Origin of the sequence: Bifidobacterium sp. 7101, assembly GCF_000499285.1 — a bacterium.
Lineage (GTDB): Bacteria > Actinomycetota > Actinomycetes > Actinomycetales > Bifidobacteriaceae > Bombiscardovia > Bombiscardovia apis_A.
This window is the reverse complement of record NZ_AWUN01000007.1, coordinates 1-57,671: the sequence shown is the minus strand read 5'-3', so window position 1 is coordinate 57,671 and position 57,671 is coordinate 1. Positions and strand designations below refer to the sequence as shown.

At 60.4% G+C, this 57,671-nt stretch carries 41 protein-coding genes and 2 tRNA genes (1 of these 43 running past the window's edge); 28 read left to right on the top strand and 15 right to left on the bottom strand.

Annotated features, from left to right (window positions below; all coding sequences use genetic code 11):
- The 3 genes in view from P272_RS0108160 to P272_RS0108150 are tightly spaced (at most 36 nt apart) and all read left to right on the top strand, a layout consistent with a single transcriptional unit that may run on beyond the window.
- Nucleotides 1-443: the 3' portion of a YhgE/Pip domain-containing protein gene (locus P272_RS0108160; RefSeq protein ID WP_029679042.1), read on the top strand. It extends 2,191 nt beyond the left edge of the window; the window shows 443 of its 2,634 coding nt (coding positions 2,192-2,634); its start codon lies off the left edge, out of view; it ends in the stop codon at nt 441-443.
- Nucleotides 443-2,773 (top strand): YhgE/Pip domain-containing protein, encoded by a 2,331-nt coding sequence (locus tag P272_RS0108155; RefSeq protein ID WP_029679041.1) that lies wholly within the window; start codon nt 443-445, stop codon nt 2,771-2,773. The genes P272_RS0108160 and P272_RS0108155 overlap by 1 nt, the downstream gene beginning before the upstream one ends.
- Nucleotides 2,774-2,809: 36 nt before the next feature.
- Nucleotides 2,810-3,901 carry an alpha/beta fold hydrolase gene (locus tag P272_RS0108150; RefSeq protein ID WP_029679040.1) on the top strand — a complete coding sequence of 364 codons (1,092 nt, stop codon included), beginning with the start codon at nt 2,810-2,812 and terminating at the stop codon, nt 3,899-3,901.
- A gap of 21 nt (nt 3,902-3,922) precedes the next feature.
- Here the strand turns inward: P272_RS0108150 and P272_RS0108145 are convergent, their stop codons facing one another.
- Nucleotides 3,923-6,751: a heavy metal translocating P-type ATPase gene (locus tag P272_RS0108145; RefSeq protein ID WP_029679039.1), complete on the bottom strand. Its 2,829-nt coding sequence runs from the start codon at nt 6,749-6,751 to the stop codon at nt 3,923-3,925.
- A 119-nt stretch (nt 6,752-6,870) separates the two neighbouring features.
- Here P272_RS0108145 and P272_RS0108140 point away from each other — a divergent pair, with 119 nt between their 5' ends.
- Nucleotides 6,871-7,152, top strand: coding sequence for a metal-sensitive transcriptional regulator (locus tag P272_RS0108140; RefSeq protein ID WP_029679038.1), 282 nt, complete (start codon nt 6,871-6,873; stop codon nt 7,150-7,152).
- 169 nt (nt 7,153-7,321) lie between these two features.
- Entirely contained in the window at nt 7,322-8,656 is a 1,335-nt protein-coding gene (locus P272_RS0108135; RefSeq protein WP_029679037.1) for a dicarboxylate/amino acid:cation symporter, read from the top strand.
- Between the two features lie 190 nt (nt 8,657-8,846).
- Here the strand turns inward: P272_RS0108135 and P272_RS0108130 are convergent.
- A tRNA-Leu gene (locus P272_RS0108130) sits at nt 8,847-8,929 on the bottom strand.
- 58 nt (nt 8,930-8,987) lie between these two features.
- Entirely contained in the window at nt 8,988-10,286 is a 1,299-nt protein-coding gene (gene tgt, locus P272_RS0108125) for a tRNA guanosine(34) transglycosylase Tgt (protein ID WP_029679036.1), read from the bottom strand.
- A 232-nt stretch (nt 10,287-10,518) separates the two neighbouring features.
- Here tgt and P272_RS0108120 point away from each other — a divergent pair, with 232 nt between their 5' ends.
- The 6 genes from P272_RS0108120 to htpX all read left to right on the top strand — a co-directional run bounded on the left by P272_RS0108120 (nt 10,519) and on the right by htpX (nt 19,094).
- Nucleotides 10,519-12,393, top strand: a complete 1,875-nt coding sequence (locus P272_RS0108120) for a S1C family serine protease (protein WP_029679035.1) — start codon at nt 10,519-10,521, stop codon at nt 12,391-12,393.
- A 173-nt stretch (nt 12,394-12,566) separates the two neighbouring features.
- Nucleotides 12,567-14,534 (top strand): heavy metal translocating P-type ATPase, encoded by a 1,968-nt coding sequence (locus P272_RS0108115; RefSeq protein WP_029679034.1) that lies wholly within the window; start codon nt 12,567-12,569, stop codon nt 14,532-14,534.
- A 118-nt stretch (nt 14,535-14,652) separates the two neighbouring features.
- Complete coding sequence (locus P272_RS0108110) at nt 14,653-16,119, top strand: FAD-dependent oxidoreductase (protein WP_029679033.1); 1,467 nt, start codon at nt 14,653-14,655, stop codon at nt 16,117-16,119.
- A 171-nt stretch (nt 16,120-16,290) separates the two neighbouring features.
- Complete coding sequence (locus P272_RS0108105) at nt 16,291-17,472, top strand: ImmA/IrrE family metallo-endopeptidase (protein WP_029679032.1); 1,182 nt, start codon at nt 16,291-16,293, stop codon at nt 17,470-17,472.
- Nucleotides 17,469-18,068, top strand: a complete 600-nt coding sequence (locus P272_RS08965) for a DUF4411 family protein (RefSeq protein WP_052323251.1) — start codon at nt 17,469-17,471, stop codon at nt 18,066-18,068. Before P272_RS0108105 ends, P272_RS08965 begins: the two co-directional genes overlap by 4 nt.
- A gap of 90 nt (nt 18,069-18,158) precedes the next feature.
- Nucleotides 18,159-19,094: a zinc metalloprotease HtpX gene (htpX, locus tag P272_RS0108095; protein WP_029679030.1), complete on the top strand. Its 936-nt coding sequence runs from the start codon at nt 18,159-18,161 to the stop codon at nt 19,092-19,094.
- Nucleotides 19,095-19,297: 203 nt separating this feature from the next.
- On the opposite strand, the gene nagA is transcribed toward htpX, so the two are convergent.
- From nagA to P272_RS0108075, 4 genes are read right to left on the bottom strand one after another with little or no spacing between them, the layout of a single operon-like run.
- The gene (gene nagA, locus P272_RS0108090; RefSeq protein WP_029679029.1) at nt 19,298-20,605 is read right to left on the bottom strand and encodes an N-acetylglucosamine-6-phosphate deacetylase; all 1,308 of its coding nucleotides are present in this window, start codon (nt 20,603-20,605) and stop codon (nt 19,298-19,300) included.
- A 14-nt stretch (nt 20,606-20,619) separates the two neighbouring features.
- Complete coding sequence (gene nagB / locus P272_RS0108085) at nt 20,620-21,408, bottom strand: glucosamine-6-phosphate deaminase (protein ID WP_029679028.1); 789 nt, start codon at nt 21,406-21,408, stop codon at nt 20,620-20,622.
- Nucleotides 21,405-22,511 carry an ROK family protein gene (locus P272_RS0108080; protein ID WP_052323250.1) on the bottom strand — a complete coding sequence of 369 codons (1,107 nt, stop codon included), beginning with the start codon at nt 22,509-22,511 and terminating at the stop codon, nt 21,405-21,407. The genes nagB and P272_RS0108080 overlap by 4 nt, the downstream gene beginning before the upstream one ends.
- Before the next feature lie 5 nt (nt 22,512-22,516).
- A complete protein-coding gene (locus P272_RS0108075; RefSeq protein WP_044097935.1) occupies nt 22,517-23,821 on the bottom strand; it encodes an AGE family epimerase/isomerase in 1,305 nt (434 codons plus the stop codon).
- Nucleotides 23,822-24,119: 298 nt separating this feature from the next.
- Here P272_RS0108075 and P272_RS0108070 point away from each other — a divergent pair, with 298 nt between their 5' ends.
- The gene (locus P272_RS0108070) at nt 24,120-25,238 is read left to right on the top strand and encodes an ROK family transcriptional regulator (protein ID WP_044097946.1); all 1,119 of its coding nucleotides are present in this window, start codon (nt 24,120-24,122) and stop codon (nt 25,236-25,238) included.
- A gap of 123 nt (nt 25,239-25,361) precedes the next feature.
- Nucleotides 25,362-25,432, top strand: a tRNA-Gly gene (locus P272_RS0108065).
- Between the two features lie 812 nt (nt 25,433-26,244).
- On the opposite strand, the gene P272_RS08960 is transcribed toward P272_RS0108065, so the two are convergent.
- Entirely contained in the window at nt 26,245-26,904 is a 660-nt protein-coding gene (locus P272_RS08960; protein ID WP_081709115.1) for a DUF4145 domain-containing protein, read from the bottom strand.
- Between the two features lie 804 nt (nt 26,905-27,708).
- Complete coding sequence (locus tag P272_RS0108055) at nt 27,709-28,146, bottom strand: hypothetical protein (protein ID WP_172636734.1); 438 nt, start codon at nt 28,144-28,146, stop codon at nt 27,709-27,711.
- A 296-nt stretch (nt 28,147-28,442) separates the two neighbouring features.
- On the opposite strand from P272_RS0108055, the gene P272_RS09350 reads away from it, so the two are divergent.
- From P272_RS09350 to P272_RS0108035, 4 genes are all read left to right on the top strand, one after another.
- Nucleotides 28,443-28,616: a hypothetical protein gene (locus P272_RS09350; protein ID WP_155805057.1), complete on the top strand. Its 174-nt coding sequence runs from the start codon at nt 28,443-28,445 to the stop codon at nt 28,614-28,616.
- A gap of 332 nt (nt 28,617-28,948) precedes the next feature.
- The gene (locus P272_RS0108045) at nt 28,949-29,182 is read left to right on the top strand and encodes a DUF2188 domain-containing protein (protein ID WP_029679022.1); all 234 of its coding nucleotides are present in this window, start codon (nt 28,949-28,951) and stop codon (nt 29,180-29,182) included.
- Nucleotides 29,183-29,386: 204 nt separating this feature from the next.
- Nucleotides 29,387-30,196 (top strand): hypothetical protein, encoded by an 810-nt coding sequence (locus P272_RS0108040; protein WP_029679021.1) that lies wholly within the window; start codon nt 29,387-29,389, stop codon nt 30,194-30,196.
- A gap of 31 nt (nt 30,197-30,227) precedes the next feature.
- Complete coding sequence (locus P272_RS0108035) at nt 30,228-30,983, top strand: alpha/beta hydrolase (protein ID WP_029679020.1); 756 nt, start codon at nt 30,228-30,230, stop codon at nt 30,981-30,983.
- Between the two features lie 6 nt (nt 30,984-30,989).
- On the opposite strand, the gene P272_RS0108030 is transcribed toward P272_RS0108035, so the two are convergent.
- The gene (locus P272_RS0108030) at nt 30,990-33,215 is read right to left on the bottom strand and encodes a cation:proton antiporter (protein ID WP_029679019.1); all 2,226 of its coding nucleotides are present in this window, start codon (nt 33,213-33,215) and stop codon (nt 30,990-30,992) included.
- Between the two features lie 573 nt (nt 33,216-33,788).
- Here P272_RS0108030 and P272_RS0108025 point away from each other — a divergent pair.
- Both P272_RS0108025 and P272_RS0108020 read left to right on the top strand, forming a co-directional pair.
- Nucleotides 33,789-36,524, top strand: a complete 2,736-nt coding sequence (locus P272_RS0108025) for a cation-translocating P-type ATPase (protein ID WP_253269691.1) — start codon at nt 33,789-33,791, stop codon at nt 36,522-36,524.
- A 59-nt stretch (nt 36,525-36,583) separates the two neighbouring features.
- Nucleotides 36,584-37,012, top strand: coding sequence for a nucleoside deaminase (locus tag P272_RS0108020; RefSeq protein ID WP_029679017.1), 429 nt, complete (start codon nt 36,584-36,586; stop codon nt 37,010-37,012).
- Between the two features lie 9 nt (nt 37,013-37,021).
- Here the strand turns inward: P272_RS0108020 and P272_RS0108015 are convergent, their stop codons facing one another.
- Nucleotides 37,022-37,849, bottom strand: a complete 828-nt coding sequence (locus P272_RS0108015) for a sulfite exporter TauE/SafE family protein (protein ID WP_044097934.1) — start codon at nt 37,847-37,849, stop codon at nt 37,022-37,024.
- A 222-nt stretch (nt 37,850-38,071) separates the two neighbouring features.
- Here P272_RS0108015 and P272_RS0108010 point away from each other — a divergent pair, with 222 nt between their 5' ends.
- Together P272_RS0108010 and P272_RS0108005 are read left to right on the top strand one after the other, a co-directional pair.
- Nucleotides 38,072-39,046, top strand: a complete 975-nt coding sequence (locus P272_RS0108010; RefSeq protein ID WP_029679015.1) for a ketopantoate reductase family protein — start codon at nt 38,072-38,074, stop codon at nt 39,044-39,046.
- A 176-nt stretch (nt 39,047-39,222) separates the two neighbouring features.
- On the top strand, nt 39,223-41,448 hold the full coding sequence (locus P272_RS0108005; protein WP_029679014.1) for an alpha-galactosidase: 2,226 nt from the start codon (nt 39,223-39,225) through the stop codon (nt 41,446-41,448).
- 22 nt (nt 41,449-41,470) lie between these two features.
- Here P272_RS0108005 and P272_RS0108000 read toward each other — a convergent pair whose 3' ends face one another.
- The gene (locus tag P272_RS0108000) at nt 41,471-42,751 is read right to left on the bottom strand and encodes an ROK family transcriptional regulator (protein WP_052323247.1); all 1,281 of its coding nucleotides are present in this window, start codon (nt 42,749-42,751) and stop codon (nt 41,471-41,473) included.
- Between the two features lie 268 nt (nt 42,752-43,019).
- Between P272_RS0108000 and P272_RS0107995 the strand changes: the two genes are divergently transcribed.
- The 6 genes from P272_RS0107995 (at nt 43,020) to ilvA (ending at nt 52,203) form a co-directional block, all read left to right on the top strand.
- On the top strand, nt 43,020-44,216 hold the full coding sequence (locus P272_RS0107995) for an ABC transporter substrate-binding protein (protein ID WP_253269692.1): 1,197 nt from the start codon (nt 43,020-43,022) through the stop codon (nt 44,214-44,216).
- 20 nt (nt 44,217-44,236) lie between these two features.
- Nucleotides 44,237-45,175, top strand: a complete 939-nt coding sequence (locus P272_RS0107990) for a carbohydrate ABC transporter permease (RefSeq protein WP_029679011.1) — start codon at nt 44,237-44,239, stop codon at nt 45,173-45,175.
- A gap of 1 nt (nt 45,176) precedes the next feature.
- Nucleotides 45,177-46,076, top strand: coding sequence for a carbohydrate ABC transporter permease (locus P272_RS0107985; RefSeq protein ID WP_253269690.1), 900 nt, complete (start codon nt 45,177-45,179; stop codon nt 46,074-46,076).
- 87 nt (nt 46,077-46,163) lie between these two features.
- Nucleotides 46,164-48,074: a glycoside hydrolase family 13 protein gene (locus P272_RS0107980; RefSeq protein WP_029679009.1), complete on the top strand. Its 1,911-nt coding sequence runs from the start codon at nt 46,164-46,166 to the stop codon at nt 48,072-48,074.
- A gap of 162 nt (nt 48,075-48,236) precedes the next feature.
- Nucleotides 48,237-50,702: a bifunctional alpha,alpha-trehalose-phosphate synthase (UDP-forming)/trehalose-phosphatase gene (locus P272_RS08745; RefSeq protein WP_052323246.1), complete on the top strand. Its 2,466-nt coding sequence runs from the start codon at nt 48,237-48,239 to the stop codon at nt 50,700-50,702.
- 235 nt (nt 50,703-50,937) lie between these two features.
- Nucleotides 50,938-52,203 carry a threonine ammonia-lyase gene (gene ilvA, locus P272_RS0107970; protein WP_029679007.1) on the top strand — a complete coding sequence of 422 codons (1,266 nt, stop codon included), beginning with the start codon at nt 50,938-50,940 and terminating at the stop codon, nt 52,201-52,203.
- Nucleotides 52,204-52,419: 216 nt separating this feature from the next.
- On the opposite strand, the gene P272_RS0107965 is transcribed toward ilvA, so the two are convergent.
- A complete protein-coding gene (locus P272_RS0107965) occupies nt 52,420-53,091 on the bottom strand; it encodes an ATP-binding cassette domain-containing protein (RefSeq protein ID WP_029679006.1) in 672 nt (223 codons plus the stop codon).
- 25 nt (nt 53,092-53,116) lie between these two features.
- Nucleotides 53,117-55,138: a bacteriocin-associated integral membrane family protein gene (locus tag P272_RS0107960; protein WP_172636733.1), complete on the bottom strand. Its 2,022-nt coding sequence runs from the start codon at nt 55,136-55,138 to the stop codon at nt 53,117-53,119.
- 511 nt (nt 55,139-55,649) lie between these two features.
- Here P272_RS0107960 and P272_RS0107955 point away from each other — a divergent pair.
- Complete coding sequence (locus P272_RS0107955) at nt 55,650-56,036, top strand: hypothetical protein (protein ID WP_155805054.1); 387 nt, start codon at nt 55,650-55,652, stop codon at nt 56,034-56,036.
- 430 nt (nt 56,037-56,466) lie between these two features.
- On the opposite strand, the gene P272_RS0107950 is transcribed toward P272_RS0107955, so the two are convergent.
- Nucleotides 56,467-57,222 carry a Sir2 family NAD-dependent protein deacetylase gene (locus tag P272_RS0107950; protein WP_029679003.1) on the bottom strand — a complete coding sequence of 252 codons (756 nt, stop codon included), beginning with the start codon at nt 57,220-57,222 and terminating at the stop codon, nt 56,467-56,469.
- Nucleotides 57,223-57,671 lie beyond the last annotated feature (449 nt).

Below are 57,671 nucleotides of genomic sequence, written 5' to 3'. Positions count from 1 at the left end.
AGAACCATTCTGCTGACCGTCGTCTGAGCTTGGGCAGCCTGGCCCGTTCCATCCTGGGCGAGGGCGACTACCGTGCCGTCATAAGGCGGCGGGCGCATCGCTTCCTAGCCCTCTATCCAACGCTGATTCGGGCTGGCCTGGCCCTGGTTCTGCTGCCGGTGCTTTTCCTCATCCTGCTGTTCAGCACCGAGGCCAAGATCGTCATGCTGATCGCCTGCATCGCCTCCATCGTCCTGATCGATGCCTACCTGATCATCGTCGAGTACATCTGCGACAGCTATGTGCAGCAGCTGGGTCTGACCGAGCGTCCCGGCATGGACTTCCACACCCTGATTCGCCCGCGCAGGCAGGGTCCCTCGGCCGTGACCAGGCTGACCACGGCTGTGCGCGAATCAGTCATGAACCACGATGAGGAAGACGCTCACGAGGACGGTGACCGCTGATGAGGAACATTTGGAGGATCCTGCGCAAGGACCTGGCCGATGCCACCAGCAACGTCATCGCCATCATCGTCCTGATGGGCCTGATCATCGTCCCGGCCCTCTATGCCTGGTTCAACATCGCCGCCAGCTGGGACCCCTATAAGAACACCAAGGCCATCAAGGTGGCCGTGGCCAACACCGACAAGGGGTACAAGTCCGACCTGATCCCGGTCAAGATCAACGTGGGGGAGACGGTCACCAGTACCCTGCGGGCCAACGACCAGCTGGACTGGAGGTTCGTCAACCGCGACCAGGCCCTGGATGGGGTGCGCTCAGGCGAGTACTACGCCGCCATCGTCATCCCCAAGGATTTCAGCGCGGACATGATGACCCTCTTCTCGCAGGATGTGAAGCACGCCAACCTTGAGTACTACCTGAACGAAAAAAAGAACGCCATTGCGCCCCATGTCACCGAGCAGGGGGCCGACACCGTGGCCACGACCATCGACAAGACCTTCGTCAAGACCGTGGGGCAGGTGGGGATCGACCTGGCCAGCCAGGTTTTCACATACTCCCAGAGTCCCCAGGTCCAGGATTATCTGACCAGGACGACCGGCCACATCGACCAGATGTCGCAGCGGCTGACCACTGCCTCCAGCCAAGTGAATGCCTATGCGGGCCTTCTGGAATCCTCCGGAAAGATGATTGACTCCACCGGCAGGATCCTGGGCCGGTCCGACTCCGCCATGGCCGATGCCAGGAAGGCCCTGAACCAGGGAACCAAGGGGTCCAAGGATCTGGGCAAGTCACTCTCCGGGTCTGCCCAGGCGGTCGACGCTGCCCTTGACCAGGCCTCGGGCGCCTATGACACCATCGGTTCCAAGATCGACGACGCCTTCGACAAGGTGGGCCAGCAGAGCGATGTAGTCAGTAGCCAGCTGAATGATCTGAGCCAACGAATCAGAGACTCGGCGGCCGACTACGACGGGATGATCGCCAGCCTGGAAGATCTGCGAAGCACTGTGGAATCCGATGCCAATCTGACAGCGGAGCAGCGTCAGGCCCTGCTGACCGCCATCGATCAGGCTCAGGCCGGAATGCGCACAGCCCAGGCGGCCCAGCGCGACCTAGCCGACCGGATCAGCCAGGCCTCCCAGACAGCCAAGGAGGGCAAGGACAAGCTGGGCGGTCAGCGCCAGGACCTGAAGAACAGGATCGCCCAGGCGCGCGCCTCGGTAGACCAGGTCCGCACCCAGTATCGCAATGACCTAAAGCCCCGACTGGACGACCTGGCTTCCTCCATGAACACCGTGGTCACCTCGACCGACCGGTTGCTGACTGGTTTGGATGGAACCGTCAAGGGCGCCTCCGGGCTGACGGGCCCTATGACCAGTGACATCAGCCACGCCAAGGACCAGCTGGGGGAGATCTCCCAGCGCCTGGACCAGGCCTCCAAGCGGCTGACTGACCTGGGAGGACACCTGACCCAGGCTTCGCAGGGCAAGGATACACAGGAGGCCAAAACCCTGCTGAGCGGGGATTCCGAAACCCTGGCTGCGCTTCTGTCCTCGCCGGTCGGCATCCATCGGCATGCGGTCTTCCCCGTAATGAACTACGGGTCGGCCATGACCCCCTTCTACACCATCCTCTCCATCTGGGTGGGTGCCACCATTCTGGCGGCCATGATGAAGGTGGCCCTGTCCGACAAGAAGAAGGCCTTCGTTCTGCACCTGGACTCCCTGGAGGATGCCTGGAAGAGGGCCGATGACCTGGATGAGGATTCCGAGGACAGCCGCTCTTGGGGAGCCTTCCGCCCCGAGTCGCCAGGCAACGCCCGCCGCTTTGGGCTTCAGCTCTACCAGGAGTACTTCGGCAGATTTGCGGTCTTCGCCCTGATGGCCATCCTCCAGGGTTGCCTGATTGCACTGGGCGACCTCTTCTACCTGAAGGTTCAATGCGTCCATCCGCTGATGTTCGTGCTGGTGGCGGTCTTCGCCTCCTTTGTCTTCATGAATCTGATCTATACCCTGGTCGTCTCCTTCGGGGACATCGGCAAGGCCATCGCCGTCATCCTTCTGGTTATGCAGGTGGCTGGCTCGGGCGGCACCTTCCCCATGGAGACCCTGCCTGGCTTCTTCCAGGGGGTCTATCCCTTCCTGCCCTTTGTTCACGCCATCGGGGCCATGCAGTCGGCCGTTGCCGGAGCCTACGGCATGGAGTTCTGGCGGGAGATGGCCACCCTGGCACTCTTCCTGGTGCCCTCGCTGCTGTTGGGGCTGGTCCTGCGCAAGCCCGTCATCCGCTTCAACGATTGGATCGTCAGAAACCTCGAGAGCACCCGGCTCATGTAGGGCCGAGTCTGATAGCAGGTGGTATAGGGTGAGAGCATGAGCGTCCAACTGGTTGAGGAGCGCCGCTACGACTGGATCATGAAGGAGCGCGTCCTTCCTGACCTGGCCTCCTGTCGCAGTGAGGGATGGATGATCTCCCATGATGGCGGCGAGGATGGGGGAACCTTGTTGGACAAGGCCCATCTCAGCGGTGTGGACCCCTCCCGCCTGCTGCATTACGTCTGCTATGATAGGACGCTTTTCCGCCAGGGCGCGGTGGAGTCAGGATCGGCTCGTGTGCGTGGGGCCGTGATTATCTCTTTCGGTTTTTCGGAATTTGCCGACAAGTATCAGGAGATGGCCTGGTACTTCCTGATGCAGGGGTACTCCGTCTGCATTCCCGAGCATTGGGGACATGGTTTCTCTGGTCGTGGCGTGAACGATCCCAGCCTGATTTGGGTGGATCATTGGCATCGGTATGTGGCGGATTTGGCCGCCTTCTGCTCCCAGGTGGGTCAGCAGTATGCCCAGGACAAGCCCATGGTGCTCTATGCCCACTCCATGGGCGGCGGCGTGGCTGCGCGGATGCTGGAAACCTTCCCTTCCCTTATCGACAAAGCGGTCTTGTCATCACCCATGATTGCGCCGCGGACCGGGTTCATGCCCTCAGTGGCCTGGACGGCGACAAACGCCGCCTGCATGATGGGCCGCTCGCGCAGTATGGTTCCGGGATTCGGCCCATTCCGTCCCGAGCTGGACATGGGCAAGTACCCCAATGGCAGTCAGGCGCGGGTGGCCTGGACCCATAAGTTGCGGGCCAAGGAGCTGCACTACCAGACCAGCGCCGCCACCTTCGGCTGGGTCAGGGAGAGCCTGGAGATGAGCCGGGCCATACTGCGTCCCGACCGGTGCAGTCGGGTGGAGACGCCCATACTGCTTTTCCAGGCTCAGCCCGACCGGTTCGTGCTGCCGATGCCTCAGAACCGTTTTGTCGACCAGGTTCAGCAGGGCGGCTGTCAGGCCACGTTGGTCCGCATTCCTAACAGTATGCACGAGCTCTACCAGATGCCCGACAAGGTTCTGAGGCCTTACTTGGAGCGCATCTTCGACTTTTTCGACCAGCCCTGGCAGCTCGCTGACGACCGCTGATCAGTCGAAGAACGCGCAATCCTACTTGTTGAGCACCTTCTGAGGATCAGCGTCGAAGGTATCGACGCAGTTCTGCGAGCAGAAGTAGTAGGTCTTGCCCTGGTAGTCGCGCTTGGCCGCGGCAGTGTTGGGGTCAATGGACATGCCGCAGACCGGGTCGGTGACCTTGTCTGTTGCTGCTTGATTCTGCTGCATGTTGTCATGATGATGGAAGAGTCCCATCTCGTTTCCTTTCTCTTGGTTGTGTTCTTGGTGGGTGGAAATACTGAGGTCCCTGGTCAGGGCATCCATGTCGATTGGTTTGGTTTCCTTGACCGGCCTCGCCTTCAGGGGTGTATGCCGCAGCCGGTTGGCGTTGAGCACGACTGACAGGGAGGAGAAGGCCATGGCTGCGCCGGCGATCATGGGGTTGAGCAGGAGGCCGATGAAGGGGTAGAGTACGCCGGCGGCGATGGGGATGCCCAGGCCGTTGTACCCGAAGGCGAACCAGAGGTTCTGATGGATGTTGCGCATGGTCGCTGCTGAGAGGTCGATGGCCTTGACGGCCGCATTCAGGTCGCCTGAGACCAGGGTCACGTCGGCGGACTCGATGGCCACGTCCGTTCCGGTGCCGATGGCCATGCCCAGGTCGGCCTGGGCCAGTGCCGGGGCGTCGTTGATGCCGTCGCCGATCATGGCCACCTTGTGCCCTTGGGCCTGAAGAGCCTTGACGATGCTCGCCTTGTCCTCGGGATGAATCTGCGCCACCACCCGGGTGACTCCCACCTGGCTTCCGACCTGCTCGGCGGTGCCCTGGTTGTCGCCGGTCAGCATGATGGTCTGGATGTTACGCTCGTTCATGTCGTGGATGGCCTGCCTGGAACCGGCCTTGACCTGGTCGGTCACGGCCAGGACACCGGCAAGCCTGCCGTCGATGGCCACGAAGATGGTCGTGCGGCCCTGATCCTCCCAGCTGCGGACGGTGTCGAAGAGGGATTGCGCGCCTGCCTGGTTCGCTGTTTCATTCTCCAGTTCGATTCCCTTGCCTTCGAGTAGTCTGCGGTTGCCGACAAGGACATGCGAAGTGCCCTTGCTTCCGTTGAAAGATCCGGAGGAGAAGGTCGCATCGATGCCGGCGCCAGTGACCGAGTCGAAGTCTTTGGCTGGGACCAGCTCCAGGTTGCGGTCCTTTGCGGCCTGGACGATGGCCTGGGCCAGGGGGTGCTCGGAATTGCTCTCGGCGCTCGCGGCCGCCCTGATCAGTAGGTCCTCATCCAGCCCCCGCACGCTCAGGGCATCGGCCAGTTCAGGCCGGCCCTGAGTGATGGTGCCGGTCTTGTCAAGGACGATGGTATCGACGTCATGTGCTCCCTGCAGAGCCTCCGCCGACCGGTAGAGCACGCCGGCACGGGCGCCGCGTCCGGTGCCGATCGTCACGGACAGTGGGGTGGCCAGACCCAGGGCGCAGGGGCAGGCAATGACTAGGACGGAGACCGCCGCCACGATTCCGTATACTCCGCGCGGCATGGGGCCGAAGATCCACCAGGCTACGAAGGTCCAGAGCGCCACCAGGATGACCCCGGGGATGAAGATTGACGATATCCGGTCGGCCAGCTTCTGGATGGGTGCCTTGGATGTCTGGGCCGTTTTGACCAGCCGGATGATCTGGGCCAGAACCGTGTCCTGCCCTACTTGGGTGGCCCTGTAACGCAGGGAGCCCGTGCCGTTGACGGTGGCTCCGACCAGGGAATCGCCCTCCTGTTTGAGGACGGGCATGGGCTCGCCGGTCACCATGGATTCGTCCACCGAGGACGATCCGGAGATTACCTGGCCATCCACCGGCAGTTTCTCGCCCGGATGGACCTGAATCACATCTCCGACGACCACGTCGTCGACGGCGATCTCCTGGGTGGTCTCCCTGCCGTCCTGGCCGGTCCTCACCACGGTGGCGGTCTTGGGCCTGAGTCCGACAAGCGCGCGGATGGCATCGCCGGTGCCGCGCCGGGCTCGTGCCTCCAGGATCTGACCGAGGATCATCAGGGTAATGATGGTGCCCACGGCCTCATAGTAGGGTTCGCGACTTCCCTCAGGCAGGAGCTGTGGGGCCACGGTGACCACCAGCGAGTAGAGGAAGGCCGTGGCAGTGCCCAAGGCAACCAGGGAGTTCATCTCCGGGGCCCGGTGTGCCAAGGCCAGCCACCCGGTGCGGTGGATGGGCCAGCCTGAGTAGAACATGACCGGCAATATCAGGACCAGCTGGACCCAGGGGTTCATCAGAATGTGAGGCATGGGCAGAAACATGCCGAACATGGCCGGGATGAAAACCGGGAGCGTGAAGACCAGGGCCACGATGAACCGCTTGGTCAGGTCGTGGATTTCTGCCGTGCGCTCCTGATCCGCCTCGTCCTGTTCGCTGCCGCCCGTGGCCTGAGCGGGCTTGGCGGATTCGGCGGGTTCGGTTTGCGAATGTTCGGGCTGTGTCTCAGCGCTGCCGGTCGTCGGTCCGTCGGTGGCCCGGAGCATCCCGTGAAGCATGTTCATCCCGCAGGCAAAGGGGTAGTCGCCGGCCTTGGGCGGGGTCAGCTGGACGGTCGAGGTCTGGAAGGCAGGCAGGGTCTTGTCGATGTTGAAATCGTTGAAGACCACGTGCGAGGAGCATTCTCCGCTCTCCTGGCGGTCGAAGACCAGCTTGACCGGCCGCCCGGCCTGAACCTGGATCAGCTGAGGGCTGTATCCGCCCTTGACCGTGATGTGGACGGTCTGGACGCCGCCCTCATCCTTGGCCTGGGTGGCCTTTCTGGGCGCGAAGAAGTACCAGATGATGCCCGCCGTGATGGCCAGGGCTGCGATAAGGACCAGGATGCTGCTCATGTCGCCCACTATACCCCCCAGGGGTATACTGATAGTGAATTTCGAGATGGCTTTCATGGACCCGTGTCGGTGCTGGCTCCGCCATGAAGACCATGGGATGACAAGGAATGGAGTAAATCGTGCCCGGATATGCCAAGGACAAAAAACGGACCATTACCAGACTCCGGCGTGTCGAGGGCCAGGTCAGGGCCATTGAGCAGATGGTCGAGTCAGACACCTACTGCATCGACATCCTCACCCAGATTGCCGCCTCGACCAGTGCCTTGAAGTCAGTGGCCTTGACCCTGCTGGACGACCATATGGACCACTGCGTCCGCGAGGCCGCCGAAAAGGGAGGCGAAGAGGCCGACGAGAAGATGCAGGAGGCTTCCGAGGCCATCGCTCGCCTGGTTCGTTCCTAGCCCCCCCCCCCGTCCAGCCAGGTCTGATCGGCCCGAGAATAGCAGTCCATAAGCAACGGGTATAGGCATTCTTCCGGGAATCGTTGGACTTCCGCTTTTCTCCTGTTAGATTGAACCCCAACCCCGGGCCGTTCGGTCCTGGGGAGGAGAGCTCAATGAGGGAGAGGCAATGTCGGAAACAAGTTGGGATTGGGCGGCCCTGATAGTGGTCGTCATTCTCTTTGCAGGGCTGGCCCTGCTGAGCAGGAAGACCAAGGTCAACTTCAGTTGGCGAGTCATCATAGCGACGGTGTTGGGAATCCTTGTGGGTGTGGGCTTCTCCGGTCACACGACTTATGTGGGGGCATTCGGCAACGTCTGGTCCGAGGTCATCTCGGCCCTGGTGGTACCCCTCCTGCTTTTCAGCATCATTGCTAGTATCAGCCGCATCGGCGGGTCAGGTCGGTTGAAAAACATCAGTGTGAAGACCATCGTTCTGCTCCTGGTCAACACCTTCACAGCCGCCGTGATCGCCCTGGTTCTGGGGCTGCTCTTCCAGGTCGGCAAGGGGTTCAACCAGGCCTTGCCCAAGGGGGCCAAGCCTCACGAGGTGCCGGGAGTACTCGATACCCTGGTCGGTCTCTTCCCATCGAACCTGGCGGAAAACTGGGCCCAGAACCAGGTCATTCCTGTCGTGATCTTCGCCATCCTTTTGGCGGTCTCTCTGAACAAGGCCGCCTCCACCCCGCGCGGCGAGCAGAGTGTGGCCCCTTTCAAGGCTTTCGTTGAAGCCGGCAATGTGGTTCTGTCCAAGGCCACTCAAATCGTGGTTGGCTTCACCCCCTATGCGGTCCTGTCCTTGATCGCAGCCGCCATCGGTCGCAGCAATCTGAAAAGCCTTCTGCCCCTGCTGGCTGTTCTCTTGGTGGCCTACCTGGGTCTGGCCATTCAGCTCTTCCTGGTCCAACCCCTGATCCTGGCTCTGGTCGGCCGGGTCAATCCTCTGCCCTTCTTCCGCTCACTTTGGCCGGCGGGCGTGGTGGCCTTCACCTCCGAGAGCAGCATCGGCACCATTCCTGTCACGGTCCGTCAGCTGCGTTCTGCTGGCGTTCCCGAGGAGACGGCTTCCTTCGTGGCCAGCCTGGGAGCCAATCTGGGCATGCCTGGATGCGCCGGACTCTGGCCCGTTCTCCTGGCGGTCTTCGCCATCAATGCTCAGGGGATTCCTTACTCTCCCCTGCGTTTCGCCCTCCTGATCGTCTTTGCCCTGGTGGTTTCCGTGGGGACGGTGGGCGTGCCGGGTACAGCTACAATCACTGCCACCTCCCTCTTCACGGCGGCTGGACTGCCCGTACCCTTCATCGCTATCATGCAGCCTATTTCCCAGATCGTGGATATGGGCCGCACACTGGTGAACGTGGCTGGTGCAGCTAATACGGCTGTCATTGTGGCCAGGACCGAGAATGAACTGGACCTTGACCTCTACAAGGGTCGCAAGGTCTTCGACGACCAGGATATTGAATGACATCGAATGACTGGTCTCTATAACATTGCAAGCCGTATGGTCGGACAGCAGGCGGCAAGAGGATGAACCAGCCTGTCCCGACCTGTAGCTGTCGGGATATCGAGTAGTCCGAACAGCCACGGTTGCCATCGGACCAATAAAAAATGTCTTCGACCGACATCAGTCAGCCGAAGACATTTTCATTTCTTCGTGCGAACGGAGGGAGTTGAACCCTCACGAGCATCAGCTCACTGCCACCTGAAGACAGCGCGTCTACCATTCCGCCACGTTCGCAGACAACTGAAAAGGTTAGCACGGTTGTCTGCGCGGCGCAATAATGGCGTGTTTTGGTTCAGCCCTTGGATCCGTGGGCGTAGAACCGGGCCAGGGTCTCCTTCTTGTACTCGTCGAAGTAGCCGCCGTCGATGGACTGGCGGATTTCGTCCAGTAGCCTGACAAAGAAGCGTTCGTTGTGGATGGTGGCCAGGGTGTAGCCGTTGAGCTCATGGGCGCGAAGCAGATGGTCGATGTAGGCCCGGGAATAGTGGGTGCAGGTGTAGCAGTCGCAGTCCTCTTCGATGGGTCTGAAATCGGTCTTGAACTGGGCGCGCTTGATGTTCCAACGGCCGTCGCGGGTGAAGACGGCTCCGTTGCGGCCGCAGCGCGCCGGGGATACGCAGTCGAAGGTGTCCCCGCCGTTCTCCACGCCTGCAAAGATGTCGTCCACAGCGGCGATGCCCAGCACATGCCTGGGTCGGGATTCGGGCATTTCGTCGCAGATCCAGGCGCAGGTCTGCCCCAGCAGCCGTTTCTCTATGGCGCCCCCGATGCCCACACCGTCGAAGTCCAGGGAGGCGATCTGGCGGGCGGCGCGTCTTCGGAGGTCCTCATAGTTGGCCCCCTGCACCACGCCGAACAGGGCCTGGTAGGGCTTGCCGGTCCGCGCCTGGGTCAGCCTGTGGTGCTCCTCCACGCAGCGTTTGGCCCAACGGAAGGTGCGCTCCACTGACTGCTCCTGGTAGGTGCGGGTGTTCATCAGGGTGGTCAGCTCGTCGAAGGAGAACATGATGTCGGCGCCGATGCGGTGCTGGATGCCCATGGAGATCTCAGCCGAAAAGCGGTGCCGGTCGCCGTTGAGCGGGGACTTGAAGGTGACTCCGTCCTCGTCCACGAAGGCCAGGCGCTCCTTGCCTTCGGCGATTACCTGGTCCGACTTCATGCCGGTCACGTCCATGGCCAGGGTCTTCTTGAAGCCAGCCCCCAGCGAGAGCACCTGAAAACCGCCCGAGTCAGTGTAGGTGGGGCCGTCCCAGTTCATGAACCGGGCCAGGCCTCCGGCTTGGTCCAGGATGTCGGGGCCGGGGCGTTCGAACAGGTGGAAGGCGTTGGCCAGAAGGACCTGGGCGCCCAGCTGCCGCATCTGCTCGGGCAGGACGGCCTTCATGGCCGCCTGGGTGGCTACGGGAATGAATGCGGGGGTGTGGATGTCTCCGTGAGGAGTGTGGATGATGCCGGTGCGGCCGTAGCGGCGGCCATTACGTCCCAGGCCTTCCGGGCTGTCGGGCAGGCGGTTCAGGGTTTCGAATGAGAATGCGGCGCGGTCGCCGGGTCGCCCCGGCGTGGCTCCCAGCGGGTTGGTGATCAGGCTCATGGCTCCACTGTATCCAAGACATCCAACCGCCCATCTGCCGCCCTGTGTACAGTCGATGTGACTTTCATGCAATGTCCAGACAACATTCAGTATTTCGGCTCTAGACTTGGAAGCAATGCATGCGAGGACCCGCTTCGCCTGTCAGCCGGAAACAGCAAAAAGCGCGGGCGACGGGGTAGATTGACAAGCGTGACCGAATAGCAGGCAGCGGCATCGATCCGAAGGAGCAGAAATGGCTGAAGAGCACAAGGCCGACCCCTGGAGGGGCGGCGATGACGGTCAGTCCTGGCAGCCAAGCCACATCGAGCGCGGGGCCGCCGATCAAGAGCAGGAGACGGGAGCTTCCGCAAACCAGACCGACTCTGCTCAAGTCCCTGCGACAGAAGAAGGGGACCAGCAGACCCGGGCCTGGGACCAGAGGCCCACGACCCCCATTGCCATGCCTGGTGGCGATGCACAGTCCATGACCAGGGAAAACGGGTCGAATGACGGTAGCGGCACCGGGACTTCATCCTCCTCTTCCAGTGGCTCAGCCACGGGGCAGGATGCGCAGACGCAGCAGCAGCCTTACTATCGGCCTGCGCCCGAGTATGGCGCCTATGCTCCCGCAGGCTCACGTCCGCCTGCCAACAATCAGGGTCAGCAGCAGCCCAATCAGCAGCCCAACCAGGGATATGGCTCCGGTCCTCAGCAGGGCTTCTTCGGACAGTATGGACAGCCAGGCCAGTTCGGTCAGAATGGCCAGCCCCGTCAGAATGCCGGCCAGAACCCCCAGGGTGGCCGACCCTCCGGCCAGGGTCCCTATCCGCCCTTCGGATCCGGCGGTCCCAACGGCAGGCCCGGTCCTGCCAACAACGTCAGCAGCAACTTGAGCGGCACGGGCAAGTACGTCTTCACCGCCGTGGTGGCCGCCCTGGTGGCCGCAGCCCTCATGCTGGGCCTGGGTTGGGCGGCTCTGTCCAACGGATGGATCACCCTGCCCTCGTCCTCCTCACTCAGTGGGGTCTCCTCCAACTCTTCGGGCCAGGGTACGGCCAAGGTCGAGGGCGGGCAGGCCCCTGACTGGCAGGGCATCAGCAAGCAGGTCTCCGAGTCCGTGGTCTCCATCCAGGTGCAGACCAAGAGCGGTGTGGGAGCCGGATCGGGTGCGGTCTTCGACACCCAGGGCCATGTGGTCACCAACAACCACGTGGTCGATGGCGCCCAGGAGATTCACGTCACCCTCTCCAATGGGCAGATGTACACGGCCAAGGTGGTCGGCACCGACACCACAGCCGATCTGGCCATCCTCAGCCTGGACCAGGCGCCCTCCGACCTGAAGCCTGTGAAGTTCGCCGACTCCGAGAAACTGGCTGTGGGCGAGAATGTCATGGCCATCGGCAACCCCCTGGGCTACGAGAACACGGCCACCACCGGCATCGTCTCGGCTCTGAACCGCCCGGTCTCGGTCATGGACGAGAGCAACAACAACCCCATCGTGACCAACGCGGTCCAGCTGGATGCGGCCATCAACCCCGGCAACTCGGGCGGCCCCACCTTCAACGCGGCTGGCGAGGTCATCGGGATCAACTCCTCCATCGCCTCCATGGCTTCTTCCAAGTCTGAAGCAGGGTCCATCGGCATCGGATTCGCCATCCCATCCAACCTGGTCAAGCGGATCGCCGATGAGATCATCAAGGACGGCAAGGCCAAGCACGTCTCCCTGGGTGTCACCATTCAGAGCAGCACGGCCCAGGCAGACGGAGTTACCCGTGGCGGCGCCAAGGTCACCAATGTGGTTTCGGGCTCCCCGGCTGACAAGGCCGGCATCAAGGTCGGAGACACCATTGTGGCCTTCAATGGCCATGCGGTCAACAACAACTACTCCCTGCTGGGCTTCGTCCGGGCTGCCGCCTTCGGCGATTCGGTCAAGATCACCGTGGTACGCGACGGCAAGACCGCCGAAGTGAACGCCACCCTGGACAGCGAGGAGCAGACCGTTCAGGGCAAGCCCAGGACCAACAGGAAGAACTCGGACGGCAGTGGCCAGGACGGCGACTCCGACCAGGGTGGTTCGGGCGACGACGATGACTCCATGGATCCCTTCCGTTTCTTCTTCGGGCAGTGATCCAGGACTGAACCCAGGGGCCGCATCCGTCACTTTGGCGGGTGCGGCCCCTTGTCATACTCGCCATCCATCGCTGACTCCCGCGCGGTATAGGCTTGGAATGTCAAGAGCAGAAGAGAGCCGTGATCCGGCTACGGCTGTCAGGTAGACAAGTCCGGAGCGGGGAAGTGGTCATGTCAAAAATCCTGGGTTTCGCCAAGAAGGTCCCCATGCTTTGGGTGGTTCTGATTTGCGGGCTGGTCATGGGCCTGCTCTGGCACCCCTATCGCCAGGCTGCCCAATGGCTGGTCGCCGTCCTGGTGGCCGTCTCGCTGGTGGACACCCTCAAGGGGATGATCGATGACGTCCGCCAGGGCCACGTGGGCGTGGACATCCTGGCCGTGGTCGCCATCCTGTCCACCCTCGCCGTTCGTCAGTACTGGGCCAGTTGGGCCGTGGTCCTCATGCTCTACTCGGGCGACGCCATCGAGCAGTACGCAGGGAACAAGGCGCAGAACAATCTGACCGTATTGGTCCAGGCTGCCCCCCAGGTGGCCCATGTGGTTCAGGCGGAGCTGCCGGAGGGGGAGCATACCCTTCCCAAGGAGAGCGACTGGAACACGGTGGCGGTCGACAAGGTCCGTCTGAACGACCTCCTGGTGGTCAAGCCCGGCGAGACCGTGCCCGTTGATGGCGAGCTGATCAGCCCAACCGCCACCTTGGATATGTCTACCATCAACGGCGAGCCCATGCCCCGCAGGCTCTACCAGGACGCCCAGGTCATGTCGGGAGCGGTCAATGGTTCGGGCACCTTCCTGATGCGGGCCCGGCAGCTGGCGCGGGACTCCCAGTATCAGCGAATCCTCAACCTGGTACGTTCCGCACAGAATTCGCGGGCAGCAGTTGTCAGAACAGCCGATCTGATGGCGGTCCCCTTCACCGTGGTGGCCTTCATCATCGCCTGCGTAGCCTGGATCATCTCTGGCGTGCCGACCCGGTTCGCCCAGGTTCTGGTCCTGGCTACTCCCTGCCCTCTGCTGATTGCCGCCCCTGTGGCCTACATGGCCGGGACGGGAAGGTTGGCCAAGGCGGGGCTGCTGATCAAGACCCAGGATGTGATCGAGAATCTGGGTCGGGTCTCGCATATCTTCTTCGATAAAACCGGCACGCTGACCGTCAAACGTCCCCAAGTGGCCAAGATCGACCTGCCTGACGGTAGGGAGCAGAAGGTCGATACAGACCGGATTCTGGCCATGGCGGGCGCTGTGGAGTCCTACTCGGTCCACATCCTGGCCAACGGAATAGCTGAGGCTGGGGCCGCCGCCCAGGAGCGACTGCGGGCACAGAGCAAGGGTGAGACCCATCTGCATGCGCGGGAGGTTCAGGAGGACTCCGGCAACGGGGTACAGGGCCAGGTCGACGGCCACCAGGTCAAGGTGGGCAGGGCCCAGTTCGTGGCAGACGGGCGTTCAAGTGATTTATTCGGCCCCCTGGCACCTGACGAGATGGCCTCCTATGTCTCTATTGATGGGGTCCTGGCCGCCAGGGTCGTCATGAAGGACGTGCCCAGGTCGGATGCCGCCCAGACCATCACCCAGCTGCGGGAGTTGGGCATCACCCGTCTATCCATGGTCACGGGCGACAAGGAGGACTCAGCCCGGATCATCGCCGACCAGGTGGGCATCACCGACGTGCATGCCGGCCTCTTCCCCGAGGACAAGGCCAATCTGATTGCCAAGGCCTCCAAGGAGGAGCCCAACAGGCAGCCCTTCTGGGACATCTGGCTGTCTAAATTCCTAGGAGAGTCAGTGACCAAATCCATCACCATGATGGTGGGAGACGGGGTCAACGATGCTCCGGTCCTGGCCGCTGCCGACGTGGGTATGGCCATCACCGACGGAACCACCACGGCCGCCTCCGAGTCCGCTCAGGCGGTGATCATGAACGACGACATCGCCTGCCTGCCAAGGTCGATCACCATCGCCCGCAGGACCAAGCGGGTCATGCTCCAGGCGGTCATGCTGGGGCTGACCCTGGCCACGGTGGGCATGCTCTGCGCCGCCTTCGACCTGATTCCGGTGGTTGTCGGCGCCTTTACGCAGGAGGCCATCGATGTGGTTTCCATCCTCTGGGCTCTGACCGCTTTGATAGATCGGGACTGAGGCCTTTTCGCGACGCTTGGTGAAAGTCCCGGGGATGGAGCCCGACTAGCTCTGTCCCCGACCGTCGCTATGCGTTAGGCTGACAAGCATGAGCGATATTAATGTCAACGATTCCACCATGCCCGCACCGGCCCGCGGCGAGGAAGCTGGCTCACCTCTGCGCGTGGCCGTCATAGGCGCGGGGCCTGCAGGGGTCTACGCCTCTGACATCCTGCTGCGGCAGCTTCGGGAGAAGGGTGCCGACCTGGGTCTGGGCGACCGGGCCAGGATTGATTTGTTCGAGAAGCTGCCCGTTCCCTTCGGCCTGGTCCGTTACGGCGTGGCCCCGGACCACCCCAGCATCAAGTACATCGCCGGCGCCTTGGAGAAGACCCTGGACAACCCCGAGATTCACCTCTATGCGGATGTGGAGTTCGGCAAGGACGTGAACCTGGATGATCTGCTTCAGCGTTACGATGTGGTGCTCTTCGCCACCGGCGCCGTGGATGACCGCCCCCTGGAGATCGCCGGCCATGAGCTTGATGGCGTTCACGGGGCCGCCCACTTCGTCGAGTGGTATGACGGCTATCCCGATGCTGACCGGAATTGGCCACTGGATGCCAAACAGGTGGCCGTCATCGGAGGTGGGAACGTCGCTATGGATGTCTCCCGTATACTGATGCGGCGGGCCGACGACCTGCTGGGTACCGACATCCCCGACAATGTTTACCGGGGGATCCAGGGTAACCAGGCCCGCGAGCTGCACATGTTCATCCGTCGCGGCCCGGCCCAGGCCAAGTTCTCGGTTCAGGAGCTGCGCGAGCTGGAAAAGCTGCCCGGAGTGCAAATCGTCATCGACGAGGAGGACTTCGACCTGGACCAGGAGACCATCGACCGGGCCGGTGCCGACAAGCTGACCCGGCAGATGCTGGAGGAGCTCTTCACCATCAGGGAGATGGCCGAGGACATGACTGAAGATGGTGGAGTCGACTTCGAGGGCAACCCAGCTGATCGTCGTTTCTATATGCACTTCTACCGGATGCCTGCCGCAATCATCGGCCAGGACGGCAAGGTGACCGGCATTCGGGTGGAGAAGACCAAGGTCACGCCTGAGGGTGCTATGGAGGAGACCGGCCAGTACGAGGAGTATCCCGTCCAGGCCGTTTACCACGCCATCGGCTACAAACCGGCCGAAGTCCCCGGCATCCCTTACGACTTCTCCGGTTACACCCTTTCCAACGTCCACGGCCGCGTGACCACTGCTCCCGAGGGACAGGACGGCCGACCCATCGACCGACTTTACGCAACGGGCTGGGCTAAGCGAGGGCCTGTGGGCCTGATCGGGTCCACCAAGTCTGATGCACTGGAGACCATCGGCAACATGCTGGATGACCTGGCCTCCAGCCCGGACCATGGCCGCTTCGCCAAAGACCGCGACGACGATTCGATCGATCGTTTCCTGGCGGAGAAGGGCATCCAGCCCATCGACTTCGCCGGCTGGAAGCGGGTGGATGCCTACGAGCGTGCCGAGGGAGCCAAGGTCGGCCGCGAGCACATCAAGGTCATCGATCCCGACCAGCTCCGCCAGCTCGCCCACGGCGAGTAGGCGATCGCTCCTGGGCCTGTGTTAGCAGTGGCAGGATCTGGATGAGGTTCATGAATCCTCATCCAGGTCCTGTTTTCTTGATCTGGGCTACTGGCTGCTCACAGCGGAGGGATAAGTCTCGCGCAGGTATCATTGTCATTAGAGCCCATCACGGAATCGAAGGAGCGTGACATGGCTAACCTGACTCTCTATCCGGCCACCCTCCAGTGGGCCGTTGAGGAGGGTGATGCCGATCCCGTGGCCCTGTCTCAGCGCCGAGGGCTTGGCCAGTTGCCGGATTGGCTGGAATCCAAGGAACCCGTGTCTGTATCCTTCAACAAGGTAGAGCAGCTCAGCAGGGCCCTGCATGTGCCTTTCGGTGCCTTGGTCAGGTCGGTCGTGCCCCAGCGTCGCCTTGAGCCTTTGGTCCGGTACCGTACCGTAGGCAATACGTCTGTACAGCCCAGCAGAAATCTGCAGGACACTATTGACCAGATGAGATTCAGGCAGGAATGGGCCAGGGATGAATTGCTCGAGTCCGGCTTGGACTCCATTCCGCTAGTTGGCTCGGTGCGTGATGCCGAGCAGGACGATGCCCTGGCTGATGCGCTTCGCTCCGCCCTTGGGTTGGATGGGCGCTCTGCCTGGGAGGGCGGCAATTCCAGCGACCGTTTCCGTCAGCTCAAGGAACGTGTCTCTGATGCGGGCATCATGATCATGCTCAACTCCCAGGTGGGTTCTACAAGGTCCCGAAAACTGGATCTTCAGGAATTTCGAGGATTCGTGCTGATCGACGACATGGCCCCGCTGGTTTTCATCAACAGAAACGATTCCTTTGACGGCATGATCTTCACCTTGATTCACGAGGTGGGACACGTACTGCTGGGCACTCAGGAGCTTTTCGACGGCATTGGTGGCCAAGGGGACCGCAAGGCCACGGAGCGCGCGATAAACCGGGCAGTGGTAAAGGCTGTGATTGATGATGAGCGCTTCCGGAGGCTGTGGCAAGAGAAGCTGGACGGGGGCAAAGAGCCGGCCGATGCTGCGGAGTCTATAGCTGATGACTTCCATCTGAGTGCCTTGGCCATGGGGATACAAGCCCATCAGTTTAGCTTGGCTGACGAGGATACGCTTGAGGAGCTGCGGGCACGAATGGATCGACATCTTCAGGACAAGACCGCTCATCGTCAGGAGCGGGAAACCCGTGGTAATGGCAACAGGACCAATGCCTCCAGGGTTGATACCGGTTTCGTCCGTCTGGTCAATGCCGCCATGGACGGGGGCAGACTGGCTCCGACTGAGGGCTTCGACCTGGTGGGGGTGCGCTCCCCGCAGTCCTATCAGGGATTGATTCGCGAAAAGAAGCTGATATGACCGCTACCCTCTACCTGCCTGATTCCAACATCTTCATCGCCTCCTACCGGCTCAACCATCCTTTCGACTACAAGGAGTTTCACCCCTTTTGGCGATGGATGGAAAAGTTGGCTGAGGACAAGGCGATTGCCATGGTGGATGTCGTCTACGAAGAGCTGGTCAACGAGCAAGCCGCTGATCCCGATATGCTGGATCTTTGGGTGCGTGCAGTGTTCAAAGGCCGCCAAATAAGCCATAAGGATGACAGGTATGCGCAGGTCTATGCGCAAATCCAGGACTATCTGGTCACCTGCGGGCAGTATACGGAAGGGTCTCGCCAATACTGGGAGTCAGAGAGCAAGGCTGATCCCTGGCTGATCGCCGTGGCCAAAGTCGAGGGGGCAATCATAGTGACGGACGAGGCCCGGGTTCCGTTGAAACAGGGACAACACATGAAGAAAGAGCCTAAGATTCCTAACATCGCAGACCAGTTTGGGGTGAAGACCATGAATCTTCGTCGGTTCTTCGATGTCAACGGGAGGTTGAAGAAAGCCCAGTATGTTCCTCCTAAGTCTCAAGGTAAGAGAAAAGCTGTGAGCCAACCAGGCCTATTCTGAATGGATGGTAGGGGGAGAGGGGGCTCAGCAGCCTCATCTTTTCAGCGCCCGTTCAGCAAAAATTCAGCGGCATTGTCTACCATGGAACCCATGAATGGCAAGCTGAAGGTTCACGGACATTTCAACGGCCTGAAAACGACGCTTTTGTTCGCCCTCATGTGGGCCGTTATTATGCTCATCTGGTGGTTGACTGGCGGTCGCCAGGGGACACTGGGCATCTATATCCTCATAGGCCTGGCCACCACTTTCGGATCCTACTGGTTCTCCGACAAGGTGGCGATTGCCTCCATGCACGCCCGGCCGGTCAGCGAGCAGGAGGCTCCCGACCTCTACCGGATCGTCCGAGAGCTGTCGGGGAGGGCAGGCAAGCCCATGCCCCGCATCTACATTGCCCCCACCGAATCGCCCAATGCCTTTGCCACAGGTCGTAACGAGCGCCATGCCGCCGTCTGCTGCACCCAGGGGATCCTGCGCATCCTCAACGAGCGGGAAATTCGCGGGGTGCTCGGCCACGAGCTCATGCACGTCTATAACCATGACATCCTGACCTCTGCTGTAGCTTCGGCCATGGCCACGGTCATCACCTACCTGGGATACTCCCTCATGTATTTCGGCGGCGACAGCCGGGACAGGGATAGCGATTCCGGTGTCTTTGGCCTCCTGGGCGTGCTGATCAGCTCGATCCTGGCCCCCTTGGGCGCCTCCCTGATTCAGATGGCCATTTCCCGCACCCGAGAGTATGACGCCGACGAGGATGGCAGCCGGCTGACTGGGGACCCGGCGGCTCTGGCGTCGGCGCTGAACAAAATATCCTACGGATCTCAGGCCGCGCCTATGCCGCAGACTGCCGGCACCCAGAGCGCTGCCGCCATGATGATCGAGAATCCTTTCTCGGTCAAGGGGTTCAGCAGGCTCTTCTCCACCCATCCGCCCACCGATGAGCGCATAGCCCGCCTAATGCAGATGAGCCAGGAGATGGGGCAGACCCAGGTGAATTCCGGGCATGGAGCCCAGGTGGGGTACTGAGACCAGCGGGCTAATGCGCCTGTACGCCTATCAATAGCAGTGATTCCTCTCCGCTGTCTTGGTCGATAATTTTGGGAACGGTCAGAAAGGCCCGGCCTAGCGTCTGGCCCTTCTGACCGTTCCTGCCTTTGTGCCCTTAGTTGCGAAGAATCCGGCTTGTCATAGAGGCAAGGAGGAATCGGAGGCTTTTGGCTATTCGTTGTTTAGATCTGAATTCTGCGTCCGTTGCAGACCACGGTTTTGACGGACCAGTCGACCGGGTTCAACAGAAGGAGATCGGCAGCATAGCCGGGTGACAGCAGGCCCAGCGGAGCACCGGTGATCGGGTTGGGGCGATCCAGCCCCAGGGCCCGGGCAGGTGTCAGGGTTGCGGCTTCCACGGCCTGGGGGGCCAGGAGACCGATGGTCTGGACAGCTCTGCCGACTGCCACATCCAGGGTCAGGGTTGAGCCAGCGATGGCTCCGTTGGAGGTCAAGCGGGCGTGGCCGCCCTTCACTGTTACGTCCAGGGAGCCCAGCTTGTAGGCGCCGTCCTCGCAGCCGGTAGCCTCCATAGCATCGGTGACCAGGGCAATCCGATGGGGGAAGAGCCTGAAGGCCAGGTCGACGCAGGGGTCCTGCACATGGAAACCGTCGTTGATCAGCTCGGCTGTGACCCGAGGGTCCTCCACGGCTGCCGGAATGGGCCCAGGCTGACGGTGGTGGATGCCGTTCATGGCGTTGAAAACATGAGTGAGTATACGGGCGCCGGCATCGAAGGCGCGGCGGGTCTGATCGTAGTCGGCATCGCAATGGCCGACCGCAGGCACCACACTGGACCCAGCCAGGCGGGATATGGCCTCGTAGCCATGGTCACGCTCGGGGGCCAACGTCACCTGACGTATGCAACCGTCGGCAGCTTCCAGGAGGTGGTCGAGAACCGTGGGTTCAGGGTCGCGCAGGCACTTGGGGTCGTGCGCCCCTTTACGGGAGAGGGCGATGAAGGGCCCCTCCAAGTGGGCACCCAGCACATCGGGTCTGGAGTCCATGACCCGCCTGACCGAGCGCAGGTTGGTGCACATCGTGTCGACCGGATTGGTGATCAGGCTGAGCACCTGCCTGGTGGTTCCATGGACCATATGGCAGGCCCTGGCTGTGCGAATGGCCTCGTCGCCGTCATCGAAGGAGTGGACCCAGCCGCCGTGGGAGTGGATGTCGATGAACCCGGGGGTGAGGATGAGGCCGGCTGCGTCGATAAACTCCACACCGTCCGCATTCACGTCATGTGTATCTGATCCAGGCTGGAAGGAGGGCGGTAGGCTGGGCAGGCCAGCGGCCCTCAGGGCGGATTCCAGGCTCTCCCTGCCTTGCCCGACCTGGTCAATCCTGCCATCCAGGGCCAAAATCCAGCTGTCTTCCCTGATTCCTCGGGCGTCTATCAGCCTTGCGCCTGTCAGGACAAGGGGATGGGCCGGTCCATTCAGGGATGATTCGACCGCGAGCCCCGCCGACTCGTATGCTTCCTTGGACATGTTTGGTTTGCCTTCTAGATGGACTGCCAGTCAGGCTTGTTGGCATAGGCCCACTTGTAGTAGTCGCGGTTGCGCAGGCGGGAGGCGGCGGCCTCGTCCACGATCACGGTGGCGTGGGGATGCATCTGGAGGGCGGAGGCCGGACAGAAGGACGATATGCCGCCCTCTACGCTCTCGGCTACGGCTTCTGCCTTGCCGGCACCGAAGGCCAGGAGGACAAGCTGGCGTGCCTTGAGGATGGTTCCGATTCCCTGGGTGATGCAGTGGGTGGGCACCTGGTCCATGTCGTTGTCGAAGAAGCGGGCGTTGTCGATGCGGGTCTGCTCGGTCAGGGTCTTGATTCGGGTGCCCGAGGCCAGGGAGGATCCGGGCTCGTTGAAGCCGATGTGTCCATCAGTGCCGATGCCCAGGATCTGCAGGTCGACGCCGCCGGCATCCTCGATTGCCTGGTCATATACGCGGCCAGCGTCCTTGATGGTGTCCAGGTTTCCATTGGGAACCCTCACCTTGGCGGGGTCCAGGCCCAAAGGCTCGACCACGGTCCGGTCGATGGTGGAACGGTAGGACTGAGGGTGGGCCGGGTCCAGGCCCGCGTACTCGTCCAGGGCGAAGCCACGCACCTGGGAGACGTCGATCCCCTCCTTGTGGACCAGATCGGCCAGCGCCTTGTATGCCGCCAGAGGGCTGGATCCCGTGGCCAGACCCAGCACGCAGTCAGGCTTGCGCCGGATCAGGTCGGCCGTGCAGCGGGCATAGATCTCGCCGGCTTCCTCCTGGGACTTGACGATGATGATTTCGGTCATGATGCGATTTCCTTTCCTATAAAGTCAGATGGGCGACTGTCGGCTGTCATGCGTCCTGCCAGGGCGGCTCCGATGGCTGCGATGGGCAGGTCGGCTGGAGCCAAGCGCAACCGGTCGGGCAGACTCAGCGAGGCGATGAAGTGGCTGCAGGCCGCGCTCCTATTCAGATGCTCGGTGACCAAATCCAGCAGGGGTTGGCCGGTTTTGCTCATGCCGCCGCCCAAGATGATGATTGCGGGATCGATGGTCAGGGCCACGATCTGCACGGCCAGGGCGATGCCATGGCCGATGATGTCCTGGACTTCCTGGGCGTGCTGGTTCCCCTGGCTTGCCTGGGCAATCAGGTCAGGCAGGGGGTGGGCGATTCCTGGCCAAAGGGATTCCACTGCGGAGCCTGAGGCCACGGTCTCCAGACAGCCGCACTGGCCGCACTTGCAGGGGAACTGGTGGGCATCCACCGGAATGTGTCCAATTTCGCCGATTGCTCCACTGGCTCCGTGCTCGATTCGGCCCCCGCGGATGATGCCCGCTGCCAGGCCGGTACCCAGGTTGATGAAGACCACAACATGGTCGTCCTGGTCGGGCAGGGCCCTGGGTCTGTCGCGCCCTGGCTCTGACGCGGGGTGTCGGGCCTGGTTCCGGGCGGCCTCGGAGTGGGGTGTGGTTCCAGGGGCCATCAGGGAGTCGCCGTCCTGCGAGGCGGCTCCCAGGGCAGCGATGTTGACATCGTTCTCGACACGGACGGGCAGGCCGGTCGTCTTGGCGACGGCAGGGCCCAGAGCCATGTGGCGGATGCCCAGGTTGACTGCGTCATCCACTATTCCATGGTCGGCATCCACGCGCCCCGGGATGCCCAGGCCTACGGTGACAGGACCCCGATTTGGGCCCACCTGATTCAACAAGTGGCGGATAAGTGTCACCGTGTCGTCATGAACCGCCTGGTTGCCCTCGCGTGTGGGGATTCGATGGCAGGCCAGCAGGCGCTTGTCGCCGTCCATGGCCACGCCCTCGATCTTGGTGCCGCCGATGTCAATTCCCAGGCTGATCGGGCCAGCCTGGACGTTATCTGTATCCGCCTCGGGATGCGGGGTCGATGCTGCCATGGATTTCAGCGGGCCTGATTCTGGTCTGCATGTCCCTGTCCGCAGGCCCGCTTGATGGCCGTAGCGATGGAGACCGCCGGGTCGTTGTAGGGAATCAGGGTGGACTGGAAGGCATGGTAGAGGTCGGACTTGCCGGGCCAGACCGTGCCGATGACATGGTTGTCGGCATCCAGCTGATGCCACCAGGACCCGCCCTGGTGGTCGATCAAATAGTGGTCTACATAGCTGCAGAAGGTGGTGTACCAGTCGGCGTAGGTGGCCTTGCCGGTGACTGCGTAGAGGGTGGACGAGGTGTTCAGAGCCTCGGCCAGGGTCCAGTGCATGCGGTCGTGGACAACCGGGCGGCCCTGCCAGTCTGTGGTGTAGACCAGGCCCTCGGCTCCGTCGGCGGCCCAGCCATCCTCCACAGCCCTGGCGAACAGGTGCTCGGCTGCCTCGATGTAGTGGCGACGGTCGGCATCCTGATCGAACCTGCTTAGTGCGTACTGAGTGATCAGCCTGGCCCATTCAATCCCGTGGCCCGGCGTTGCCCCGTAAGGCTTGAACTGGTCGGCCTTGTTGTTCTGGTTGTAGTCCAGGTCGGCCTGCCAGTCGCTATTGAAATGCTCGGGGATGCGCCACTGGTTGTTCTCAGCCCAGCTGATGACCTGGTCGATGATGCGGCCGGCGCGCTCGCGATAATCCTCCTTGCCAGTGGCATCGGCTACGGCTAGGAAGGCCTCGGTGCTGTGCATGTTGGCGTTGAGCCCCCGGTAGGGGTCAAGACGGGTGAAGCCGCTGTTCCAGGTGTCGACGGCCAGGCCCTTGTCGTCATCCCAGAAGTAGCGATTGAAGATCTCCAGTGCTTGGTCCAGCAGGGCCTGCCCATCGGGGTCGCCGGCCAGCATGGCTGAGGATGCAGCCAGGACTACGAAGGCGTGGGTGTAGCAAGTCTTGCCGCTCTCGGGCTGGCCCTGCCAGGAGACCGAGGGGTACCAGCCGCCGTGTTCGTCGTCGTGCAGGTTGCCCTGGAGGGCCTGGACGCCACGATGGACCAGCTCTGATGCTCCCGGGTAGCCCAGGAGGCTGCCGATGGCGTAGACGTGGGTCATCCTGCAGGTGATCCAGGTCTGGATTCCCTGGTCTGGGTCGATGCTGCCGTCGTCGTTGAGCCAGCCGGCGCCGCCTTGCTCGGTGGGGAACCCACGCCCGAAGTCCAGGAAGCCGTAGGTCTGCGAGGCCATGAAGATGCGGTTGGCTTCGTTGCCCAGCAGGTATCGGGGATTTATGGCGGACGGTGAGGCTTCCGAATGGTTCGGTGTCGTGGTCATGGCGATCGCTCCTTTGCTCAGCGAGGGGATGCAGCTGTTTTCGATGTCTGTTTACAGCCTAACACTTAATTGTTAGGAAACTGAACTTTTTATTGGCTGTCCCCGTGGTCTTGCTCACGATGCTAGTGCGCAGTCCTGAAAACCAACAGCTTTGGTGCCTCAATGGCGAGGTATGGACCTGCCCGGGCAAGGAAGTTTACAATATAAGGTGCAAGCATGGATGGGCGTGATCACGGGGTTCAAGGCCCAATCCCCATGGCGGGTCCCCGTTCCCGCATTATCTATTGTCAGGCGAATCATGACCAGCAATACCGGCAACCTGTCCAAGGCGCTGCCCAAGTCGGTGCGGCACCACAACCGAGCCATCCTGCTCAGGTTGCTCTACCCCGATGTCAGCATGACCAGGGCTGATCTGGCTCGCGCATCAGGGCTGACCAGAGTCGCTATATCAGACATCGTGGCCGAACTGCTGGGCGAGCATCTGCTCATGGAAGTGGGTTATAGCAAATCCACAGGGCCTGGCAAGCGGGGACGGCTGCTGCGCATCAATCCCGACGGGCGCAGCATCCTGGCCCTGGACCTTTCCACACCCTACGTTTTCAGGGGGGCGGTGCTCAACCTGACCGGACAGGTAGTGGCACGTGAGGAGATCCCTCTGACCGCTGACGGCAAGGTCCCCCTGGACTTGGTGGGGGAGTTGACTGATTCATTGATGCAGCGGGCAACCCACCCCGTCATGGGCATCGGCGTATCCAGTCCCGGCATCGTCAGTGCTGAAGGCGTGGTGGATGATGCCACCAACCTGGGCTGGGTTCAGACCGACCTGCGCGGCTATCTGCATGAGAAGACAGGCTTGGAGGTGACGGTCAACAACGATGCCAACAATGAGGTTTTGGCCGAGCGGCAGTTTGGCTCAGGCCAGTCCGACCTGTTGCTGGTCCATCTGGGCGACGGAGTTGGGGCAGGATTGCTGGTCTCTGGCGAGCTGGTGACCGGCTGCAATCGCGCGGCTGGCGAAATTGGCCATGTGGTCGTTGACCCCACAGGCCCGCAGTGTCGCTGTGGCAAGCGCGGTTGCCTGGAATCACTGATCAGCGTTCCCAAGCTGACTGCTGCAATGGATCGGGACCCCGACAATCTGGCCAGCATTCTGAGGCGTGCTGGCGAACTGCTGGGTCGTGTTCTGACCATGCCCGCCGGCCTTATGGACATTCCTCGCGTAGCTGTCCTGGGCGACTCCAGGGTGGTCAACCGCATTTTCCTGAGTGCCATGGAGAAGACCATGAACGATGCCCTGGCCACTGATTTTCGGCGCCCATTAGTGGTCGACCGCTCGGCCCTGGGTGAGGATGCAGCCTTGCTTGGAGCCTGCTCCACGGTGGTGGCCGACCTGATCGAGCCTGACGGCACCGTCTGAAAGTGGATTGAAGACCTGTCTCGCAACCGTGTCCGGACTTGGCGATTCGCGCACATCGCCGAGACCTGCTACCATGGTGACTCGCATGCGGTTGGCCGAGGTTTGACCCCGGTGGCCGGATTTGCGGGCGTAGTTCATTGGTAGAATGGAAGCTTCCCAAGCTTCAGAGGCGGGTCCGATTCCCGTCGCCCGCTCTTGACTGGAATCCTGAGTTTTCAAGGAAAATGGTTGTTTATTTAGGTCTGACAACTGATTGATGGCAACAATATAGCGCGGATGTACAGGCCCTAGCGTTGACGCATAGCTATTGAATAGGCAAAGAAGCAGCCGACCTTGATTGTTACACAGGCGGAAATGGGCAGCTATAGGTCTTATAGTGCTCTTTTGTCTATATGGGTTGTGCGAAAGTTCAAGACTGATCGTCAACTCAATCTTGATACTGAATCTCGCGGGAGACTCCCTACGCCTTTAATCGCTTATTTGGCTGCTGTTGATATGCACCGCCCTAAATTGAAGCTGGAGAGTTGCTGACTCTACCTCTGGGTCATGGTCGGTGCATAGTCTTATGTCAGGATGAATAGATTCCGAATTTTTCTCCGACCGAACGAAGCCCAGCTTTCACGATACCATGCATTGTGCACTGCGGTTTCTCTTGCGGTTCTGGCTTTACGGCAGGTCGATGAAAGCTATTGTAGCCTATCCAGGATGTTGTCGCCGCCTGGGATGATGTAGTCGCAGTCCATGTTGATGCCGTTGCGGCCTTTCGCATACTGCTCGGCCCGGCATCTACCACCTACCCTGACCTTGACCTCGGCTTTAATCCGCTGTCAGTCACAGGGCAGCCGGCCGCGTCTGCGGAAAGGGAGTAGGGAAAATGTCTGCGGGCAAGTATAGTTAAGGGCCAAAGGCTTCATACCGTCGGGCCTCAACTCGTTAAAGAAATCCAAACATGCCCTATCTGGTGGGTATTACCGTCAGGGTCAGGCAAGGCGCGCGCATGCCGCTGTCATTTTTTGGACAGTTTGCGTTGCTCCCTAACTTTCTTGCGCCTTTCTATGGCTATAGGCTGTTGATACACATAGTCAAGTACGGAATCGAGAAAGCCTAGGATTTCTTCAGCGTCCTCTTTCGACACGGGCGTATTCAGGTCACCGTGGGCCATATCGTTGCCCAGCAGCCGGATTTCATGTGCTTCTTCGGCTAGCTGTCTGGTGATGATGGTCTTTGCTGCCAACTCGTCGATTTTCTCATACAGAGACCCGGAGGTGACGCCTTTGTCTTTGGCGGTCGCTTCCAACACAGTTCTGGCCATGAGTACTGCTGAACGGTAGGCGGAGATCGAGCAACAGGAATACGCCTCGGAAGCAACGGAAGCTATTTCCGTAGGAACGTCCTCATATTCCATCCCGACGGCTGCTTCTGGAATCCATTTAATTTCCTCACTGTCGTTCAGGAAGTCTTCTTGAGCTTGACTCACGTCGACATCCGATAGCGAAAAATTGTAATCAATCATGCCCAATGTCGCGTAGCCGCATGAGTCACACTTGAAGATGGCAAACCAAACCTCTGCATAGACAGGAGCGTTATTGAGGTCACCTGATATGAGCGACCCTTGTGGGGTCATATGCGAAAAACGGCCGCAATGCCAACAGATTCTCGAAGCCATGTTTCAATTATATAGACAGAAATAGCAATATGGACTGGGCATCTCTGCTCGACCCCTTGCAATAAACAGATTGTATTCACGAGACATTCGTATTTGCTGCTTCTCTTGGCTTTTGGCTATGATTCTGATCCGCTCCCTAGCACGGGCTGGAGGAGATAGGGGTCTTGCCCGGCTTACGTCCCGGGATAGGTTTGTAGTGTTGCTGGGTAGGCGTGGTGCTTGCTGGATCGGCTATTCGCGGCGGTTGTCTGCGGTGGTTTCCTTTTAGATGTGTTGTCTAGCTGCTTGGCTGATGTCTTGTTACGGTGAGTCGGGCGAGCCATTCAGGGCGCAGGACCCCGAAGCCTAGGCGCATGGTGACGCGGATGGTCAAGAAGTCCTTGAAGTATGCCTGGTCGCCGGTGGCGCTGAGGACCTGGCTGCTGGCGTTGAGCAGGTGGTGCCTGCCGGGGTCTACATGTTCAGGATGATGGGGATCCGTAGATGGCTGGTGTTGGGCTGTTGGCCATGTTGGTGGCGATGAGGGGTGATGTTGAGGACTAATCTAGGCCATCAGTCCGATTCCAGTCGTCCGTTCTCCTTTCTGGAAATCGCCAATGGCATTGAAATTTGGATTTGGAAAGGTTTCAGCTTTGGTATGTATAAGTTGTTGATCGCATCTGATCCTGACCGGCCTCCTGCCAAGGATGAAGCAGAGGCCCTTGCTCGAGCGTGTGCCGCGTTCCTTGCGAACCCAGATTGTTAGACGTTTGATGAAGCTGATTGACTTATAGGCGGTGAGCGAGCGTCAGCATCAGCGTTTACTCACAGGGGAATATCGCTGACGTCTATCGAGAGGAACAGTACCCCAGCCAGACTATGCAGCAAGACGATCAACGTCACTAAGACAAGCAGGATTTTTGTGACGACGTTCCACCATTTCCGGGCTTTGCGCGAGTTCCGTTTATACAAGGCAACTATATGGACAATGCCGCTTATCAGCCAGCAGACAAGCCCCACAATAGTGGTCGCAATTATCCTGTTCACCCAAGTGTCTGACGCAAAATCAACGGCATACGGGAATGCCATAAAGAACTGAATAGGAATTTTGCTATACCAGCCCCAGCTCATTGGCAGTAACAGAACCAAGCCTAGAAACCATAGGACAAGGTCGGCATGAGCGGGTACATGAATCGTGCGGCGAAGGTCGGTCTTCTCCGTATCCTCGCCTGTTGTATCCGCTTTCCGTCCCCTGCATGCCATAGCGGCAAGGCTACAGCATCTGTAGGCATGAAGAGCCGCATGCAGACGCTTCCTCACATTCCCCGTTAATCCTGCTGCGCTTGACCGCCAGTATTCACTGATGAGTTTCTCATCTGTGAAATGTTTGACTGCGCAATCTGTAAGGTGGGCGACTATCGCAAAAGACGGTACGAATCATGGTGTGACTTCGTATGTGTCTTCGCGGCTGATTGAGGCGTATGCGCGGGCTTTTGCTCGCCACATTCAATGTGAGGAAGTTATATCACAGTTTGGTTTGTTGGCATGAGATTTAGGACATGATGCCTGTCAACTTAATCCGCGACTATGCCGACGTGACGCCTGCTGACCAGTTGATGGAGCGCTTCCTCAAAGCCATTATCAACACTTGGCGGCACCTGGGCACGCTGCTTTCCGCATCGGCGAAACAATCGCGTCTATGGTCGCAAACAGGACTCTGCTCAAACACCTAGAATCTCAAGGTTAACGGAGATGCTTCCAACTTGCCCGAATATGCATCTACCTCAGGCCCTGCATACAAATAGGTAACTAATCAACCGTAGTTTCGTCCCACTTCAATCACCTCATAGTAATTTGCACTGATCATTTTTATTCTCTTGCCCATAATCGAATCTTCGATATCTGACCTAAAAAGTTGCCAGCCCGGCAACAGTGCGGAAAGCCTCTCCTAACACCATCAGTGATGAACAGTATTCCCGCACATTCTGGTGTGTCGAAGCACGGTGCCCCAGGTCCGGCAGTGGAAGATGAGGGGGTACAGGGAAGTATAGAAAGGACGGCCATCATGGCTGATTATCACGTGCAATACAACGAGGATCGCGATCTCTGGACAGTCAAGCGGGCCGGGGCCTCACGCGTCTCCCGCACCTTCGCCACCAAGGCGGAGGCCACCAAGCAGGCCAAGGTCTTTGCAGACCGCTCCGGCGGCGGTGAGGTCAACATCCATAACAAGGGCGGCAACAAAATCCGCGACAAGCGCACCATAGGCAAGAAGGATCCTCGAGACATCAAGGGCTGAGCTCCAACTGAGATTTGGGACCTTTCGCCGTCATCGGGCCTGTGCATGTGCTGAGCATCGTGGTGATAAGTAACGATTGCACTTCTAATATGCCCATCTATCAGCCCGACAGGATGTTGGGATGGTGAAGCATTGGCCGCCGTCGCTGGTCTGTATGTGTCCGCCCCCATAGACTGAAACCAACCGTGAAAGGTGGCGAGGTCGATGGCCGATGGATTCAACCAGCTGGATCAGCGGCTGGCGGACAGCGGGTATGACGAGGGTCTGCCAGCCTCCTATCCTCCTCGCCCGGATATTGATGAGCGTCCCATTCAGATAGCGCATGCCAACATCTGGAGTCGGTTTGCCGCGGTCACGGGACTGGTCTCGGCCTTGGCGGGCGCGGCCTTAATGGCCCATGCCATAGCCCCCTCCAGGCTGGGAGTCATAGGTCAGGTGGGCATCTCGGCCTGGGTGGGTGTCTCCGTGGCCTTTGCCCTGTTGACCATAATTTTGGTCATCATAGCCCGTCACTCCGGACCAGTCCCGAACCGGCCATCGGTAGGCTCTGCCGGCATTATCCTTCTGATCTGCGGGATGCTCTTGACCGTGGCAGGCCTGCTCATTGCCAGCTCCTCCCCCAAGGGCATCATCAAGGCTCCTGCGCGTGACGAAGCACCCACCAGCTCGCCCCAGGCCATGACCGGCGGTATCGACAAGGCTGCCGGCCAGTGCGCTTCGGGTTGGCATGACATCAGCCTGGGCGGGTATGTAGGCATCTCCCAAGCCCGGTATTGCACGGATACGACCATGGCCTACGTGGTTTTCGATAACGATTCTGCGGCATCCCTGGCCAAGGGGCCTATCCGCGCCAGCGTGCCCGACCTGCTCTCCCGCTACGGAGACGGGTTGCAGCCTCAGAATCTATGGCTGCTGACCGGCAAGCGTTGGATGGTGGTGGGCAGCAAGGCCCAGGTGACCGGACTGCAGAGCCAGTGGGGTGGCCAGGCCGAGCCGCTCATGGGCCAGCATTGAATGACCGGGCCGGTCGACTATCGTGGCAGTTATGGATCAAGCACAAAAGGATGACGGCGGATTGGTGGGTCGGCCCTCCACGGTGGTGCCCGGACGTTTTGGGCAGGAGATCAAGGTCGAGAAGGTCCGTTGGTCCCGCAAGCAGGGCACGGGCAACCCCTCGCGGCCCATTTTTGTACTCATGCATGGCTGGGGTTCCAATGAGGAGGACATGGCCGACCTGATGCGTTATGTGGCTCCTTACAACGACTACGCATCCCTGCGGGCGCCCATGGTGGTGCCTGGTAGCGAGCGCGGCATGTTCGGCCCTGGCTACACCTGGTTTCATGATATGCGTCCTGAGCAGGAGGACCTGGATCGGGATGGTTACGCAGCGGCTCGGGCTGTGGATGCCTGGGTTTCAGCCAACATCCCCGAGGACCGACCCGTAGTGGCCATGGGCTTTTCCCAGGGGGCCATGCTGGCTGTTCACCTGCTTCGGGTCAACCCTGAGCGTTACCGCGCTTCCATATGTCTGTCCGGTTTCCTGGCTCCGGGCCTGGTGCCCGGCACCGCTCCTGCGGATGAGCGCCTGGCTGGCTTGAACAAACCGGTCTTCCTGGGGTTCGGCTCGGACGACACCACGGTGCCCAAGTACGAATTCCGTGCCCTGGCCGCCTGGCTGGATGAGCACGTATGGCTGCACACCACCGAGTATGACCACCTGGAACATGCCGTCGACATGCGCGAGATGAATGACCTTCGCCAGTGGCTGGGCGAGATCGACGTGACCTCGGGCCTTATGTAGATCGGCTCAGAGAGCCGAGTCGGCGTCGACCTGCATGACGTAGACGTTGCGGCGCATCTTCCTGGCTGTCGTGCGCGAGATTTCCCCGGATTCGACCATATCCTGGATCTGGCTCAGCTCGATGGCGTAGCCCTCGCGCTTGGCCTCCTCCACCTGATCCCTGACGGCAGGTATCCCCGCGTATTCGGTCTTTCCCTCCGCCGAGGATTCGATCATCTGGTGGTTGATGATGGTGGTCAGCAGGTCCTCGGTCTTGAAGCGTCCCTTGCCCAGCTCGGAGTAAAGCTTTTCGATCAGGAAGTGGTTCATCTCTGCCTGCAGGTGGCGTCCTGCCACGAAGACTTGGTCCTTGTCAATCGGCTGAGCCAGGTGCTTCAGGCGGTGGAACTGGCTGTGCAGCAGGCCCCTGAGTCGTCTGCGAGCCGTGTAGGCCCTCCAGCGGAGCTCACCGCCCCTGTCCAGGTGGAAGAGGGACCCGGATATGGTGGACAGGATCCTGCGGGCGGCCTGTTCCTGGCTGCGTAGATTCAGCAGTTCCTCCTGGTCGTCTCCGCGCTTGCTGCGCTGGTCGATCAGCTGGGCGTCGGCATCCCTGTCGGCTACGGTCTCGGCCTCTGTGCTGGGCTCGTTCTCGTTCCCGGTGGCAGACTGCGTCGATGCAGGTGCCTGCTCTATGCCTGTGTCTTCGCTCTTGAGCTTCTCCTCAAGCTGATCCTGGGCCTCTTCGATTCGGCTCAGTCTCTCCTCCATGTAGTCCTGCTCCCACTCCATGGTCTGCACCTGCAGGTCCTGGAAGTCCTTGGGGGAGTACTGGCCGATTTGCGACTTGAGTTTGGCGATGCGGTGGTTGTACTGCTTGATTACCTGCTGGATGGCTAGGCGGTTCTCGTCAGTGATCCTGCTGGAGAGTTCCCGGACCGTACCCCTGAGCACCTTGATGGATTTTTCGACCTGCTGGGCCGGCACCTCGCTGCTCTGTGAGGGAGCCAGCAGCGGCAGGGCGAAGTTGGCCAGCACCAGGGTGACGATGATGACCCCGGCGGCCACGAAGATCAGCTCGCTGCGCATGGGGAAGGCAGAACCGTCATCGGTCATATAGGGGATGGTCAGGGCCAGGGAGAGGGTGATGGTCCCTTTGGGGCCGCCGAAGGTCATGACGGCAGCCGACCTCAGGAGCTTGGATGTGATTCGTGGCCTGCTGCCGGTTTCATGGTCCTTGGTGAAGATCAGGACGCTGGCCGTCCAGAGGAAGCGCAGCACGATCACCGTCAGGCAAACCAGGGCGATGGTTGCTACCAGCATCCAGTTGCTGACCCGCCGGTCTCGCCAGCTGGTGCCCATGGCTGCCGGCAGCAGCATGCCCAGAAGGACGAAGACCGCGCCGTTGAGGCTGAAGGAGAGCACCTTCCAGACGCTGGACGAGACGATGTTGGCCTTGGAGGTATTGGGTCCCACTCCGGTGTGGTCGAAACGGATCAGCAGTCCGGTGGAGACCACGGCCAGGACTCCGGATACATGCAGGATGTTCTGCCCGACCATGTATATCAGGAAAGGCAGGAAGAGCTCCAGCAGAATCCTGGTAGTGGTGGTTTCCCAGCCCAGGCGACGGGCCGACTCAAAGAGCCAGTTGACTACGAAGCCCATGATCAGGCCGAAGCCGATGCCACCCACGAACTCAACGAAGAACTCGCCCAGGGCCCGGGGCAGGGAGAAAGACCCGGTTACGGTGGCCAGAATGGCGAACTGGAAGCCGATGACGCCGGTCGCGTCGTTGAAGAGCGATTCGCCAGCAAGGATTGAATGTTCATCCGGCGTGAGGTCGGCGCTCTCGCCCAGGGAGGAGACGGCCACGGCATCGGTGGGTCCCAGGGCGGCGCCCAGGGCCATGGCTGCGGCCAGTGGAAACATGGGCCAAGCGGCGTGCAGGATAACGCCCACCATAAGCATGGTTAGGGCGGCCAGTCCGATGGCCAGGGAAAGGGACGATCGCAGTCCCTTGAGCAACTCCACCTTATTGATGGTGTGGGCCTCGTAGTAGAGCAGGGGCGCGATGAAGAGGACCATGAACAGCTCAGGATCCAGCCGCATCCGCGGGAAAATGGGCAACAGGGCCATGACTGCGCCCAGGACGATCTGGACCAGGGGGGTGGAGATTCGGGGAATGAATCTGGAAATAAAGGAAGAGACGAGGACGGCAGCAAGTATGCACAGGATTAGGATGAATGTTTCCACGGGCTTCCTTTCCGCCACGCAATCCCGGGCGGGCTGCTGCAGGCCCGACTAGCAGAGTTCGTTCGACCAATGAAGGAATCTCCGAGTGCAGGGTCGCATGAGGATCGACGTCGCGTAGTCCATTATACGGAATAGTGATATCCAGGAACAGTATTAATGGACAATGTGCGCTAAGTTGACACCTCAAGCCAAGATGGTGGACAGACTGCGCTCGCGATAGGCGAACATTTGTGAAAATCCGGCCCGGGGACCCCTCGTAAGTGCGTGAAACGCCGGCTCAATCGGTATACTCGTGAAGACCGGGAAGGCTCCAAACCTCCCAGAGGTGCACCGCTTGTGGCGGCTGACCATGGAGCCCCATCTCTTGACCCCGGGGACTTGCGCGCACGCTATTGTTTCCCCGATGCTTTTGGACATCCCCCGGTCCAGAAGGAAGATTGCAAGAACGACTGCAGAGGGTCGCATGCGGGGACAAATGACCGATCCGGTTTGGAAAGGCCAGGTTGACCGATGACATCATCCGTGACATCTACAAACATTAAGAATCAGAACGCAACGGCAGCAGGGACTGACATGCGTTTCGACGACACCGATTGGCATAGCCTGGAGACCTCGGCTGTGCTGGAAGCCCTGCACACCGGCGATCAGGGTTTGGATACGCAGGAGAGCGCACGCCGACTGGAGATCTTCGGGCCCAACAGCCTGGCTGAAGCCCAGGCCAAACCCCGTTGGAAGCTCTTCCTGGAGCAGTTCGCCGGCCCTCTGATCGCCGTCCTGATGGTCTGTGGCATCATCACCATTTTTCTGCAGCATTATGTGGATGCGGCGGCCATTTTCTTGGTCCTTTTCCTCAATGCCATCATCGGCTATGTGCAGGAGTCCAAGGCAGATAAGGCCGTGGAGGCCCTGACAACCCTGTCCACCCCCACCACACGGGTGGTGCGCCAGGGCCGGATGGAGCAGATTGACGCCGACCAGCTGGTTCCGGGCGACCTGGTCCTCCTGGAGAGCGGCGACCGTATCCCCGCAGACCTGAGGCTGATCGAAGCCCTCCACCTGCGCATCGACGAGGCCATGCTGACGGGCGAGAGCGAGGATGCCAAGAAGAATACGGACCCTGTGGACCGAGACGCAGCCCTTGGCGACAGGCGCTGCATGGCCTTCTCGGGCACCATGGTCACCAGCGGCCGTGGACGCGGACTGGTGGTAGCCACCGGTTCCGACACCGAGCTGGGCGAAATCAACGATCTGGTCCATGTGGCCAAGGGCCGCACCCCCCTGCAGCGAATCATCCACCGTACCGAGGTGGGCATCGCCATCGCCGTCATATTGGTGGCCATCTTCGTCTTCATCGGCGGAGCCATCCTCAATGGTGACGCTACCGGGGCCTTCCTGTCCGCAGTCTCCCTGGTGGTGGCCTCCATGCCCGAGGCCCTGCCCATCGTGCTGACCGTGGCCATGGCCTTGGGTGTCTCGAGGATGGCTGAATATCATGCCATCGTCCGTTCGCTGCCGGCGGTGGAGACTCTGGGCTCCATCACGGTCATCGGCTCGGACAAGACCGGTACGCTGACCCAGAACCGCATGACCGTGGAGCAGTTCACCTTGGGCGGTGGCCAGCCAGTCCCCGTCGAGGGCATGGACCTAGGCGCAGCGGCTGTATCCGGCGACGACCGTATGCGCGGTCTGGCCGCCCTTGCTCGGGCCGGGGCTCTGACCAACGAGGCCCACCGGCAGCCAAATGAACAGGGCGGCATCGAATACAGCGGCGACGCGGTCGATATGGCCATGGCCCGCCTGGCCGATCAGACCGGGGCCGTGACCACTGAAGATCTGGATACTCCTATCGTCATGGAGACCCCCTACGAGCCGGAGCTGCTGCACTCCATGACCATCCGCCGTAGCCCGGACGGCACCCTGACCCAATACGTCAAGGGTGCTCCGGACGCGGTCATGGCCATGTGCCGAACCATGCTGGACCCGGATGGCCAAGTCGTTCCCCTGGACACCCAGGCCGTCCACAAGTCTTACGAAGCCATGGGCTCCCAGGGGCTGCGCGTCATAGGCGTGGCCAGCAGGGTCCTTTCCTCTGACCAAGACCCCGTCTCCCGTCGTCGACCCGACGACTTGACCTTCCTGGGGCTTGAGGGCATGCTCGATCCGCCTCGACCTGGTGTGCGCGAGGCCATCGCCGAATGCGCCAGGGCCGGCATCCGCGTGGTCATGATCACCGGCGACCACCCGGTGACGGCAGCCGCCATAGGTCGCCGCCTGGGTCTGGAGCACACCGATCAGGCGCTGACCGGCAGCGAGATGCTGGAAATGAGCGACGAGGTCCTCCGGGCCCGTCTGCGTGAGACCTCCATCGCCGCCCGTGTCTCCCCCCAGGACAAGCTGCGCATTGTGGAGGCCCTGCAGGACGAGGGCCATGTGGTGGCTGTGACCGGCGATGGCGTCAATGACGCCCCGGCACTGAAGGCTGCCTCGGTAGGCATCGCCATGGGTCGTTCCGGCACTGACGTAGCCCGGGAGGCCAGCGATGTGGTTCTGACTGACGACAACTTCGTCACCATCACCCAGGCCGTGCGTCAGGGGAGGGTCATCTTCAAGGCCATCCGCGGGTCCGCCTACTTCCTCCTGTCCACGGCTGCAGCCGCCATGATTGCCGTGGGGGTCAATGTGATTGCTGAGGAGCCCCTGCTCTTCCTGCCCCTGCAGATGCTCTGGATCAACTTCGTGACCAACGGCGTCCAGGACATTGCCCTGGGATTCGAGCCGGGCAACGGTGATGAGCTGGAGTCACCCCCGCGGTCGTCCGGAGAGGGCCTGCTCTCGCGGGTGCTCTGGGCGCGACTTGCCGTCTGTGGGCTCTGGATGGCCACCTGCATTCTGGTCCTCTTCCGCCTCAACATCAACGCGGGGATGGATCTGGCCCACGCCCGGACCATGGCCTTGACCCTGTTGGTCCTCTTCAACTTCTTCGTCGCCATGTCGGCCCGGTCCGAGAACAGGCTGATCGTCCAGCTCAACCCCTTGGATAACACCTTCCTCCTGGTGGCCTCGTTCGTTGCCCTGGGCATCCATGCGGGGGCCATGTACCTGGCTCCGGTTGCGGGCGTTCTGGGCATGGCCCCGCTGAGCGCAAGCCAGTGGCTCATCTGCCTGGGAATCGGACTGACGGTCCTGATTTTCAGCGAGGGCGACAAGATGGTTCGTGCATTCCTGGCCAAACGTGGCATCGACACGTCCGGGCGGCCCAAGGGCCATCTGCATCATGTGCGCCGCCGCATCGCAGGCATGATCAACTGAACTGACCTGTCGGGCTGGACTGTCAGACTGAACCCGTGCAAGAACGGTGGAAGGTGCCCATGGAGGAGGCCCTGCGGTTGGCCGGCATAGCCGGAGACCGTGGGGACGTGCCCGTGGGCGCCTTGGTTCTGGATGCCTCGGACCAGGTCATCGGCCGGGGCTTCAATCAGCGGCAGGCCCTGGGCCGCCCCCTGGCCCACGCCGAAATGGAGGCCATCGGAAAATCCAATGCGGGCTGGGATCTGGCAGGATGCACCATGGTCGTCACCTTGGAGCCCTGCCCCATGTGTGCTGGAGCCCTGATGGCCTGCCACTTCAGCAGGCTGGTCTTCGGCGCCTGGGATCCCAAGATGGGAGCCTGCGGGTCGGTCTGGGACCTGCCCCGTGACCCGCATACCGGGACGAAGGTCGAGGTGCTGGGCGGTGTGTGTGAACAGGCATGCGCCGGGATTCTTGCCGACTTCTTCGCCCGTCACCGCCAGGGCTGAGTCCTGTTTTCAGCGGTGGCTGTGGTTGGCCCTGTACCGCTGGAAGGCCGGGGTGACCTGGAGGGCCGCCCAGATGCAGCGCAGGACAATCAGGCAGAGGTAGGCGGCGAACAGGTTGGCGCCCACTCGCGCGCTGACTCCTGAGGCCGCCCAGGTGCCCACCGGCGTGGTCAGAGCGGCCACGATTCCCAGAAGCAGCCCCTGACCGGCGTGAACCAGGTGGTGGCGCAGGTTGGTGAAGGTTCCCGACAATGAACTGGGCAGGATGGCCAGCAGGGAGGTCCCCCTGGCGATCAGGTCGCTGGCGCCCAGCAGGGCCAGGGCCGGCACCGCGATGGCTCCGCCACCTACGCCCAGCAACCCTGACAGGGTTCCAATCAGGACGCCGACCAGTAGAATGATCAAGGCCACCGCCGGGCTCAGCTGGATGCTGCTCTCCCTGGAGGGCGTGGACAGCAGCTGCTGGGCAATGACTGCCATCAGGAAGCCCACGTAGAGCCACCTGAGTATCACCTCAGGAAGCCGATCCAGCAGCCAGGTGCCTATCTGCGCTCCAATAACCGTACCCACGGCCAGCAGCAGGGCCGCCAGCCAGTCCACATGCCCGCCTAGGGCATAGGAGGCCACCCCTGCCAGCGACATGGGGATCATGGAGGCCAGCGAGGTGGCCGAGGCCTGCCGCTGCTGCAGTCCGGTCCATACCAGCGCTGGCACGATGATCGATCCACCGCCGATACCGAACATCCCTGACAGGAATCCGCTGATCACGCCCACCAGGACCAGGATGGACAGGGTCCGCCGGTCCATCCCTCCGGCTCCTTTCTGCTCTTTCTGCATGGGTTCCAGCCTAGGTCGACGTCCTCATCGGGATGGCAGGATGTCCGCGTGTGTGGTCATGTCCTCCAAAATGCAGAAATCAACGCATATCCCGGCCCTTATGTCCACCATGCGACCGTTGCCTTGGTTCCCTTCTGCCGTCTCGGCATACTGCTTGGTATCCCCCGGGCCGGTCCCCGGAGGTGTGTCGTCTGTTCAAGAGAATTAAGAGGGTGTATTTCGATGCGATATACGGTCATCGGTGCCGGAGCCATGGGCTATCGTCTGGGTGTGCTGCTGCAGGAGCAGGCCGGCCTGCAGGTGGATTTCGTGGATACCTGGATGCCCAATATTGACAAGGTTCATGACCAGGGAGGCGTCTACGTCTCCCGCGATCACGAGAATCGGCATTTGGTGCCCGTCAACATTTACACCCCCGAGGACTACAAGGGCGACCCCGACGTCTGGATTGTCATGGTCAAGCAGATGCAGCTTGAGGGGATCCTGGAGCGCTGCGCGCCGCTTTTCCGCGACCATCAGGTGGTCTACTCGGCCATGAACGGCTGGGGTCACTTCGACAAGCTGCTCAAGTACTTCCCCAAGGAGCGCATCTACGGCGGCACGGCCATGATCGGCACAGTCCTCAACGGGCCCGGCGATGTGGACTTCATCGGCAAGCCTGGGGCTGGTTCCGTGCATCTGTGCGCCATGACCGAGCAGACCACCGACCTGGAGCGCCGGATGGCCGAGGACTTCAAGGCTGCCAATCTCAACCCCATCCTGACCGAGAACTTCGAGGGTACCTGCCTGGCCAAGATCATCTTCAACTCAGTGGTCAACACCATCTGCACCATGTATCAGATCACCATGGGCCAGTTCGTCTCCTACCCGGGCGCCAAGGACATGTCCCGCCAGCTGATCGACGAGGCCTATGACGCCTGCGAGCGGGCCGGCAAGCAGCTGATCCAGACCCGCCAGGAGACCCTGGACGAGGTGGACTATGTCAGCCGCATAGGCAATCCGCTTCATTACCCCTCCATGTACCAGGACATGTCCAAGGGCCGTCCGACAGAGGTGGACTACATCAACGGCTACCTGGCGCGCCTGGGCCGCGAGCATGACTACGTCTGCCGGACCCAGGAGTTCCTGACCCATGGCGTCCATCTGGCTGAGCTGGCCTTCCGTGTCCACCATGAGGAGCAGGCCGATCAGGGGTGATGTGAACGGTCGCTGAGCAGATTTCCATGAATTACTTTCCCAAGTAAGAAAAACACGCCCTTCCAGACAAGTTAGCCGCGGGTCCCTAGCATGGAGCCTAATTGTTCAATGTCGGCAAACGACATCGTCGGGCTTATGGCGGAGGTGTCATGGAGGATCATCGCGGCGGCCCAAGGATGGGGTCCTATCAGAGCAAATCGAATCTGGGGGTTCCCCTCAGGCTGGTTTACATGGAACAGTCCGGGCTGTCCCTTGCTGTCCTCTTCCCGGGGAAGGGTCTGCCGCGAATAGTTCACTGGGGCGATCCAGTGGCCGATCCGCAAGCCCTTCTGGGTTCCTACGACGCTCTAGCCCCGCAGCGGGTATCAGGAGGACTGGACCTGACGGCCTGGCCCAGCATCCTCCCGACCCAGTCCGAGGCGTGGACCGGACAGCTCCGACTGCGCATCTGCCGCGGCGGTGTTGAGGTCTTTTGTTGCTTCCAAGTCGAATCAGTCGATCTGGGTGCAGACTCGGTTCGGCCTGACGACTCCGCTGTTCCGACGCTGAAGGTTCGGGCCTGTGACCGGGACCAGGGTGTGGGACTGATCTGGCATTGCCAGGTGCTCCCGTCCGGTCTTGTCAGGCAGCGTGCAGACCTGTTCAACCTGGATAGGGTCAGAGATCTGGATGTCAACGGCTTGGAGCTGGCTTTCCCCTTGCCGGCCGAGGCAACCGAGATTCTGACCACCACCGGTCACCACCTGCGCGAGCGCAGTCCGCAACGTCAGCCACTGACCGTAGGCCGTCTGGAGCGTTCAAGCCTGGTGGGCCGACCGGATTTTGACTCCTCACTGGTCATGTGTGCGGGCCGACCCGGGTTCGGATTCGAGCATGATGAGGTATACACGGTCCACTTGGGCTGGAGTGGCAATGGCCTGCTCAGCGCCGAGCGGATTCCTTCAGCTTCCGCATTGCTGGGCGGCGGCGAGATTCTGATGGCCGGGGAGATTACGCTTCCTCCTGTTGACGGTCATTCCGACCAGCAGGTATATTCCACGCCCTGGCTCTATGGTTCCCGTGGCAAGGGACTGGACCAGGCGGCCCACAGGTATCATGCTTTCCTGCGGTCCCTGCATCCTGGCTTGGCCTCACGTCCTAGGCCCGTCACGCTGAACACCTGGGAGGCGGTCTACTTCGACCAGTCCTATGACAAGCTGGCTGCCCTGGCTGACCAGGCCGCCCATATAGGTGTGGAGCGCTTTGTCGTTGATGATGGGTGGTTCCAGGGCAGGCGTTCGGATGAGTCCGGGCTGGGGGACTGGTCCATCGATCGGCAGGTATGGCCTGAAGGGCCTAGGAGCCTGGAAGCCCTGGCCGCAAGGGTGCATCAGCTGGGAATGGAATTCGGCCTCTGGTTCGAGCCCGAAATGATCTGTCCGGACTCAAACGTCTTTCGCGATCATCCCGACTGGGTCATGTCCCCCGGGCCTTCCCGGTTGCCTGTCGAAGGCCGCAACCAGCAGGTCATGGATCTGACCAACCCCGATGCCTATGCCCATGTGTTCGAGGCCATGGACTCGCTCATTACGCTTATGGGCATCGACTACATCAAGTGGGATCACAATCGCTATGTGACCGAAGCCTGCTCTCCCCGGTCGGGACGTCCTGCCGTGCATGCGCAGACCGAGGCGGTCTATGGAATCATGCGCGACCTGAAAAGCAGGCATCCCGGTTTGGAGATCGAGTCCTGCGCTTCAGGGGGCGCACGCATCGATCTGGGCGTATTGGAATATGCCGACAGGGTCTGGGTCTCGGACTGCGTGGATCCCGTCGAGCGGGCCGACATCCAGCGGTACACATCCCTGCTGGTGCCTCCGGAGATGATGGGTGAACATGTGGGCGACTCCCCGGCCCATTCCACCGGCCGTGCCACCTCGCTCGATCTGCGTGTGGCCATGGCTTTCTTCGGCCATATGGGTGTGGAATGGAACCTGCTTGCCGTGCCCCAGGATCAGCTGACTGAGCTGGGGCGCTGGATTGATCTGTATAAGCAGTGGCGGCATATGCTGCACACCGGTCATGTAGTACATGGCGACGCACCCGACCCGGCAGTCCGCTTGGACGGGGTGGTCTCTGCTGACGGCTCGCAGGCGCTCTACCGATTCACCCAGTTGACATCTTCGGCCAATTACCCCCCGCAGACTCTGGCGCTTCCCGGCCTGGATCCCAGTGCTGATTACCGGATCAGGCCCTTGGATGTCTGCCGTGACCTGGATCGGATCGGCAACGGGCAAAGTCCTCTGGCCTGGTGGTGTCCCCAAGGGGCGGTCCTCCCGGGTGCGGCCTTGGGCGCTCAAGGAATCCGGCCGCCGGTCATTCACCCGGCGGAGGCGGTGATCTTTGAGGCGAGCCGTATCTGAATCCGTCGAGCCGTTTCCCGATTTATTCGGGCTTATCGGCCTCTTCGGGACCCTGCAGATACCGGGCGATTGCTCTGGCTGCGGGGGCTTGGGCCCAACGGAGCCAGTCGCCATCGATGATCTTCACGGGGACCTCGACCATCTGGCTGTGGCGGAATGAGGCTGTGCCCTTGCGTACGGATTCGATGCATCTCTTCATCAGATAAGAAGTCTCCCCGCCCACCAGGACCTTGTCGGGCAGGGCCACGTTGGCCACCAGGGCGATCAACACCCCTAGCCGATAACCGGTCATATTGAGCAGGGTCTCCGCCTGCGGCATGTCCTCCTCCAGGTCTTTGACCAACTTGTCAAAGCTGGCAGCCTGTCCGATGGCATGCGAGTATTGCTCAGCCAGGGATCCTGTAGTCAGGCACTGGGCGCAGCCACGATGGCCCAGATAGCAGACCGGCCCATCCGGATCCACCAGCTGATGGCCGATCAGCCCAAAACCCTCGTCCGGTGAGGAGACGGGCATGCCGCGCTCGCTTAAGGCATAGCCGATGCCGGATCCCATGGTGATCAGAGCGAACCGGTCCAGCCCGATGCCCTCGCCAAACCATCCTTCGTACAGGGCCAGGGCATCGAGATCGTTGAAGACCAGACAAGGCAGATCACATGTGCTCTCCATCTGGGTGGCAAGGTCAACGGGTTCGCTCCAATGCAGGAAGGGGGCGTAGGTGACGACTCTGTCTTGCTCCGCCCGACCGCCCAGGGAGATGGCCAGGCCGGAGGGGCTGGGCAGACCGGCCCGACTGATCTCGCGCATGCAATCTTGGGTTAGGTCTGACAGCATCCTTACGACCTGGCCTGGGTTTCGCTGTCGAATGTGATGACTGTGGGACCGGCCGACAGGTCGGCAGGCCAGGTCCGTCGCCGTTGCCAGCGCAGTGCCACCGTGAAGATTGATGCCAATGAAGGTCTTGGCTTCCCGGCGGATGACCAGGGCCTGCTGCGGTCTGCCTACGCTACTGGAACTATGCTTGCGGCCATCCTGTCTTCCTGGTTCGTCTGCCTGCGGTAGAGTGCCGGCTTCCCGGATGACTCCGAGATGGGTCAGATCGTTGGTGATACGCGATACGGCGCCCTGGGTCAGGTTGAATCGCCGCGCCAGAGCCACTCTGGAGATTGGACCGTGCTGGAGGATCTCGACGGCGATGCGGTGGGTGTATTTGGAGGCCGTGAACCAGGCTGGGAATGGCCGTGCTTCCCCTGAACGGTCAGCATCCCCGTGTTGGTTTGATATTTGGTTGTCTCTGTCGGCCACGGCGCCTCCTTACGGACAAACCTCCCTGTACCGAACAGCCTATCTTAATTACTTTCTTAACGAAAGGAACTCGCCAAAGCTGGGAATGAAATATCCCGGTACCCTATGCTGGTCCGCAGAATCATCTAGGTCACAGTTGCCCGTGCAGATGGTAAAGGAGCCAAATATGAAGGATATCGGCAGTAGGAAAGGATCCGGGCTTGGCCGAATATCGGCCTGGGTCCGCAACGGAGTCGCCTCATTCCTGGCTCTGTTGACTCTCGTGGCCATGGCGGGCTGCGGCTCCGCGGATTCAGGCCTGGTCACTCTGGACTTCTTCCAGTTCAAGTTCGAGGCCGCTGACCAGTTCAAGGCCATGGTGGCACAATTCGAGAAGGAGAATCCCGACATCAGGGTGAACATCAACAATTCGGCCGACGCCCAGACGGATTTGCGCACCCGTCTGGTTAAAAACCGGGTGCCCGACGTCATCACCTTCAACGGTGATATCAGCTTCGGCATGTTCGCGGCATCCGGGGTCTTTCATGATTTCACTGATGATCCCCTGGTCAAGGAGCTCAATCCGGGCATGGTGTCGATAGCCAGGAATCTGGTCCAGACCAGGGATCCCTCGGCCAAGCGCCTGTATGGTCTGCCCTTTGCCGGCAACGCCAGCGGTTACATATACAACAAGACGCTCTGGCGAAAGGCAGGGGTCGATCCTGACAATCCGCCGCGCACCTGGTCGGAGTTCACGGCAGTCATGGACAGGTTCAAGGACCAGGGCATCGAACCTGTGCAGGGCACCCTCTCCGATTCCTGGACCGCCCAGGCCCCCTTGGCATCACTGGCGGGGACTCTGGTCCCCGAGAGCAGGTACCGGGATCTTCTGGCTGGGAAAACCGATTTCAAGACCCTGTGGACACAGCCGGCTCGGCGAGAGGTCGAGCTCTTCAGCCATTCCACTGGCGACAAGGGCGTTACCTACCAGCAGGGCACCCAAAACATGGCCAAGGGCAAGGTGGCGATCCTTCCCCTGGGAACATACGCCATACCGCAAATCAGGATGATCGATCCGGATGTGGACCTCGGATTCGCCCAGATGCCGGCCAACGATTCCCCCTCCCAGCAGATACTGACGGCTGGCGACGATGTCATGCTGACCATGGGTGCCACCACCAAGCATCCCAAGGAGGCCATGCGGCTGATCCGCTATCTGATGCAGCCCCAGCAGCTGCGCACATATGCAAAGGCCCAGACGGCCTTCACGCCGACCAGGAAGGTGGAGGCAGGTGATCCGGCCCTGAACGGGGTTCTTCCCTTCTTCCAACAGAACCGCCTGGCCGACTTCTGCGACCATTACATCCCCTCTTCCATCAATATCGGCGGCTATCTGCAGACCATGGTCACCAAGGGGGATGTGGACGGCTTCATCGGTTCCATGCAGAACGAATGGGACAAGGTCCAGGCAAGGAACTTCCAATGATGAAAGGTCAGGACTCAGTCATGGCACAATCCAAGGTCGTCGGCATCCGTACCGCTGACGCAACAGCCAAGGCCAGAAAGCGGCCTTCAAGGTTCTCCAATCGCAAGGTGGACCGCGCCTTCTACTGGATGGCGGTCCCTGCGGCACTCATCTTCACGCTCTTCCTCTATGTGCCCTTCCTCCAGGGTGTGGCCTACTCCTTCACGAATTCCCAGGGTTATGGGCGCTTCTCATGGATTGGCTTCAAGAATTACGGCGCCCTCTTCCGTGACGGCCGTGTGGGTCATGCTTACCTGTTCACTCTGCTGATTGCCATTCTGATCACCCTGTTGGTCAACTTCATCGCCCTGTTCATCTCGGTGGCGCTGAATGGGAAAATCGCCTTCAAGAACGGGTTCCGGGTCATCTATTTCATCCCCTACACGCTCTCGGTTCTGGTCATCGGCTATGTCTTCAAATACATCTTCATGACGCCCCTGCCGGCTCTTGGCAAGGCCCTGGGCATCGGCTGGCTCTCCCAATCCCTGCTGACCAGCGAGCGCTATGCATGGATCCCCATCGTCTTCCTCTCGGTCTGGCAGGCGGTGGCCTATTCAACCCTGATATATCTGGCGGGTCTGCAGACCATTGACTCAGAGGTCTATGAGGCCGCATCCATTGATGGCGCCAACGAGTGGCAGAAATTCTGGAGGATCACCTTCCCCTTGATTGGCCCATTCTTCACCATCAACCTGGTGCTGACTCTGAAGAATGCCTTCAACACCTTCGATCAGGTGGTGGCCTTGACCGCAGGAGGACCCGATTCGAAGACCGAAACAGTCACCTACCTCATCTACAAGGGCGGTCTTACCGGAGGCGAGTACGCCTACCAGACAGCCAACGCGGTCATGTTCTTCATCGTCCTGGCTGTGATCGCGTTCATCCAGCTGGGCATTTCCAGAAGAGGGGAGAAGATCTGAGATGGCACAGACAGCGCTTATGCAACCGCAGACATCGGCACAATCATCAGAAAGAGGGGGAAGGCTGCGTTGGGGATCCCCGGGCTCGCGCCTCAAGAGGGTCAACTGGTGGCTGACGGCCACTGTGGCTGTGCTCTCCCTGACGATTCTTGTGCCGCTCTACTTCACCGTGGTCACGGCTCTGAAGACCCCTGCGGAGGCCGGAACCTTCAGCCTGCCTTCTTCCTGGCAGTGGCACAATTTCGCCGATGCCTGGAACAAGGTCAACTATCCCAAGGCTGCACTGAATTCGGCCATCGTCACGGTCTGCGCAGTGGCACTCACCCTGCTGACCAATACCTTCGTGGCCTATGCAGTGGCCAGGAATATGGACAAGCGCTTCTTCCGCTTCCTCTATTACTTCTTCATTGCGGCCATGTTCGTCCCCTTCCCAGTGGTCATGCTTCCCATCGCCAAGCAGTTCGGCAGCTGGCATTTGGACAACGTGCCCGGCCTGATTCTGCTCTACGTGGTGTTAGGCCTGGGCACAAACCTCTTCATCGCTACGGGGTTCATCCGATCCATTCCCACCGCTCTTGAGGAGGCCGCCCGCCTTGATGGCGCAGGCACCTGGAGGATATTCTGGACCATCATCTTTCCACTGATGGGACCGATCAATGCGACCATCGCCATCACCACGGCCCTCTGGGCCTGGAACGATTTCCTCATGCCGCTTATTGTTCTGACGGATCAGACCAGCCAGACCATTCCCCTGGCACAGTATGTCTTCAGCTCCCAGTTCGCCACCAACTACCCGATGGCATTCTCCAGCTACCTGATGGCCCTGGCGCCCATCCTGATCGTCTACTTGTTCGCACAGAAGTGGGTCATCAGCGGTGTCATGAGGGGAGCTGTCAAGTAGCCCCGCAAGGACAGGCAGTTAGGGCAGCCTATAGTAGAGGTCACAGAACAAGGAAGTCCCAGGAATCCAATTTTCGTGAGGAGGACCATGACCCAGGAAGAACGCATGCAGCTGCCCGATCGGGTGCGGACCAACGGAGCCACCCCCAATCCCTGGTGGGCCAATGCCGTGGTCTACCAGATTTACCCACGGTCCTTCCAGGACACCAACGGCGACGGCTACGGCGACCTGCCGGGCATCACCCAACGGCTGGACTACCTGGCCGACCTGGGCGTGGACGTGATCTGGCTGAGCCCGGTCTACAAGTCCCCCCAGGACGACAACGGCTATGACATCGCCGATTACCAGGACATCGACCCCATCTTCGGCACCATGGACGATATGGACGAGCTTCTGGATCAGGCCCACCAGCGGGGGATCAAGGTGGTCATGGACCTGGTGGTCAATCACACCTCGGACGAGCACGCCTGGTTCCAGGCCTCCCGCAACAGGGATGATCCGCACGCCGACTGGTACTGGTGGCGCCCTGCCAAGGCCGGCCACGAACCGGGGACTCCTGGCGCAGAGCCCAACCAATGGGGGTCCTACTTTGGAGGCTCCGCCTGGCAGTACGATCCGCAGCGCGGCGAATACTACCTGCACCTGTTTTCCAAGAAGCAGCCTGACCTCAACTGGGAGAACCCCCGGGTCCGGCAGGCCGTCTTTGACATGATGAATTGGTGGATGGACCGGGGCATCGACGGTTTCCGCATGGATGTGATCGTCATGATCTCCAAGACCGTCGACCCCGAGGGCCGTCTGCCTGGCGAGAGTGGTTCGGCCATCGCCGACGGTCCTGTAGGACCCGAGGGGTATTCATCCTCGGTGCCCTTCTGTGTGGACGGCCCCAGGCTGGATGAGTTCCTGCAGCAGATGCGCAGTCAGGTCTTCCAGGGCCGGCAGGGCTATCTGACCGTGGGGGAGGCTCCCAGTCTGGCGCCTGCCCGCAGCGGGCAGATCACCGACCCGGCCAACCATGAGCTGGATATGCTCTTCCTCTTCACCCAGACCGAGGTTGACACCGGGGACAGCAAGTGGGACATCCGCCCCTTCCGGGTCTCCCGGCTCAAGGCGGCCATGGACGAGCAGCAGCAGGCTGTGGCCAAGGCCGGATGGGCCAGCCTCTACTTCGACAACCACGATCAGCCCAGGATCGTCTCCCGTTGGGGCGACACATCCAGCGAGGAACTGCGCTCGCGTTCGGCCAAGGCCCTGGGGCTCCTCCTGCACATGCACCGGGGGACCCCCTACATCTATCAGGGCGAGGAGCTGGGCATGACCAACGCTGGCTTCATCAGCCTTGACCAATACAAGGATCTGGAGTCCATCAACCTCTACCATCAGCGGGTCGATCATGCGCACGAGCAGGATCCGGAGTCCATGATGGCCGCCCTGGCCTATATGAGCCGCGACAACGCCCGCACCCCCATGCAGTGGGACTCCACCAAGTTTGCCGGCTTCACGGCTTCCTACGCTCCCAAGGAGCCCTGGTTGGCCGTCAACCCTAATAAGGACAAGGTCAACGCCAAGACCGAGCTGCGCGACCCGGATTCGGTCCTGGCCTTCTACCGGGAGCTGATTCGCCTGCGTCACACCAATCCGCTCGTGGCGGCCGGCGACTTCACTCTTCTGGATCCGGATGCTGACCAGATCTACTCATTCACCCGTTCCCTGGACCAGGCGCCGGAACCCAAGTCGGGACCCGAGGCTGCCAGCGTTCTGGACGCCCTGCCCTGCCAGCGCCTTCTGGTTGTGGTCAACCTGAGCAGCCGACGGGCCTCGCTGCCGCCTCAAACCGCAGCACTTCTGGGCCTGGACCAGACCGGATTCACCTCCATGGCCCTTGGCGCGGTGGATCCCGACCGAATCCTCATATCCACCTACCGACCAGAGCAGACTGCCAGCTCCCTGCTGACCGGCCGTCTCTCCCCCTGGGAGGGTTTCGTATACCGACTCTGAGGAAAACCCCGCCGTCGGCACGCCTTCCCGGCTAGAGTGGAAATCAGCGATGCCCTGATGGGCCTGTACGGACCGGTCGGGTCCCCGGGTCCCTGGGCGATGGGTCCGCGCCGTGGTCAATCCCGACGATTCCGGCGCGGACGGGAAAAGAAAGCGGGTTGCATGTCTCGTCTGATCATCGTCTCCAACCGTTTGCCCATGTCACTGCAGGCACGGGAGGACGGTTCATATACCTTGCGCCAGAACGTGGGGGGACTGGCCACGGCCATCGGCCCCTACCACCGTTCCCATAAGGATAGCCTCTGGATCGGCTGGAGCGGCATCGATCCTCAGAAGTACTCGGAAAAGGAACTGGACCGCATCCGTCAGGCCTACCGGGAGAGCCGGTGCATTCCTATCTTCCTGAGCAAGGAGGAGCTGAACGGATACTACGCCGGGTTCTCCAACAACACCCTCTGGCCGCTCTTCCATGACTTCTCGCATGAGGCCGTCTTCCGCCAGGAGGATTGGGAGATGTACCGCAAGGTCAACATGCGTTTCGCACAGGTGGTGGAGCCGCTCATCCGCAAGGGCGACACCATATGGATTCAGGATTACCACCTGATGCTCCTGCCCAAGATGCTGCGCGAACGCTACCCTGACGCCTCCATCGGCTGGTTCCTGCACGTGCCATTCCCCAGCGCCGAGATCTTCCGCTCGTTGCCCTGGAGCCGCGAAATCCTGGAGGGCGTCCTGGGTGCCAACCTGATCGGCTTCCATACGGTGGACTTCTCCGCCAGCTTCCTGGCTTCGTTGCACAGACTGCTACCCGAACTGCCGGTCAACCGGGACGGTGTGGTCGAGATGCCTGACGGTCACCGCGCAGCCATCGACGCCTTCCCCATCGGCATCGACTACAACCTCTACCGTCGTACCGCCCACTCCAGCCTGGCCCGGGCCATGCGCCGAGGGATCGACGAGGTCTGCGGCAAGTCCCCCCGTCACCGCTACCGCACCTCGGTGACCGCTGAAGGGGTCGCGGCCAACGAAGCCGCCGCCTCGGATGCCAACTGGTGGAGCCACTACATGAAGGAGGACATCCCGGAGTCCACGCTGGCCAAGCAGGCGGCCTCCTCGGTGGGTAGCCGGTCCAACAAGGTCATCGTCTCGGTGGATCGCCTGGACTACACCAAGGGTCTGCCCGAGCGGCTTCAGGCCTTCGGCCGCATGCTGGACAAGTACCCTGAATGGGTGGGTCATGTCACCTACTACCTGCTGGCCACCCCCTCGCGTGAGGTCGTCGAGTCCTATCAGCGGCTCAAGGCCCAGGTGGACCAGCTGGTGGGGGAGATCAACGGCCGCTACTCCCTGCTGGCCTGGACCCCCATCCACTACATCACCCGCTCCCTGTCCATCAAGCCGGTCTGCGGTATCTACACGGCTGGCGACGTAGCCCTGGTCACCCCCCTGCGCGATGGGATGAACCTAGTGGCCAAGGAGTACCTGGCCTGCCATGACGGCCGCGACGGCACCCTGGTCCTCTCGGACATGTGCGGGGCCGCCGACGAGCTGACCGATGCCTTCATCGTCAATCCCTACGACATCGACATGGTCTGTGAGGCCCTGCACAACGCCCTGGAGATCACCCCCGAGGAGTCCAGGCAGCGCAACATCCGCATGCAGGCCCGGCTCAAGGTGCGCACTGCAGCCAACTGGTGCACCTCATTCCTCGACTCCCTGCGGCAGGTGTCCGCTCCGGGCATGACAGATAGGAGGTTGCGTATGGATCACCACAACGCCATCGTTCGTCAGTGGGACGGCGCCCATCGCCGTCTGGTCCTGTGCGACTATGACGGGACGCTGACCCCGCTGGTTCGCCGTCCTGAGCGAGCCAAGCCCACCCAGGCCCTCCGTCGTCTGCTGACCCAGGTGGGGAGCAATCCCGATGTGGACTTCCTGCTGGTCTCCGGCAGGAGCCATCAGATCATGCAGGACTGGTTCGGCGACCTGCCGGTGGGGCTGATTGCCGAGCACGGCGCCTGGAACCGCAACCTGCCCGGCAGCAACTCGGGCGAGTGGCAGCGGGCGAAGGGCCTGCCTGACTCCGATACCTGGCAGAAAGTGATCCGGCCCATCATGGAGGAATCAGCCACCAAGGTCCCCCACTCTTTCGTGGAAAGCAAGTCCGATGCTGTAGCCTGGCACTACCGGATGAGCGACGCCCAGGTGGCCGACCAGGAACGTCAGGATCTGCTCCATCGTCTGCGCGGCGTAGTGGTCGGCCTGGGGCTGATGATCATGGAGAATTCCAAGGTCGTAGAAGTCACCCCTGTGGCCACCAGCAAGGGCCAGGCCATCCTGCCCTTCGTCAACAGCGGCGACTACGACTTCATGATGGCCCTGGGCGACGATGAAACGGACGAGACCATGTTCGCCGTCATGCCCGATGAGAGCTGGACCATCAAGGTCGGGCCCGGCCAGACCAAGGCCCGGCTGCGGGTCAACGATCCGACCGCGGTCACTCTGCTGCTGGCCGACCTGGGTGCCGGTGTGGCCCGCGACGCTAATGAGCCCGTAGCATCCCACGACTTCCGCGACGATCATACCGTGGTCGACGAGGCGCATGCCCAGCTCACTGACGACAAGTAATACAGACGACTGCCAGCCATCACCGGTGGTTGCTCGTGAAGTCTGTCAAGTTCATGGGTGGCTGGTGCTTCGCCTGGCTATCGGTCTGGTTGTCTCGGGTCTGTTCTCATACCTGTCTGGTCTTCGGGTGCCCAAACGTCTGATTGCCCACATGTTTTGGTTTTCAGCATGTTTGGGTGTCCACCATGTTGACGGCTGACCCTATTGGTCGGGCCCGGCCGACCATACTTGGAGCATGGATACTTCAACAGTCACTGCCTGTCTTGAGGCCGATCATGCCGCTGATTTGCGCAAAGCCTCCCAACGTCTGGAAGGTGTGGCCCGCCATACCCTTATCGAGGAATCCGATGACCTGGGTGCTCGGATAGGCCACCGCGTTCTGCTCAAGCCAGAGAATCTGCAGCTGACCGGATCCTTCAAGATTCGAGGAGCTTACAACAAGGTGGCCTCGCTGAATCAGGATGAGCTGGACCGAGGCATCGTCACCGCTTCCGCTGGCAATCACGCCCAAGGGGTGGCTTTTGCCGCACGCAGCCGGGGCGCGAAGGCCACCATCGTCATGCCCCGAATCACCCCGCCGCTCAAGGTCGATGCCACTCGGGCCTACGGTGCCGAGGTTGTCCTGCAGGGCGAGGTCTTCGATGAAAGCTCTGATTACGCCTTGGGACTGGCACGTGACCGCGGCATGACCTTCGTTCCGCCCTTTGACGACTACGAGGTCGTCTGCGGCCAGGGGACCATCGCCATGGAGATTCTTCAGGATGTGCCCGATGTCACCGATATCGTGGTTCCCCTGGGTGGGGGCGGGCTGGGCGCCGGAGTGGCACTCGCCGTAAAGACCTTCAAGCCTGAGGTCAGAGTCATTGGAGCCACCCCGGTCGGATCTCCGGCCTGGCGTGAATCTCTGACAGCTGGTCATGTGGTCACAGCAGATCAGATGCGTACGGCTGCCGAGGGCGTAGCCGTCAGACGTCCCGGCGATCTGAACTATGCTCTGCTCAGCCGCTATATGGATGATCTGGTCCAGGTGACCGAAAGCGACATCTCCGAGATGATCCTATTCATGCTCGAGAAGCACAAACTGGTGGTCGAGGCAGCTGGCGCCGTCTCCCTGGCAGCACTGGGTCAGCTGGATCTACAATCTGATGTCTTCCGATCGGCCCCGGGGCCGCATGTGATCGTCCCCATCATCTCGGGCGGCAATATCGATACGGTCACCATGGGTGCTGTCATCCAGCGGGGGATGATATCCCGAGGGCGCATCATGCAGTTCGGCGTGGAGCTGCCCGACGTTCCCGGCCAGCTGGTCAAAGTGGCCACGGTCCTGGCCGACCTGCGTGCCAATGTGATCGAGCTCAACCACGATCAGTTCAAATCCTCCGGCCACTATGACAACGGCGTGCTCTTGGAGGTGACTGTGGAGACCAACGGCCCCGACCACATCACCCAGATTCTGGATACCTTGCGCAGTCGAGGCTTCCAGGTCCATCAGAACTACTGAGCACTATGTCCCGATTGGATCCGGTACCCGTGCCCGGCATCCGATGTTCGGAGATAATGATGGACAATGATCGTCGCCTTTGCTGGGCTTGGCTGATGGGTCCTGCTGGTTCTTGAAGGGCAATCTATGGCGATTCTTGTGCTGGCTTGCGTCTTATCACAGGTGGTGTCCCTTCCCCGGAGTCGTCACAGTCTGCGGGTGGAGGACGTGGGTGTATCAGCCTATTTCGATAATCGATGAACAGATTTGCTTTATTTCCTCGTTGTGTGTTGAGATGATGACGGCAGCGCCCTGTTGTGCAAGTTCGCACAGTATGCGTATTACGACGTTGGCGTTGTCCTGATCCAGCGCAGAGGTCGGCTCGTCTGCAAGAATGACACTTGGCTGCTTGAGCAGGAGCCTCGCGAGGGCGATTCTCTGTTGTTCCCCGCCCGATAGAGTGTAAATCTTTTTCTTCTGTGAGCCATTCATCCCGACGATGTCAAGTACTCTGCCGATTCGTTCGTCCCGTTCCTTGCGATGCTCGCGCTTCTTCATTTTGAGGGGAATCTGCAGGTTACGGGACACGTTCCACTGTTCGACAAGACCATAGTTCTGGAATAGAAATCCTATGTTTTCGCGAAGGCACACTCGCTGCCCCTTCCTGCTCTTATGTAAATAACCGGAGCGGAATGTCCCTTCGTTGTAAGTGACCGATCCTTCATTGAAGTCCTCCAACAAGCCGATGCAGTTGAGCAGGGTCGTCTTGCCTGCACCGGACGGCCCGCTCACTGCGATTATGGAACCAGGACCAGCGTCGAAGGACAGTCTCGACCATAACGTGTGTTCCGCAAATCTCTTGGTAAGTCCTTCGACTTTCAATGTCGGCTGCCTGCCTGCGTCTGTCATATGCATCTCCCTCCGCACCGTGGATTCACGGGCGTTTAATGTCGTCGGCACGGAATCTTGATTCGTATACCGATACGGTAATGGCCATGATGAGGCTGGATACAGCGAAGAGCAGTGTTCCAGCCACCAGATCCGTAACCTTGTTCATCGAGCCGATAATGCCGACTGCCATGAGGGTCAGCAGCATCCCGATATTCTGCATGATAAGAAAGCTTCCATGTCTTCTGAAAAACCCGTATCCATGGATGAATTGAACGAAAGAGAGTCTGCGTCGTCTTGCACAATACGCGGCCGAGCACACAAGGATGGCCATCATGGCAGCGGCCAGACCGAACGATATGGCTATGATGTCCCCGCGTTGCTCGTTGCGGGATAATGATAGCGTATACGCCACCGAGTCTTTGGCATTGTCAATACCTTGGAAGTATCCGGAGATTCCATAATGGTCCAGCTTGCTTTGCAGGAGTTCCGGATCGGAGAACAATACACTATCGTGTGATGTGTATGACAGGTATGCCATGGGGCTGATCAACCCTGACGATGGGGATGTGACGGCTACCACCGGATCCTTCAAAGACAGCTTCTGCTGATCTTCCGCAGGCATGAACTGGGTCCCCGAGAAGAGGGATATGTCTTGGCCCGAACGTGTACGGACCAGGATGCCTTGGGGGTTGCAGGAATATGGTTTCTGTTTTCGGGCAACATCCTCTTGGCACATTCCCTTGAAATATTCGGCGTATTTCTTCAACAAGGCTCCGGGGTCCCCTTTATATGATGAAGGCACCAGGAGTGTGAAAGCCCCGATATCTTTTCCAACCACCCTGACCGGTTTCCCATCAAGTCCGGCAATGGGTTGTTTGTCAAGATAGTTCGGGCTCACTATCATCGAATCGGATCCGTCCGGTTCGTAAGGATCATTGTTCCCATCAGCGGGACGAACGGAGTCACCGTTATACCCGACCAACATCGCCTTCCCTCTACTGTCAAGATCCTCGATCACTTTCATCAGGGGAGGTGCTGCCCGGAGCATATCCTCCTGTGTGGTGTTGATTGAAAACCTCAGGACATATTGATCCGAGATGCGAGACCACTGTGCCAAGGATCGGCTGGTGCTCTGTACCGCGCTGATTCTATTCAGAGAACCGCTGATGGTGCCAAAGAGAACAGCCACCACCATGAACTGGGCAAAACCCGCGATGATGCCATCACGGAGTTCGTTGCCCTCTCCGTTGAGAACGGCGGGTATTCGATCGCGGAATGCACTGGCACCACCTAAAGCCAACGCCAGGAAGACAAGATATGCTGTCAATACAGCCACGGCGACAAACAGCGCTCGAAGGAGTCGCCAAATCTGGTGGAAGTTATTGATAAACCAGAGGAAAGGTAATCCCACTAAGGTAATTGTCACCAATCCCACGGCGAGTGTGGCGAGCAGTGATACCAGCTCGCCGACGAGTATCCTTCCGCTGGTATAACCGTGCATCGCCTTGATCGCATGTATCTTCCTGTTCCTGGACAGGGAATACGCGGTGGAAACCACCAATGTGATGGCGATGATAACGACTCCCGCCCAAAGGCCACCCCTCCCTAACGCGGTTATCATCGCAGCTATCCAGAAGCCTCGTGACCAGAGGCTTTGTGATTCGTCAACCACTATCCGGGAACGTGACAAAGTCTTGGCGAGCTGTTCCATATGCGACCTATCCGCATTGGTCGCATAGCTTCCGTGCAAGTCCTGGGTTGTAATCTCTTTATAAGAAACTACTTTCGTTGACTGGTCACGCGTTGAAAAGGAAGGATAATCGTACCCTCCATTTCGTTGAAAAGACTTCTGGTCACCCACAAAGGCCACGAGAACACGAGAATTCATTGAGTCGCGAAATGAAGGTTGGATCTTGAATACATTAATCCCCAAAGTTTTTGAAGCTTGGGCAATCGCACGCACAGCATCCGCCTTCGTCGCGGTATCAACCCTCTCGACGGTGAAAGAGGTACCGGTACCTGCCGGAAGCTCCTGGTCGATAGTGATAAGCATCTCGAATGTCACCACCATGGTGAGAATCAAGGAAGCCCAAATCGTCAACCGTTCAATCCAGTGAATTCGCAAATCACCTCACCCACCCAAAGCAAATAGGGGTCAGCACCTCGTTCACTCAGTGATACCAGACATCACGCCATTGCATACCTGATACTCGTAAGCGAGTTAATGTACACCACAGTAGCACTGATTGTCTGAAGTGACGCGGCCAGTCCGCGCGACAACCCATTTATTGCTATTTGCTTGAATTGTGACCTATCCAGTATCCATCGCGGTCGCATAATGGCTCTTGTTCGGATGCCAATATGACGAGGTCACATGCCCCCAACCTGGAACCCCGGAGCGATTACAAATAAAACCACCTCTACCAGCGCCGCCTGCCATGGCAACAGGCACCATTCCAGCCGACTAGGCAAGGGCCACTATGGCAAAGCACACTGCCCTGTCACGACACAAAAGCGGGCGGCTAGACAGGATTGTCCGCGTCCGGCGGCCAGAACGGGACGACGACGGAAAGGGAATGGCAAGGAGCGACAAGAACACACGGCGCGCGACCGTGAAAGCAAGCGAATATAAGAACGGCATGGACCGGCTCGACCAGTCCGCCTCGAAGCCGTCGGTCGCCGCATGGTGCGGCGAGGCGGCCAGGAGGATCAGCCAGGCCATGCTCGACCCCGACACGGACGCCATGAAGCTGTTCGCCACCCTGATGGGGCGCCCATCGATCGAGCAGCGCGAACAGGGCAGGAAGCCGAGCGTGCAGCATAGCGTGCGCTTGAGCAAACCCATGGACGAATACGTATCCGCCGCCATCAAGCGCGAGGGGCTGGAGAACCGCAACGAATACTTCTGCATGCTCGTTCAGTGGGACGCCGAAACCCATCACACCGACCTCGTCGGCGCATGACACGGGACTGAAGCCGAACCGTCCAGATCGCGGCGACCACGTATGAGGACATTCCGGGATATTCGGCACTCCCCCGCTTGAACGTCTGTTGCCAAGGGGAGCCCCAGCTGGCCATGCGCGCCATGATGGCCCAGCGGGTTCGCCGGAAGCGTCGGAGCTCTGTTGGGACAAGGTGTTTCAGGCTTATGGCTCTACCAAAAGTATGCTATCGGGCATGAAAAGGCTCCGATGGGATGTATGTCTTGAAGCTAGCCGGGTGCCGGGGTTCCGAAACGCGTTGACAAGGAACCGGTACAGGCGGAGTCTGTCTGTAGTGAGGCGGAAGACGGCGCAAGGATTGCAATAGCGGGCCCCGCAGGTTCTTGCAGGGCCCGTCAGAAATCTGCAGATCGCAAATCTGTTCCAGCGATTGTGCGGAGCAGTCAGCGAATCATTCCTGTCCGGCGATGGTTTTGTCGACGAGTTTGGGCAGTGCCTCTTCGATGGGTTCGTGGATGAGTCGGGTTGCCAGAGAATCATACTGGGTCGAACCCATGTTCATGATGGTGATCGGCACGCCTGCCTGGGCTGCCACCGGCACCAGCGAGGCCGCCGGGTACACCTCCAAGGTGGAGCCGATTACCCAGAATTGATCGGCCTGGCTGGCCAGTCTCATGCTCTTCTCCATGGCTCCCTCGGGCAGGGCCTGGCCGAAGTAGACCACGTCAGTCTTGATGATGCCGTTGCATGGCATGTTGCCCTGGTAGGGCATGGGCTTGTGGCAGTGTGGATCGGGTTCCTGATCAAGCTTGGCCATGATGTCGGCCGTCCGATATGCCTGGCCGCACTTCATGCAATGGGAGCTGCCGATGGTCCCGTGAAGGTTGACGATGACGTCCTCGGAGTTACCGGCTTTCTCGTGGAGGGCATCGAAGTTCTGCGTAGCCAGCAGGTTCAGCATGCCTGCCTGCTCAAGCCTGGCCAGTGCCTTGTGGGCTACTCCGGGCTGAGCCTTCCAGACTGGTGATTCCTTCTGCCACCGCCATGAATACTCCCGCTGCTTCTTGTCGCTCATGAACAGGTCCAGGTCATAAACGTTCATCTGGTCAGGATGCTTGGTCCAGACCCCGTCAGGCCCGCGGAAATCCGGTATGCCGGCGGAAGTCGAGATGCCTGCACCGGTCAGTACTGCAATTGTTGTGCTCATACACCCGTCTTACCATCCGTTAATAGACTCTATGAGTCGAAGGCCGACATGGTGCGCGAATATGCATTTATATCAACACTGACATTCTTGCGTTGTGGATGACTGATGATTGAAGGCCGAGAGAGAGCTCCGCACGGGTATGGCTGCCTGTGACCAAAGTTCAAAAGGACCATGAAAGGGCTATTCTGACACGCTGATTCAGCAGTGGCGGGTACATTGCTTTGTGAATAAAATGTGTGCATGGAGCGGGGAGCGTGAGCTGAAGGCCCGTCTTCGAGAGACTCAAAGTTAGAAAGGAACATGTAACGACACGCCGTTTGAGGGCTTGCTATTGCTTGTTTTGAGGGTCTTTCCGGGAGGGCCGAGTTGCGTTTTGGCCGGCTCGTGGTAAGTTTATCTCTTGCTGCTCAACACGGCGGTTCTTCTTCCGGGAGGAAGTTGAATGGCTT

Excerpts from the sequence above, each read along its gene's own strand:
- P272_RS0108115 (WP_029679034.1), top strand. The coding sequence starts at position 12,567 with ATGTCAAAAATCCTGGGTTTCGCCAAGAAGGTCCCCATGCTTTGGGTG.
- P272_RS0107985 (WP_253269690.1), top strand. The coding sequence starts at position 45,177 with ATGGCACAGACAGCGCTTATGCAACCGCAGACATCGGCACAATCATCA.
- nagA (WP_029679029.1), bottom strand. The coding sequence starts at position 20,605 with ATGTCCAAGGAAGCATACGAGTCGGCGGGGCTCGCGGTCGAATCATCC.
- P272_RS0108145 (WP_029679039.1), bottom strand. The coding sequence starts at position 6,751 with ATGAGCAGCATCCTGGTCCTTATCGCAGCCCTGGCCATCACGGCGGGC.
- P272_RS0108015 (WP_044097934.1), bottom strand. The coding sequence starts at position 37,849 with ATGCAGAAAGAGCAGAAAGGAGCCGGAGGGATGGACCGGCGGACCCTG.
- P272_RS0108135 (WP_029679037.1), top strand. The coding sequence starts at position 7,322 with ATGTCGGAAACAAGTTGGGATTGGGCGGCCCTGATAGTGGTCGTCATT.
- P272_RS08965 (WP_052323251.1), top strand. The coding sequence starts at position 17,469 with ATGACCGCTACCCTCTACCTGCCTGATTCCAACATCTTCATCGCCTCC.
- P272_RS0108025 (WP_253269691.1), top strand. The coding sequence starts at position 33,789 with ATGCGTTTCGACGACACCGATTGGCATAGCCTGGAGACCTCGGCTGTG.
- P272_RS0108120 (WP_029679035.1), top strand. The coding sequence starts at position 10,519 with ATGGCTGAAGAGCACAAGGCCGACCCCTGGAGGGGCGGCGATGACGGT.
- P272_RS0107965 (WP_029679006.1), bottom strand. The coding sequence starts at position 53,091 with ATGACAGACGCAGGCAGGCAGCCGACATTGAAAGTCGAAGGACTTACC.
- P272_RS0108045 (WP_029679022.1), top strand. The coding sequence starts at position 28,949 with ATGGCTGATTATCACGTGCAATACAACGAGGATCGCGATCTCTGGACA.
- P272_RS0108110 (WP_029679033.1), top strand. The coding sequence starts at position 14,653 with ATGCCCGCACCGGCCCGCGGCGAGGAAGCTGGCTCACCTCTGCGCGTG.
- htpX (WP_029679030.1), top strand. The coding sequence starts at position 18,159 with ATGAATGGCAAGCTGAAGGTTCACGGACATTTCAACGGCCTGAAAACG.
- P272_RS0108005 (WP_029679014.1), top strand. The coding sequence starts at position 39,223 with ATGGGGTCCTATCAGAGCAAATCGAATCTGGGGGTTCCCCTCAGGCTG.
- P272_RS0108155 (WP_029679041.1), top strand. The coding sequence starts at position 443 with ATGAGGAACATTTGGAGGATCCTGCGCAAGGACCTGGCCGATGCCACC.
- P272_RS0108075 (WP_044097935.1), bottom strand. The coding sequence starts at position 23,821 with ATGACCACGACACCGAACCATTCGGAAGCCTCACCGTCCGCCATAAAT.
- P272_RS08960 (WP_081709115.1), bottom strand. The coding sequence starts at position 26,904 with ATGGCTTCGAGAATCTGTTGGCATTGCGGCCGTTTTTCGCATATGACC.
- P272_RS0108035 (WP_029679020.1), top strand. The coding sequence starts at position 30,228 with ATGGATCAAGCACAAAAGGATGACGGCGGATTGGTGGGTCGGCCCTCC.
- P272_RS0108070 (WP_044097946.1), top strand. The coding sequence starts at position 24,120 with ATGACCAGCAATACCGGCAACCTGTCCAAGGCGCTGCCCAAGTCGGTG.
- P272_RS0108055 (WP_172636734.1), bottom strand. The coding sequence starts at position 28,146 with ATGGCATGCAGGGGACGGAAAGCGGATACAACAGGCGAGGATACGGAG.
- P272_RS0107995 (WP_253269692.1), top strand. The coding sequence starts at position 43,020 with ATGGCGGGCTGCGGCTCCGCGGATTCAGGCCTGGTCACTCTGGACTTC.
- P272_RS0107980 (WP_029679009.1), top strand. The coding sequence starts at position 46,164 with ATGACCCAGGAAGAACGCATGCAGCTGCCCGATCGGGTGCGGACCAAC.
- ilvA (WP_029679007.1), top strand. The coding sequence starts at position 50,938 with ATGGATACTTCAACAGTCACTGCCTGTCTTGAGGCCGATCATGCCGCT.
- P272_RS0108010 (WP_029679015.1), top strand. The coding sequence starts at position 38,072 with ATGCGATATACGGTCATCGGTGCCGGAGCCATGGGCTATCGTCTGGGT.
- P272_RS0108020 (WP_029679017.1), top strand. The coding sequence starts at position 36,584 with ATGGAGGAGGCCCTGCGGTTGGCCGGCATAGCCGGAGACCGTGGGGAC.
- P272_RS0107990 (WP_029679011.1), top strand. The coding sequence starts at position 44,237 with ATGGCACAATCCAAGGTCGTCGGCATCCGTACCGCTGACGCAACAGCC.
- P272_RS0108105 (WP_029679032.1), top strand. The coding sequence starts at position 16,291 with ATGGCTAACCTGACTCTCTATCCGGCCACCCTCCAGTGGGCCGTTGAG.
- P272_RS0107955 (WP_155805054.1), top strand. The coding sequence starts at position 55,650 with ATGGCAAGGAGCGACAAGAACACACGGCGCGCGACCGTGAAAGCAAGC.
- P272_RS0107950 (WP_029679003.1), bottom strand. The coding sequence starts at position 57,222 with ATGAGCACAACAATTGCAGTACTGACCGGTGCAGGCATCTCGACTTCC.
- nagB (WP_029679028.1), bottom strand. The coding sequence starts at position 21,408 with ATGACCGAAATCATCATCGTCAAGTCCCAGGAGGAAGCCGGCGAGATC.
- tgt (WP_029679036.1), bottom strand. The coding sequence starts at position 10,286 with ATGAGCCTGATCACCAACCCGCTGGGAGCCACGCCGGGGCGACCCGGC.
- P272_RS09350 (WP_155805057.1), top strand. The coding sequence starts at position 28,443 with ATGATGCCTGTCAACTTAATCCGCGACTATGCCGACGTGACGCCTGCT.
- P272_RS0108040 (WP_029679021.1), top strand. The coding sequence starts at position 29,387 with ATGGCCGATGGATTCAACCAGCTGGATCAGCGGCTGGCGGACAGCGGG.
- P272_RS0108080 (WP_052323250.1), bottom strand. The coding sequence starts at position 22,511 with ATGGCAGCATCGACCCCGCATCCCGAGGCGGATACAGATAACGTCCAG.
- P272_RS08745 (WP_052323246.1), top strand. The coding sequence starts at position 48,237 with ATGTCTCGTCTGATCATCGTCTCCAACCGTTTGCCCATGTCACTGCAG.
- P272_RS0108150 (WP_029679040.1), top strand. The coding sequence starts at position 2,810 with ATGAGCGTCCAACTGGTTGAGGAGCGCCGCTACGACTGGATCATGAAG.